General features: G+C 42.5%; 49 protein-coding genes (2 of these 49 only partly in view). 12 read left to right on the forward strand and 37 right to left on the reverse strand.

Going from position 1 to position 57,671, the window contains the following annotated elements:
* From CWD77_RS06290 to uvrC, 5 genes are all read right to left on the reverse strand, one after another.
* Nucleotides 1-465, reverse strand: the 5' portion of a protein-coding gene (locus tag CWD77_RS06290; RefSeq protein WP_101072471.1) for a ParB/RepB/Spo0J family partition protein. The gene continues 462 nt to the left of window position 1, outside the view; 465 of the gene's 927 nt are visible here — the first part of the coding sequence; the start codon lies at nt 463-465; its stop codon lies off the left edge, out of view.
* 12 nt (nt 466-477) lie between these two features.
* Complete coding sequence (locus CWD77_RS06295) at nt 478-1,275, reverse strand: ParA family protein (protein ID WP_101072473.1); 798 nt, start codon at nt 1,273-1,275, stop codon at nt 478-480.
* Between the two features lie 178 nt (nt 1,276-1,453).
* A complete protein-coding gene (locus tag CWD77_RS06300) occupies nt 1,454-2,026 on the reverse strand; it encodes an anti-sigma factor family protein (protein ID WP_101072479.1) in 573 nt (190 codons plus the stop codon).
* Nucleotides 2,023-2,658 carry an RNA polymerase sigma factor gene (locus CWD77_RS06305; protein WP_206017955.1) on the reverse strand — a complete coding sequence of 212 codons (636 nt, stop codon included), beginning with the start codon at nt 2,656-2,658 and terminating at the stop codon, nt 2,023-2,025. The genes CWD77_RS06300 and CWD77_RS06305 overlap by 4 nt, the downstream gene beginning before the upstream one ends.
* Nucleotides 2,659-2,881: 223 nt before the next feature.
* The gene (gene uvrC / locus CWD77_RS06310) at nt 2,882-4,711 is read right to left on the reverse strand and encodes an excinuclease ABC subunit UvrC (protein WP_101072481.1); all 1,830 of its coding nucleotides are present in this window, start codon (nt 4,709-4,711) and stop codon (nt 2,882-2,884) included.
* Between the two features lie 89 nt (nt 4,712-4,800).
* Between uvrC and CWD77_RS06315 the strand changes: the two genes are divergently transcribed.
* Both CWD77_RS06315 and CWD77_RS06320 read left to right on the forward strand, forming a co-directional pair.
* Entirely contained in the window at nt 4,801-5,496 is a 696-nt protein-coding gene (locus CWD77_RS06315; RefSeq protein WP_101072483.1) for an RluA family pseudouridine synthase, read from the forward strand.
* A 145-nt stretch (nt 5,497-5,641) separates the two neighbouring features.
* The gene (locus tag CWD77_RS06320; protein WP_101072485.1) at nt 5,642-6,532 is read left to right on the forward strand and encodes a hypothetical protein; all 891 of its coding nucleotides are present in this window, start codon (nt 5,642-5,644) and stop codon (nt 6,530-6,532) included.
* On the opposite strand, the gene CWD77_RS06325 is transcribed toward CWD77_RS06320, so the two are convergent.
* The 4 genes from CWD77_RS06325 to CWD77_RS06340 all read right to left on the reverse strand — a co-directional run bounded on the left by CWD77_RS06325 (nt 6,529) and on the right by CWD77_RS06340 (nt 10,244).
* Nucleotides 6,529-7,830, reverse strand: a complete 1,302-nt coding sequence (locus CWD77_RS06325) for a DNA recombination protein RmuC (protein WP_101072487.1) — start codon at nt 7,828-7,830, stop codon at nt 6,529-6,531. The two genes, CWD77_RS06320 and CWD77_RS06325, sit on opposite strands and share 4 nt — an antisense overlap.
* A 119-nt stretch (nt 7,831-7,949) precedes the next feature.
* The gene (gene dnaJ / locus CWD77_RS06330) at nt 7,950-9,122 is read right to left on the reverse strand and encodes a molecular chaperone DnaJ (RefSeq protein ID WP_101072489.1); all 1,173 of its coding nucleotides are present in this window, start codon (nt 9,120-9,122) and stop codon (nt 7,950-7,952) included.
* A gap of 10 nt (nt 9,123-9,132) precedes the next feature.
* A complete protein-coding gene (locus CWD77_RS06335) occupies nt 9,133-9,714 on the reverse strand; it encodes a nucleotide exchange factor GrpE (RefSeq protein WP_101072491.1) in 582 nt (193 codons plus the stop codon).
* 146 nt (nt 9,715-9,860) lie between these two features.
* Nucleotides 9,861-10,244 carry a VOC family protein gene (locus tag CWD77_RS06340; RefSeq protein ID WP_101072493.1) on the reverse strand — a complete coding sequence of 128 codons (384 nt, stop codon included), beginning with the start codon at nt 10,242-10,244 and terminating at the stop codon, nt 9,861-9,863.
* A gap of 78 nt (nt 10,245-10,322) precedes the next feature.
* Between CWD77_RS06340 and rsmI the strand changes: the two genes are divergently transcribed.
* Both rsmI and lnt read left to right on the forward strand, forming a co-directional pair.
* Nucleotides 10,323-11,027, forward strand: coding sequence for a 16S rRNA (cytidine(1402)-2'-O)-methyltransferase (rsmI, locus tag CWD77_RS06345; protein ID WP_240596681.1), 705 nt, complete (start codon nt 10,323-10,325; stop codon nt 11,025-11,027).
* Nucleotides 11,027-12,577 (forward strand): apolipoprotein N-acyltransferase, encoded by a 1,551-nt coding sequence (gene lnt / locus CWD77_RS06350; RefSeq protein ID WP_101072495.1) that lies wholly within the window; start codon nt 11,027-11,029, stop codon nt 12,575-12,577. The genes rsmI and lnt overlap by 1 nt, the downstream gene beginning before the upstream one ends.
* A 45-nt stretch (nt 12,578-12,622) precedes the next feature.
* Here the strand turns inward: lnt and CWD77_RS06355 are convergent, their stop codons facing one another.
* The 6 genes from CWD77_RS06355 to CWD77_RS06380 all read right to left on the reverse strand — a co-directional run bounded on the left by CWD77_RS06355 (nt 12,623) and on the right by CWD77_RS06380 (nt 20,419).
* A complete protein-coding gene (locus CWD77_RS06355; protein ID WP_101072497.1) occupies nt 12,623-14,359 on the reverse strand; it encodes a phospho-sugar mutase in 1,737 nt (578 codons plus the stop codon).
* Between the two features lie 117 nt (nt 14,360-14,476).
* Nucleotides 14,477-14,914, reverse strand: coding sequence for a peptidylprolyl isomerase (locus tag CWD77_RS06360; RefSeq protein WP_101072499.1), 438 nt, complete (start codon nt 14,912-14,914; stop codon nt 14,477-14,479).
* Nucleotides 14,915-15,032: 118 nt separating this feature from the next.
* Nucleotides 15,033-15,554 (reverse strand): hypothetical protein, encoded by a 522-nt coding sequence (locus CWD77_RS06365; RefSeq protein WP_101072501.1) that lies wholly within the window; start codon nt 15,552-15,554, stop codon nt 15,033-15,035.
* 5 nt (nt 15,555-15,559) lie between these two features.
* Nucleotides 15,560-17,131 (reverse strand): trypsin-like peptidase domain-containing protein, encoded by a 1,572-nt coding sequence (locus CWD77_RS06370; RefSeq protein WP_240596683.1) that lies wholly within the window; start codon nt 17,129-17,131, stop codon nt 15,560-15,562.
* Nucleotides 17,109-17,849, reverse strand: coding sequence for a DNA repair protein RecO (recO, locus tag CWD77_RS06375; protein ID WP_101072505.1), 741 nt, complete (start codon nt 17,847-17,849; stop codon nt 17,109-17,111). Before recO ends, CWD77_RS06370 begins: the two co-directional genes overlap by 23 nt.
* 65 nt (nt 17,850-17,914) lie before the next feature.
* On the reverse strand, nt 17,915-20,419 hold the full coding sequence (locus CWD77_RS06380; protein ID WP_101072507.1) for an efflux RND transporter permease subunit: 2,505 nt from the start codon (nt 20,417-20,419) through the stop codon (nt 17,915-17,917).
* A 531-nt stretch (nt 20,420-20,950) separates the two neighbouring features.
* Here CWD77_RS06380 and CWD77_RS06385 point away from each other — a divergent pair.
* From CWD77_RS06385 to CWD77_RS06395, 3 genes are all read left to right on the forward strand, one after another.
* Entirely contained in the window at nt 20,951-21,949 is a 999-nt protein-coding gene (locus tag CWD77_RS06385; protein WP_101072509.1) for a potassium channel beta subunit family protein, read from the forward strand.
* Between the two features lie 122 nt (nt 21,950-22,071).
* Complete coding sequence (locus CWD77_RS06390) at nt 22,072-22,578, forward strand: hypothetical protein (RefSeq protein WP_101072511.1); 507 nt, start codon at nt 22,072-22,074, stop codon at nt 22,576-22,578.
* Nucleotides 22,575-23,465: a hypothetical protein gene (locus CWD77_RS06395; RefSeq protein ID WP_101072513.1), complete on the forward strand. Its 891-nt coding sequence runs from the start codon at nt 22,575-22,577 to the stop codon at nt 23,463-23,465. The genes CWD77_RS06390 and CWD77_RS06395 overlap by 4 nt, the downstream gene beginning before the upstream one ends.
* A 21-nt stretch (nt 23,466-23,486) precedes the next feature.
* On the opposite strand, the gene CWD77_RS06400 is transcribed toward CWD77_RS06395, so the two are convergent.
* The 6 genes from CWD77_RS06400 to CWD77_RS06425 form a co-directional block, all read right to left on the reverse strand.
* The gene (locus CWD77_RS06400) at nt 23,487-24,677 is read right to left on the reverse strand and encodes an MFS transporter (protein ID WP_101072515.1); all 1,191 of its coding nucleotides are present in this window, start codon (nt 24,675-24,677) and stop codon (nt 23,487-23,489) included.
* Nucleotides 24,678-25,534: 857 nt separating this feature from the next.
* Nucleotides 25,535-26,302, reverse strand: coding sequence for a TatD family hydrolase (locus CWD77_RS06405; protein ID WP_101072517.1), 768 nt, complete (start codon nt 26,300-26,302; stop codon nt 25,535-25,537).
* A 101-nt stretch (nt 26,303-26,403) separates the two neighbouring features.
* Nucleotides 26,404-26,673, reverse strand: a complete 270-nt coding sequence (locus CWD77_RS15760) for a type II toxin-antitoxin system PemK/MazF family toxin (protein ID WP_420821207.1) — start codon at nt 26,671-26,673, stop codon at nt 26,404-26,406.
* The gene (locus CWD77_RS06415; protein ID WP_101072519.1) at nt 26,651-26,890 is read right to left on the reverse strand and encodes a hypothetical protein; all 240 of its coding nucleotides are present in this window, start codon (nt 26,888-26,890) and stop codon (nt 26,651-26,653) included. Before CWD77_RS06415 ends, CWD77_RS15760 begins: the two co-directional genes overlap by 23 nt.
* A 74-nt stretch (nt 26,891-26,964) precedes the next feature.
* The gene (locus CWD77_RS06420) at nt 26,965-27,819 is read right to left on the reverse strand and encodes a hypothetical protein (RefSeq protein WP_101072521.1); all 855 of its coding nucleotides are present in this window, start codon (nt 27,817-27,819) and stop codon (nt 26,965-26,967) included.
* 21 nt (nt 27,820-27,840) lie between these two features.
* Nucleotides 27,841-28,794, reverse strand: coding sequence for a methylenetetrahydrofolate reductase (locus CWD77_RS06425; protein WP_101072523.1), 954 nt, complete (start codon nt 28,792-28,794; stop codon nt 27,841-27,843).
* A gap of 130 nt (nt 28,795-28,924) precedes the next feature.
* Between CWD77_RS06425 and metH the strand changes: the two genes are divergently transcribed.
* The gene (gene metH, locus CWD77_RS06430; protein WP_101072525.1) at nt 28,925-32,620 is read left to right on the forward strand and encodes a methionine synthase; all 3,696 of its coding nucleotides are present in this window, start codon (nt 28,925-28,927) and stop codon (nt 32,618-32,620) included.
* 47 nt (nt 32,621-32,667) lie between these two features.
* On the opposite strand, the gene arsB is transcribed toward metH, so the two are convergent.
* The 9 genes from arsB to CWD77_RS06475 form a co-directional block, all read right to left on the reverse strand.
* Nucleotides 32,668-33,717, reverse strand: a complete 1,050-nt coding sequence (arsB, locus tag CWD77_RS06435; protein ID WP_101072527.1) for an ACR3 family arsenite efflux transporter — start codon at nt 33,715-33,717, stop codon at nt 32,668-32,670.
* 67 nt (nt 33,718-33,784) lie between these two features.
* The gene (gene arsA, locus CWD77_RS06440; RefSeq protein WP_101072529.1) at nt 33,785-35,563 is read right to left on the reverse strand and encodes an arsenical pump-driving ATPase; all 1,779 of its coding nucleotides are present in this window, start codon (nt 35,561-35,563) and stop codon (nt 33,785-33,787) included.
* A gap of 387 nt (nt 35,564-35,950) precedes the next feature.
* Nucleotides 35,951-36,577: an arsenite efflux transporter metallochaperone ArsD gene (gene arsD / locus CWD77_RS06445; protein ID WP_101072964.1), complete on the reverse strand. Its 627-nt coding sequence runs from the start codon at nt 36,575-36,577 to the stop codon at nt 35,951-35,953.
* Between the two features lie 94 nt (nt 36,578-36,671).
* Nucleotides 36,672-37,136 carry a DinB family protein gene (locus CWD77_RS06450; protein WP_206017957.1) on the reverse strand — a complete coding sequence of 155 codons (465 nt, stop codon included), beginning with the start codon at nt 37,134-37,136 and terminating at the stop codon, nt 36,672-36,674.
* 217 nt (nt 37,137-37,353) lie between these two features.
* Entirely contained in the window at nt 37,354-37,968 is a 615-nt protein-coding gene (locus CWD77_RS06455; RefSeq protein WP_101072531.1) for a low molecular weight phosphatase family protein, read from the reverse strand.
* A gap of 58 nt (nt 37,969-38,026) precedes the next feature.
* Nucleotides 38,027-38,227, reverse strand: coding sequence for a hypothetical protein (locus CWD77_RS06460; protein ID WP_101072533.1), 201 nt, complete (start codon nt 38,225-38,227; stop codon nt 38,027-38,029).
* A 72-nt stretch (nt 38,228-38,299) separates the two neighbouring features.
* Nucleotides 38,300-38,626 carry an ArsR/SmtB family transcription factor gene (locus CWD77_RS06465; RefSeq protein WP_101072535.1) on the reverse strand — a complete coding sequence of 109 codons (327 nt, stop codon included), beginning with the start codon at nt 38,624-38,626 and terminating at the stop codon, nt 38,300-38,302.
* A 149-nt stretch (nt 38,627-38,775) separates the two neighbouring features.
* Nucleotides 38,776-39,597, reverse strand: coding sequence for an arsenite methyltransferase (locus CWD77_RS06470; protein ID WP_101072966.1), 822 nt, complete (start codon nt 39,595-39,597; stop codon nt 38,776-38,778).
* A gap of 196 nt (nt 39,598-39,793) precedes the next feature.
* The gene (locus tag CWD77_RS06475) at nt 39,794-41,086 is read right to left on the reverse strand and encodes a mechanosensitive ion channel family protein (protein WP_133120193.1); all 1,293 of its coding nucleotides are present in this window, start codon (nt 41,084-41,086) and stop codon (nt 39,794-39,796) included.
* A gap of 175 nt (nt 41,087-41,261) precedes the next feature.
* Between CWD77_RS06475 and CWD77_RS06480 the strand changes: the two genes are divergently transcribed.
* The 3 genes from CWD77_RS06480 to CWD77_RS06490 all read left to right on the forward strand — a co-directional run bounded on the left by CWD77_RS06480 (nt 41,262) and on the right by CWD77_RS06490 (nt 43,925).
* A complete protein-coding gene (locus tag CWD77_RS06480) occupies nt 41,262-42,440 on the forward strand; it encodes a serine hydrolase domain-containing protein (RefSeq protein WP_101072539.1) in 1,179 nt (392 codons plus the stop codon).
* 97 nt (nt 42,441-42,537) lie between these two features.
* A complete protein-coding gene (locus CWD77_RS06485; RefSeq protein ID WP_101072541.1) occupies nt 42,538-43,173 on the forward strand; it encodes a SatD family protein in 636 nt (211 codons plus the stop codon).
* Entirely contained in the window at nt 43,170-43,925 is a 756-nt protein-coding gene (locus tag CWD77_RS06490; RefSeq protein WP_101072543.1) for a hypothetical protein, read from the forward strand. The genes CWD77_RS06485 and CWD77_RS06490 overlap by 4 nt, the downstream gene beginning before the upstream one ends.
* Before the next feature lie 408 nt (nt 43,926-44,333).
* On the opposite strand, the gene CWD77_RS06495 is transcribed toward CWD77_RS06490, so the two are convergent.
* The 3 genes from CWD77_RS06495 to CWD77_RS06510 form a co-directional block, all read right to left on the reverse strand.
* Nucleotides 44,334-44,870 (reverse strand): cupin domain-containing protein, encoded by a 537-nt coding sequence (locus CWD77_RS06495; RefSeq protein WP_101072967.1) that lies wholly within the window; start codon nt 44,868-44,870, stop codon nt 44,334-44,336.
* A 96-nt stretch (nt 44,871-44,966) separates the two neighbouring features.
* Complete coding sequence (locus CWD77_RS06500; RefSeq protein WP_101072544.1) at nt 44,967-45,770, reverse strand: helix-turn-helix domain-containing protein; 804 nt, start codon at nt 45,768-45,770, stop codon at nt 44,967-44,969.
* A gap of 1,178 nt (nt 45,771-46,948) precedes the next feature.
* On the reverse strand, nt 46,949-49,936 hold the full coding sequence (locus tag CWD77_RS06510; protein ID WP_101072548.1) for a hypothetical protein: 2,988 nt from the start codon (nt 49,934-49,936) through the stop codon (nt 46,949-46,951).
* A gap of 300 nt (nt 49,937-50,236) precedes the next feature.
* On the opposite strand from CWD77_RS06510, the gene CWD77_RS06515 reads away from it, so the two are divergent.
* Nucleotides 50,237-50,758, forward strand: a complete 522-nt coding sequence (locus CWD77_RS06515) for a CIA30 family protein (protein ID WP_101072549.1) — start codon at nt 50,237-50,239, stop codon at nt 50,756-50,758.
* A 6-nt stretch (nt 50,759-50,764) separates the two neighbouring features.
* On the opposite strand, the gene CWD77_RS06520 is transcribed toward CWD77_RS06515, so the two are convergent.
* From CWD77_RS06520 to CWD77_RS06540, 4 genes are all read right to left on the reverse strand, one after another.
* Entirely contained in the window at nt 50,765-52,324 is a 1,560-nt protein-coding gene (locus CWD77_RS06520) for an outer membrane protein transport protein (protein WP_101072552.1), read from the reverse strand.
* 70 nt (nt 52,325-52,394) lie between these two features.
* Nucleotides 52,395-53,894 (reverse strand): hypothetical protein, encoded by a 1,500-nt coding sequence (locus CWD77_RS15475; RefSeq protein WP_133120194.1) that lies wholly within the window; start codon nt 53,892-53,894, stop codon nt 52,395-52,397.
* Nucleotides 53,895-54,163: 269 nt separating this feature from the next.
* Nucleotides 54,164-54,796, reverse strand: coding sequence for a response regulator transcription factor (locus tag CWD77_RS06535; protein ID WP_101072558.1), 633 nt, complete (start codon nt 54,794-54,796; stop codon nt 54,164-54,166).
* Nucleotides 54,797-54,817: 21 nt separating this feature from the next.
* Nucleotides 54,818-57,671, reverse strand: the 3' portion of a protein-coding gene (locus CWD77_RS06540; protein WP_101072560.1) for a ligand-binding sensor domain-containing protein. The gene runs 29 nt beyond the window's last position; the window shows 2,854 of its 2,883 coding nt (coding positions 30-2,883); the start codon falls outside the window, past its right edge; its stop codon occupies nt 54,818-54,820.

The following is a 57,671-nucleotide window of genomic DNA, read 5'->3' on the forward strand; positions in this document are numbered from 1 at the left end:
TCGCTTGTACCCCATGGATATCTCAAGCGGGTTCAGCTGCTCGCGCTGAATGTTTTCTATAAGCGCGAATGCAATCAGCTGTTCGTCATTTGCTTCCCTGATATATGCCGGAATTTCATCAATTCCCGCCTGCTTGGTCGCTCTTAACCTTCTTTCACCACTGATTAGCTCAAAACGTTTTTCGCCTAAATAGCGAACCGTTATGGGCTGAATTAAACCGTGTTTTTTGATGGATGATGAGAGCTCATCCAAGGCTTCTTCGTTAAAATCCTTTCGTGGCTGATGGGGATTTGGCCGAATGTGATCAATGGGAATGCTTAACACCACATTCACTCTTTCGGCGGGTTCTATAGGTACGGCCGTTTTGGTTTCCGGCTGCTTTTTTCCTTCCTTTTTCTCTCCTTCACCATCATCATACTCCGGGAAGAAAGCGCCTAAACCTCTGCCTAAAACTTTTTTCGACATACTACAACCCCTCTATTTAGAAAGAACCGGACTGTTCTTAAATAACTTCTTATTTCTTTGTATAATCTCTCGAGCAAGGGATAAATAGTTTTTGGAACCCACACTCGTTGCATCATATAAAATTGCAGGTTTTCCAAAACTTGGAGCTTCTGCAAGCCTTACATTCCGTGCAATAACGGACGAAAAGACTCTGTCATCAAAATAACGTTTTACTTCTTCAGCCACTTGATTGGAGAGTCTTGTACGGCTGTCATACATCGTCAACAGTACTCCTTCAATTTCCAAATCTGTATTCAGATGCTGGCGAACTATTTTTATGGTATTTAAAAGCTGCCCCAACCCTTCGAGCGCAAAATATTCACACTGAACCGGTATTAACACTGAATCAGATGCCGTTAAAGCATTTATTGTCAATAAACCGAGAGAGGGCGGACAATCAATGATGATAAAGTCATACTTATCATCAACTCCTTCAATTGCTTTAGATAAAATCCGCTCACGTTCATTTCTGTCTACCATCTCTATTTCCGCTCCCACAAGATTGATGTGAGACGGGATAAGATCCAAGTATGGAAGTTCTGTTTCCCGGATGGAGTCATTTACATCCACTCCGCCTACCATTACTTCATAAACAGAATTAGAAACTGTTTTAGACTCAATTCCCAAACCACTTGTTGAGTTGCTTTGGGGATCGATATCAATGATCAATGTAGGATGTTCGATAGCAGCTAAACTTGCAGCCAGATTTACGGCCGTTGTTGTTTTACCAACACCGCCTTTCTGGTTTGCAATAGATATAATTTTACCCATTCGTATATGAAGGTAATTTAGTATGAATTTTGTAAATGAATATAACCCTCAGTGGGTACCTAACCAAACAAAGTTATGCACATATAAACGTGGATAACTTTGTCTTAATAGGAAGTAATGAATTGATATATTTTAACTTACAGCTATATAAATATCAATAGATCGGGCCTGAACCCTACTATTGCCGGCTTCCGGTGAGATGTAGATTTCTCTGGTAAACACTGTTTTCCAATCGGTTATTAACCGGAGTTAATCGCTGATAACTATCTTTAAGTAATGAGTCAGAACTTTCTTGCTCAATACCTGAAAAATGGAGGATATCATTACGGTCTACCCACGGAGAAATTTCTCTGTCCAGATTACCTTCTGATTGAACTGTACCGGTTGCCGACCCAACAGAACCGAAGGATGCAGCACCGGCATCTCCTGTAGAATTGTCCGAATCCATCACTAAGGCACCTGCCATAAATCCAATAGATAGCAGAGCTGCTGCTGCAAAATAGAAAGGCTTTTTACGGGTAATACTTGTCGATGTGCTCTGTTCAGATGCTCGTTCGCAAATTGACTGAATTACTCGGTCTGGTGCAGATATTTTTGGCAGCTCCTCAAATTTATTCCTGATATTTCGAAGTGACTCAACTTCGATCAGTAAATTTTCATTTTCTCTGAGCTTTCGTTCGAATTCAACCTGCTCAGAAGGATCCATCTCATTAAATAAGTAAGCTACACTGTCAGTTTTTTTGATACTCATACTTTATTTGATTCCTTCTCATGTTCCTCATCAAACATTTTACGAAGATTAATCAAAGCATATCTCATTCGGCCCAAGGCAGTATTAATTGATACATCAGTTAATTCAGCGATTTCCTTAAATGGCATTTCATAATAGTGCCGCAACATCACCACTGTTCGCTGCTCTTCGGGCAGATTTCCAATATGCTTCAAAAGTCTTGATGTGGACTCATCCAGTTCCAGCTGATCGTGCTGTCCCGGAGTGCCCTCATCAGGCAATCTTTCATAAAAATCTGTTTTCGACTCTTCGTCATACGAACTGCTAACGTCGACAAACCGCTTTTGTTTTCTGATGTGATCAATTGTTGCATTATGTGCAATTCTCATCACCCAAGCGATCCATTTACCCTGCTCATTGTAGGTATCGTCCATTTTAGTAATAACCTTAGTAAAGGTCTCCTGGAAGATATCATTGGCCGTTTCTCTATTCTGTATCATACTGTAAATGTACGAATAGATCTTAGCCTGATGACGGTTCATCAGCTCTTGAAAAGCCAATTGGTCATCTTTTTTCCGGAACAGATGTACTAATTCCCTGTCTTTCATCTGCTCGTATCGGCGTGGTATGTGGTCTGAATTATTGAGTCTCATAACAGTGCTAATTTAGAATGTTGCATCACACTTTCAAAAACAGATTTTTAAATCTATCCATTCAGTTTTGTCTGTATCTACTTAATGGTACTGCACAGACGATGCCAATGTTTCAATACTGACGTATTTACAGGTGAATATTTTACGATAACCACCTGTCTTTAATTAAGTATTCGAATTATTTGATATTAAAACAATAGCATCTTCATGTGAAGCAGAGTAATTATTCCTGAAGATGACTATGGACTCTCTCTCCCAATTTCTCCCCAAGCAACTCTTGTAAAGTTTCTAAATTTTCTTTTTTGATCTGATTTACGGATCCAAATTCCTTCAGCAGCTTTTGAGCCGTTTTATCACCTACACCGTCTATTTCAGTCAATTCTGTTTTGAGGGTTCTTTTTGATCTTTTCTGCCTGTGATAGGTAATGGCAAACCGATGTGCTTCATCTCTGGCACGCTGTAGTAATTTTAATGCAGATGATGTTTTGGGTATCATAATCGGATCAAATTTTCCTGGTAAAAAGACCTCTTCCAAACGTTTTGCTAAACCTGCAACATCACAAGCATCCCTAAACTCAATTTCATCCAGTGCTTCCAGCGCAGCATTTAATTGACCTTTTCCACCATCAATCAAGATCAAATCGGGAACCTGCAATTTCTCTTTTTTCACTTTTGAATAACGCCTTCTTACAATTTCCTTCATCGATGCAAAATCATCCGCACCGGTAACGGTCTTGATTTTAAACCGCTTATATTCGCTCTTTCGTGGTTGACCATCAACAAAACAGACCATAGACGCTACCGGATCTGTTCCTTGTGTGTTAGAGTTGTCAAAGCATTCTATTCTTCGGGGCAGCCGATCCAGCTTCAGATACTCTTTAAGATCTTTAACAGCCTGGGGAATACGATCGCGTTCCGCTTTCTGTTTCTCCAGTTTTCTCTCACCGAGATTGAGCCGGGCATTGGTAATGGCCATCTCTATCAAGTGCTTTTTCTCCCCAATTTGCGGTACATGAATCGGTACTTTTTTTCCTCTCTGTTCCCAAAGATACTCTAATAAAGGGTCTTCCTCTTCCATCTGGTCACTCAAATATACTTCATCCGGAATTGCACCTACCATCTGGCCGGTATAGTAATCTTCCACAAAAGACTGCATCATCACACTTCGCGGGCGATCTTCTATATTTTTCAAAAACCGATTAAACTTTCCGATCAGTTTACCCTCCCGAATTTTGAAAAGAACCCCACAGGCTTCACCCAGCTCTTCATCCACATCTATGGCAAACACATCTCTGTGAACCTCTTTATTAGCAACAATCTTCATTTTCTGATTGTACTTTTCAAGAGATTTAACACTGTCGCGCAATCGAGCTGCTTTTTCGAACTCTAATGCCTGAGAGGCGATCTCCATCTCCTCTTTCACTTCACGTATCAAATCGCCTGTTTTACCGGATAAAAGGCGCTCCACCTTTTCAATCGTTGCCTGATACTCCTCATCATCCCAATCACCCGAACAGTTTTGTAGGTAATCATCAAAACAAGAGTGCCATTTGGGTGCCCCTCTCGATTTATCGACCATTTTGGGCGATACAGCACAGGTACACAGTCCAAAAGCTTTTCTGATTGTTTCCAGCATTCGACGCATATGCCCCACATGATCATAAGGACCAAAATACTTACTTCCATCCCGCACAACCGTTCTTGTTGGATATACCCGTGGTTTTTGCCCCGGAGTTATGCAGATATAGGGATACGACTTATCGTCCCTGTACATGATGTTATATCGAGGCTGATGCTTTTTAATCAGGTTATTTTCAAGAATCAATGCCTCAGCCTCAGAGTCTGTGACAATTACCTCAACATCTTCAATCTTAGACACCATCAATTTAATTCTGCCGTCGTGATACCTCGAATCCTGAAAATAAGACCTTACGCGATTACGCAGTTTCTTAGCCTTACCCACATAAAGATAGTTGCCTCTACTATCCTTGAATTGATAAACACCCGGACTAAACGGAAGGTGAGCGATTTTTTCTTCTACTGATATTGACATGTCTGCATTTGATTGTGCCCTAAAAATACGAAAACGATGAGCTGCATTGAAAAGTTTAAATTGGTTTCTGAAAGCACGATCATTGCAGTATGAAAACAACACAGACCAACCCTGATATCGACATCATTTATGAAGACAACCATTTACTGGTTGTTAATAAACCAAGCGGATTGCTCTCACAGGAGGATCATACCGGAGATCCGGATATCTTAACCCTCTGTAAAGAGTACATTAAAAAAGAGCATAAAAAGCCCGGCAATGTTTTCCTGGGGCTGCTTCACAGATTAGACCGACCGGTAAGCGGTGTAATGATGTTTGCAAAAACTTCTAAGAGTGCATCCAGGATCAGTGAACAAATACGGCAAAGGACAATTAAAAAGAAATATCTGGCGGTCGTTGAGGGAAACCCACCCCCAAACGGATATCTGACACACCATTTACTTAAAGATGAGAAAACTAATACAGTTAAGGTTGTCAAACCCAATGTGAAAGGTGCACAGGACGCCAAATTAATGTTTCATCGATTAGAAACTGTTAAAAATTTGCATCTACTCGAAGTCAGCCTGATTACAGGCCGCCCGCACCAAATTCGGGTGCAATTATCAGCTGAAGGATACCCGATTTGGGGAGATCAAAAATATGGTGATTCAAAAAATTCCACTCCGGCTCTGCACGCTTTTAGATTGAAAATTGATCACCCTACTCTCAAAGAAGAGATAGTTTTTACAGCAAAACGTCCGGAATTTTTTCCTTGGAATAAATTCAGTGCCTCTGATTCCTTTTAAAGACATGTGTACGATTAAATTATGTGATGCTCAAGTAATCGAGTAATCAGTAATAATGCGTTGAATGATTGAACTTATCTCAATGTTAAAAAATGTATAACCCAGTCACGATCATTTTCACTTCTCGAATTTCTGCACAGCAGCTATGAACAAGTTAACAAGACATCAGGCAGAGCTATTACTTCCGGCCGTTATCGACGATGAGGCATCGGATCAGGAGAAAAGTGCTTTTTTCGAGTATTTGAAATACGATCGAGAATTAGAAAGAGAATATTATTCAACTTTACAAATAAAACGATTGCTAAATGAGCATCTACCCAAAAAACCTGCTCCTGAATATTTAAAAAATAAAATTCTTAGGCAGATAGAAGAAGAGAGAGAAAAAGATAAGTTAACCCAGGATGGTGACCCTGTCATCATGCATAAAAAAGCGTCATCCGAAAAAGGAAGCTGGGATGTACTTCTGAAATCCGGATTTCGCTATATGGCTGCTGCAGCTGTGATATTGATGATCACACTAATGATTGTTCAGCTGCTTGAACGATCAACTGGTTTAAATAATCAAGAGATGTTCGTAATTGAAAATATTTCGGCACAACATTTTGCAGGAGCCGGCGGGAAACTGCTTGAACCTCATTTTTCAACAAATTCACCCGAAGAAGCAGAACAGTACCTTCTAAACCATCACGGATTAAATATGACAATTCCTCATCTTAAAGGAGCAGACTTTGCAGGGATTGTTTTAGCCGATTTCCACAACGGAATGGAGGTTCCTCTATTGGAATATGTTCAGAATGAGATTGACGAAAATATCTTTATTTTCGCCATAAATTTAAGTCAACTGCAGAATGTTAACTCCATGAAACGTGAGGATAATGCAGCCGAGAGTTGTACAACACAGACGGATTATTTTGTTAATAATATCGACGGGATACATGTTGTTTCCTGGCTATGGGAAGACAACTGGTATTCTGCAGTATCCAATCATAACGGGCACGATCTGGCCGCTTTGGTTGAACCGCTAAATGCTGATTAATTATCTGCTTCCTCGTCTGACGATTCCAATTTGTCACCGTTAAATTCAGGTGGTAATTTTTTTGAAGCTTTAGCTCCTAACTCTCTCAGCATTTCTGTTTGACGAACCAGATTACCGCGACCCTCACTCAGCTTACCCATTGCATTCTGATAGCTGGTATGCGTTTGATCAATTCGATTGCCAATGTCCTGCATATCCTCAACAAAACCGACAAACTTATCATAAAGTAACCCGCCACGTTCGGCGATCTCCATCGCATGTCTATTTTGATACTCCTGCTTCCAAACATTTTCTATCGTTGCCAAGGTTGCCAATAGAGTTGTGGGACTCACAATGATGATGTTTCTGTCGAACGCGTCATTGTAGAGCTCCGGAGCATACTGCATGGCTAGACCAAAAGCCGGTTCTATTGGAATGAACATCAAAACAAAATCCGGACTCTGAAATCCGTGGATCTGCTCATAGTTTTTGTTACTCAATCCTTTCACATGAGCACGAAGTGAGCTAATATGTTGCTTCAGTGCTTTTTGTTGATCATCCGGATCATCAGACGAGGTGTATGATTCATATGCTGTTAACGTAACTTTCGAATCGATAACCAATTTCTTTTCATCCGGTAGTTGCACAACAACGTCTGGCTGCAGTCGTCGCCCATCAGCCGTAGTTGTACTCTCCTGTACTTCATACTCCCGCCCTTTTACCAATCCTGATTTTTCCAAAATTCTTTGAAGAATTACTTCCCCCCAATTTCCCTGCTGTTTATTATCACCTTTCAGGGCTTTTGTAAGATTTTTTGCCTCCTCACTCATTTTTTGATTCAACTCCTGCAGCATGGACAGATGCTGCCCCAATGCACTTCTCCCCTTAATATCTTCTTTATGAGTCTCCTCAACCCGCTTCTGAAACTCAGATATTTTTTCACCCAGGGGTTTTAAAAGGGTATCCAGATTTTCACGATTTTGTTGAGTAAATTTTTTCGACTTCTCTTCCAAAATCTCATTTGCCAGATTTTTAAACTCATTTTTGAATCTCTCCTCCATTTTTTCAAAATCGGCCTTCTGTTCTTGAAATCTCTCTTTCAGATTTAGAAAATTCGCTTTGATTGTGGCAAGTTTGTTTTCTGCCTGATTTGCCCGAACAGATTCTGATTCAAGCTTTTGCAACGCCTCACCTTTTGCTGCTTCCAATATTTCATTTCTCTCTTCCAAACGGGATTGCTTTGGCCGGGCCATAAACCAGGCAATTGTGAATCCTATTCCTCCAAAAAGCAGCGCAATAATTAGTTCTGTTATTCCCATAGTTCGATTTTCTTTGAGATTTCGGCCTTAAGATAACAGAAAGGGGTGACAGATTCTGTCACCCCTTCTGGAAAGTTTAGTAGATTTTCTAAGATCAGGCTGAAAATGCCTGAAACCTGTTAACTGAATACATCTTTAATCTTGGAAAAGAACCCTTTTTCACGCTCTTCTGCATCTGAAGGATCAAAATGTTTTTCTCCTCTCAGAGCTTCAACATGTTTCCGTTCTTCGGGTGTTAAATCTTTCGGTACATAGATATTCACTTTAATGAACTGATCTCCGGTACCGCTGTTATTCAGTCCCACGATTCCGCGTCCGCGCATTCGTAGAAGCTTACCGGGCTGTGTTCCGGGTTCAACTTTCACTTTGGCTTTACCCTTTAGTGTCGGAACCTGAACTTCCGTTCCAAGTATTGCATCCGGTATGCTTAGATGGAGATCGTAGTAAATATCATTTCCTTCCCTTTCAAAATTTTCATGCTCTTTCTCTTCTATCAGAACAATCAAATCACCGGGCTCACCACCTCGAACTCCGGCATTCCCCTGCCGTCTAAGGGTGATATAATTCCCTTTTGAAACCCCGGATGGAATATTCACCTTGATATTATCTTCACTGCGTTTGCGGCCTTCTCCGCCACATTCAGAACATTTATTTTTTATGATGCGACCTTCTCCGCTGCAAGTGGGGCAAGGCTGAACATTCACAAACTGCCCAAACATGGTTCGGGATACCTGGCGCACTTCACCGGTACCGTTACATGTTCCGCATGTTTCAAAATCGGATTCAGTTTCTGCACCTGTACCGCTGCAGGAGTCGCACTTCACCTGCTTTTTCACTTTCAGTGTTTTCTCAACACCTTCAGCAATCTCTTCCAGGGTCAGTTCAACACGAAGTTTCATATCGCTACCGGGTCGACCAGTACCACGACGTCTGCGGCTCTGTCTGCGACCACCGCCCCCGAAGGCTTCTCCACCAAATATATCGCCTCCAAAAATGTCACTGAACCGGCTGAAAATATCTTCGAAATCGGCATTGCCAAAATCAGATGCTCCCCCGAAACCGCCGCCATTCATTCCTGCGTGGCCGAACTGATCATAACGTTGCCTTTTCTGAGGGTCTCTGAGAACTTCGTACGCCTCAGAAGCTTCCTTGAACTTTTTCTCCGCTTCATGATCCCCTTTGTTTCTATCGGGGTGATACTTCATAGCCAATTTGCGATAAGCTTTTTTAAGCTCTGCTTCACCGGCACTTTTTTCTACACCTAATACTTCGTAGTAATCTCGTTTAGACATGAATTGTGATTTACTCGCTTACAATTACTTTTGCGTGTCGAAGTGTCTTATCTCCAATGCGATACCCGCTCTCTAAAACCTGGAGAACCGTTCCGCTCTCTATGGAGTCATCATTTGCCGGCTGCCTCAGCATCGCATCATGGATATCCACATCAAAGGGTACACCTTCTTCATCAATTCGCTCAACGTTATATCGCTCCAAAACGTCCTGGAATTTATCAGCAACCAATCTCACACCATCAACAAATGATTGATCCGCATTAGCTTTTTCAAGTGCTTCCAGAGTTCGGCGGAGGTCATCATTAATAGGCAAAAATGCCTCAATGGCAGATTCACGCGATTTCTGGAAAACCTGATCTCTTTCCCGCTGGAGACGTTTCTTGAAATTCTCCATTTCAGCGGCTTTCCGCAGATGATTGTCTTTTATACTCTGAAGTTCTTCTTCAAGCTCATTAATTTTTTTCTGTTGCTCTTCAACCAGTTCGTCCAGCTCTTCTATACTGGCAGACCCACCGTTTGAAGTCTCATCCACCTCATTCTCAACAGTTGACTGCTCTTCAGCAGATTCTAGTTTTTCTTCTTTACTACTCATTTAAAAATCGATTCTTAATTTCTTATTTCAGGCCTTTTAACTCAGGCAATGCTTTGATGTTTCGATTCAATAGTGTGCAAATAGTATGCCATAAAGATTTATACTATCAGTTCGTCACCAATGCCAAAAAAACCTGTCGTTTCGCCTTATTCGCCTTCGTAGAAAAATTCAATCATATTTCCATCGGGATCAGATGCAAATACAAAACGTCCTTTTTTACGATTAGCGGGTCCACTCAAAATGGTTACCTCTTTATCTCTCAGATAGGTTGCCATTTCATCCACCTGATCGGCAGAGTCGAGATAGAACCCTATGTGGTCTACCCGGAAATCCCTGGAATTCGGATCGTAACTGGTTTCGGCCTCAACAATCACCAAAGTATCTTCTTTTCCAATTTTATAGACAGCCATACTTTGGCCCATTTTTCGTACTAGTTCAAACCCCAGAATTTCTCCATAAAACTCTTCGGCCCGTTCAATTTCATTAACCCTTATGGTAATATGGTTAATACCGGATGGTTTAAAATCCATAGTTTTTCACTTTCTTTTATTAGTTTAAATGCACCCGATAAACTAATGGTTTTTCGGTTATATTTTGAATCGAAATTTTTGAATTCAACTTTCAGTCTATTGGCAACACTTTATTTGGTAGCAACACCTATTGGAAACCTTTCCGACTTTTCTACACGAGCCGTCGAAACATTACAGTCTGTAGATCAGATCGCTTGTGAAGATACCCGGACGTCAGGTGTACTGCTTCAACACTTTCAAATCAGTAAACCTACATTTTCGTTTCATCAGCACAATGAACATCAGAAGGTAAAACATCTGATGAACCTGCTGAATGGAGGACTCAATATTGCACTGATCAGTGACGCAGGCATGCCGGGAATATCTGATCCCGGATTTTTAGCAACTCGAGAAGCTCATCAGAATGGACATGAAATTATTGCCATACCCGGCCCGGACGCTGCCACCACGGCACTGGCCGTTAGCGGTTTACCCTGCGATCGGTTTATTTTTGAAGGGTTTCTACCTCCCAAAAAAGGACGCCAAACCCGAATACAGGAAATTGCAGAGAGTGATATCACATCTGTTGTTTATGAAAGTCCTCATAAACTGGTTCGTTTTCTGGAAAAATTGCACGAATATGCCGGTGATGAACGTTGGGTATGCGTTGCCAGAGAATTAACTAAGAAATTTGAAGAAAAAGACCGGGCCCAGCTTGGAGAGTTGCTCCCGCGGTGGCGTGAAAAGAAATCCATTAAAGGTGAAATAGCTGTCGTTATAGCCGGTAAAACCTACAGTGAATAATGAATAAAAATCGTTTTTGGGATCAACCCTGGGTACTTAGTATAACTGCCTCCATTTTACTCAGTCTCTCATTTCCGCCGTTTGACCTGTCCATTCTTCAAATTCCGGCTTTTGTTTTTTTATTTCGGGTGGCGATAATCAGCCGTTCGGTGCGCGAAGTAATATATTATACATATCCTGCATTTGTACTTTGGAATCTGTTTGTAACCTATTGGCTGATGATGGCAACCGTGGCAGGGGGAGTGGCGGCTATTCTTGCCAACGCCGCGCTAATGCTTATTCCTCTTCTGCTGATCAGAAAACTGTTTAAATCTGATCTGAATCCAATTGTAACATCATTTTTTGCGGCAGCAATTTGGGTAAGCTACGAGTTTCTTCACCATAACTGGGATCTCGCCTGGCCATGGCTCACTCTCGGTAATGGTTGGTCTAACCTGATAAATGTTATTCAATATATTTCGGTAACCGGAGCTTTTGGAATCTCATTTTGGGTTGTGTTTACCTCTGCCCTCCTTTACAACTACATTGTAGAGCCCGTTAAACCGATACTCTACTCTGCTATCATCATCTTCTTTGCATTTCCACTGTTTTCGATTTTTTCCATGATCATGCAGACTCAAGAACAGGGTGAACCGCTTGAAGTAGCCATTATTCAACCCAATTCAGATTCCTATCAGAATTTTGGCGGAATGGGTTCGCTTGATAACCTGATTGAAAAGCTCCTAAGGCTTTCCGGTGAAACGGTAACAGAAAGCACTGATCTGCTGATCTGGCCGGAAAATGCGGTTGATGCAGCTCTCCCTCTCGACAACCGTTATTTCGATGTGATCAGTGACTCTTTAGAATCATGGAATACAACATTAATTACAGGCTCCGGATATGTGGAATACTATAGTGAAGAAAATCGGCCGGAGGTGGTGAAAGAGACCTCAAGTGGCAGAATTTACAATATTTTTAATGCTGCTTTGCACTTCAACTCCTCCGCTGAAGCTGAGATCTATCGAAAGGGTAAATTGGTACCTATTGTAGAGCGGTTTCCATTTGTGGAGTTCTTTCAAACGATTGACCTATTTAACTGGATCGATTGGGGTAGCCTGATGGGCTATGGACTAGGGGAAGAAGCAAATAACTTCAATGTGAATGGAGCCCAAACTCCGGCATTGATTTGCTACGATTCCGTTTTTTCGGGCTGGGTAAATCAATTTGTACAAAACGGTGCCGGATTCCTGACCATCATTACCAATGACGGATGGTGGGGGGATTCTAATGGCCATAATCAGCATTTTGCATTTGCACGCCTGCGCGCCATAGAGCATCGAAAATGGATTGCACGCTCTGCAAACAACGGGATCTCCGGAATTATATCACCCGATGGAAAAATTCAGTTTGAAACAGAATACTGGACCGAAGACGCTTTCACGTTTACAATTTACAATCGACAGATACCCACTTTTTATTCAGCCTATGGAGATTGGTTCAGCTATGTAATGCTACTCTCGTCATTTCTTGGCATTGGCTTTCTGGAAATCAGAAAAAGAAAGCAGAAATAATGTAACCGTCAGGTTTCTCACCGAAGGTTACATTATCCAGGTGAATTAGAAATCTAATTCTGCTTTAATCTCGTCGATCACTTCATCCAGCATTTTCATTTTCTTACGGAAAGCGGCTTTATCTTCCAGCTCACCGTTTATACTGATATAAAACTTAATTTTCGGCTCTGTACCTGACGGTCTCGCGGATATAATGTAATCCCCTTCCGTAATAAATTGAAGTACATTTGATGTCGGAAAATCAATGCTGTTTACTCGACCAGACTCCACGTCTGTTTCGGTCAAGTGCATATAATCCTTCACCGTCACTACCTTCTGGCCTGCAATCGATTCAGGTGCCTGATGCCGAAGTCCGTCCATAATTTCCTGGATCTCTTCCGCACCCTTTTTCCCAGCTTTTTTGATTGAAATCAGCTCCTCTTTATATAACCCATACTTTTCATAAATATTCAGAAGCGAGTCATATAAAGAAAGACCATTATCCTTATAAAAGGCGGCCATTTCTGCAATCATTGTACAAGCTACAACAGCATCCTTATCGCGAACATGATCTCCGACAAGATAACCGTAACTCTCTTCACCGCCTGCAATAAACTTTTCCCGTCCCTGAAGTTCTGTCATCAATGCACCGATATACTTAAAACCGGTCAACGTATTGTAGCACTTCACTCCTTTTGACCGGGCGATTTTGTCAATCAAATAGGTCGTCACTATTGTTTTTACGATATACTCATTTCCCTGCAGTATACCTTTCTCTTCCCAGGCTGTGAGCAGATAATTAAATAGCAGTACAGCCGTCTGATTACCATTCAGAAGTTCAAATTCACCTTTCTCATTTCTAACGGCTATACCAACTCTATCAGCGTCGGGATCGGTAGCCATTACCAGCTCTGCATTTGTTTCTTCAGCCATGTTTAAGGCTAAAGTCAGAGCTTCTTTTTCTTCCGGATTCGGATAAATTACAGTCGGGAAATTTCCATCTATAGTACACTGCTCTTCCACCAGATTGACATTGGTAAAACCTACCTCTTTCAACGCTCTTGGAACAATATCCACGGCAGTACCATGAATTGGAGAAAAAACGATATTGAGATCAGATTGAGATTCAATCACTTCCGGGTAGATCGACTCAGACGCCACTCGCTCTATATACTTTTGATCCATCTCCGAACCAATTTTCTCAATCAAATCTTCATTACGACTGAAGTCCACCTGATCAACCGATTCGATTTTATTTACTTCAGCAATGATATTTTTGTCGTGCGGCTTAATCACCTGTCCACCATCACTCCAATATGCTTTGTAACCGCTATACTCTTTCGGATTATGAGATGCCGTAAGCATTACACCGCTGTGGCAGTTCAGTTCGCGTATGGCGTAAGAGAGCTCCGGTGTGGGTCTAAGTGAATCAAAAAAGTAAACGTGTATACCGTTGGCACTAAAAACATCAGCCACGATCGAGGCGAATCGTTCAGCATTATTTCTATTATCGTGGGCAATGACAACTTTGATCTGCTCATCCGGATATTGGGTTTTCAGGTAGTTGCTTAAACCCTGAGTAGCGGTTCCGAGCGTGTATTTATTTACACGGTTCGAACCGATCCCCATGATCCCTCTCAGGCCCCCGGTTCCAAACTCAAGATCTTTATAAAAGGCATCTGTCAACTCCTCGACCTTACCCTCATCCAGCATCTTTTGCAGTTCAGATTTTGTCTCTTCATCGTAATTTCCTTGCAGCCAGTGATTAATTTTTTGCTGAACGTTTTGATCCAATTTCTCCATGAATGCTTGTTTTATTTGATTGATTCAAGCTTCTATACTGAAAGACTGTTCTTTTAGAAAAGAATCAGTGCTTTAACTACAGAATATGTGTTCGTAGATATTAATTAAAAGCTGAAACTATTCTTCGATAATTTCAATCTTGTTGATAACATCGCCCTGTCGAATATCATCGATTACGTCCAGACCTTCTACTACTTTCCCAAAAACGGTATGTTTACGATCAAGGTGAGCTGTATTCTTTCTACTGTGACAGATAAAAAATTGAGAACCTCCTGTGTCACGACCGGCATGAGCCATGGATAAAACTCCACGATCGTGATATTGATTCTCCCCATCCAGTTCACAATCTATGGTGTATCCGGGTCCGCCGGTTCCATCTCCTTTCGGACATCCCCCCTGAATCACAAAATCCGGGATTACACGATGGAAAGTCAGTCCATCATAAAATCCATCCTTCGACAGGTTAACAAAGTTTTCAACGGTTCCGGGAGCATCTTTCTCAAAAAACTCCACGTTCATGTCGCCTTTTTCAGTTCTGATAATTGCTTTTGGCATCGGTTATCTTTTTCCTTTAAAATCTTTTCGGTTTACTTATTAAAGAGATAAAAGATAATGAATTATCAGGAATTGAGAGTATGGGATTTGAAGCTACCCAAAACTCTTACAAGCTTACTCAATTCAGGACTTCAATAAATGATGTGTTCGACATTTCTGCGGAAAGCTTATCCACAACAGCAGAACGGGAGAGTTCTGCATGAATAAAAAGATGCGGAATTCCATCTTTTTCCTTCACTTCAGATTTAATATTTGCATCCGATAAGTCCAGTTCCTGAATCACATTCCTGAGATTCATAATAAACTCCGGAGTGCCGAATGGATTGGTTCCCTCTTCCTCTTCAAGTTCCCGACGCACTTTTTCGGCGTACCGATCAATTTCAAAACGAAGATTGGAAATAGCTATTCTCTCTGCTTGTTGGCGGGCGCGATCTTCATTATCTGCTACGGAATGTGAGTAGCCTGAAAAGCTCAGGGAGTCTGAATTTGATTCTACATTGGAATCAAACCATTCAGGAGCAAACTGTTCCTCCGGTTCTTCTGTGCTCTCCGGGGATTCTTCATTGTTACTTACTGTCTCTGTTGATGCGCAATGGGTGAATAAAATAGCTGAGATAACGAGTACGAAAAAATATTTCATCGGGTCTAGTTAATTTGAAAGTAGCCGATAGCTCCTTCTTCTGTCAAAATTTTAAGGGTTAAAGATCGGTTTCTTTTTATAGAATCGGTAATGATTTGTTCCACTACTTGAAGATCGTTAACAGTCTCACTGTTAAGTTCAACAATTTCAAAACCTTCTCTCAATCCTCTGTTCCAAGCTTCTGAGCCCGGAACTACACGATGGATATAGATATTAAAAAGCTCGGGATCTTCCGGTGTTGAAAGTGCACGCAGTGTAAATCCAAGTGACTCAAACCTTTGTTGTTCAATTCCTCTTTCACGTCCTCCTTCGGGTATTTCGTCCCACTCATCTAATTCCGGTTCAGCTTCATTTTCTAAAACAAAGGAGTTTTGAGCTAGCTCCTGCTGAGGCAATTCTTCCAGAGTTACAGAACGTTCAAGTATTTCGTTATCTCTCCAAATTGTGAGTGTTACCATTTCATTTGGACGAAACATGGCAACTTTTTCCTGCAACTGATTCGACTCGGCCACGCTTTCACCATTTACACGGAGTACAATATCATTTCTCTGAATTCCTGCTCTTTCAGCAGCTCCATCACTATTTACGTTCATAATCATCACACCGGTTATATCTTCGAGTCCGGCACGTCGGGCAATCCGATCGTCGACTGATTGTATGGTAACTCCAAGAATTCCTCTTTTCACTTCACCAAACTCAATCAAATCGCGCGACACCTTCAGAGCAAGATTGCTTGGGACTGCAAATCCATACCCCTGATAACTTCCGCTTTGAGTTGCAATTGCAGTATTGATTCCAATTAGTTCGCCACTGGTATTTACCAGTGCTCCGCCGCTGTTTCCTCTGTTGATAGCGGCATCAGTCTGTATAAAACTTTCAATACGGCGGGCATCATTTATAATTTGAACATCACGGCTTAATGCGCTCACTATTCCGGCCGTTACGGTTGACCGCAGCCGGAAAGGATTCCCAACAGCAAGAACCCACTCGCCTACTTCAAGATGATCAGAATTGCCGATCACTACGGTGGGTAAATTGTTCTCATCAACTTTTATTACTGCTAAATCGGTACTTGGATCACGTCCCACTACCCGTGCATCAAGCGTTCTTTTATCTTCAAGTGTAACCGTAATTTCATCTCTCACGGCACCTTCAATAACATGGTTATTGGTGAGTATATATCCATCTGAAGAGATGAGTACACCGGATCCCACTGTTCTAACCCTTGGCGGTATAAATCTCTCCCAAAATCGGTTGTCCTCCTCTTCTTCTGTTTCTGGTTGGCGATCCCTGGTTGCAATAAGAGTTTCGATGTATACAACTGTAGGGGTCACGGATTTGGCAACGGATCTGAACAAAAAACGATCATCAATTTTTTCCAGATCTTCTGAACTCCAGAAGGGTTCGTCACTTCTGTTGATATCGGTCACCCGCACCTCAGCAAGATCCAGTGAGATTGCTCCATCCCGGAAAAACATCAGGATCATTCCAAGCATTACCCCGATGAGTATTAAAAGTATACCGGTAAGATATTTATCACGGGTTTTCATAAAATTAGTCAGCCAAAAGCTGCTCAAAAATTGCATCTGATTTACGAGGCTTTACCCCCTCTATATGGTAACGAAAATACTTGTCCAAATAATCTATCAGAGATTTTAATTCATTCGTTGATAAATCTATATCAAAAATGGACGATTTCATAGACTTTAGTGACTCTCGTACAAAATGAAATTGCTTTGGGGTTAATTTCACAGCTTCACTTTCGACAGGTTGAGACGATAGTGTTCCTGATTCAATATTGATGTAACCCATATTCACTGAATCATGTTCCTCAATTACATTTTGAATTCCTATTCCCAATAGCTGAGCCAATCGGATCTGAATGTATGGAAACATAATCCTGGATACTTCATCCTGTTTATTGATCCAGGGCAACATCACAGAAAGAAACTGAAATAGAGGCTCATTTACTTCATTATCATGGAGCAGCTGTGAGGTTAATTCAAGTGTAATGGTTGCCAGTGCCATTTTTTGCAGGTCCAGCCGGATGTTATCCAATTTCTTCAAATAAGAAACATCAGAGAGTGTTTGCACCTGTCGAGTCTGCTTCATGTAATAGACCACTTCAAGCATCTGGCCCGGCACCAAAAATGCTGAAAATTTGCTTTTGGGCTTTCTTGCTCCCTTTGCAATGACAGCAATTTTGCCATGCTTATGTGTGAAAAGCGTTGCTATGATACTCGACTCCTGATACTCAACCGTTCGTAGAACTATGGCTTCGGTTTTTGTTATCATAGCGTTTGATATTTTATAGGTTCAATCGCAGTTATCTCTTGAACAGATTGAGCTTGATCAGGACATCAGTGTATCCAGTCTTTATCCTCAAGGAACTGAACCATTGCGGGCAGAAATGTAAGAGCAGACAATAGAGTCATACCGATTCCTACCACAGCCATAATTCCGATCGACTGCAAGCCGGGATGATTTGTAAAGAGCAGTCCGGCAAAACCCATCATTGTTGTGAATGAACCAATTGTAATGTGCTGGCCTGTACTGGAAAGAACATCCCACATACTTTTTTGTCCTTCATCGCGATACCGATGAGCGAGATGAACCCCATTATCACACCCGATTCCCAAAACAGCGGGGAGCACTACAAGGTTGTAGAAGTTAAATTTAAGTCCAAATAAAAGCATAATTCCAAACAGCCAGAGGAGGCCTATTATTAGTGGAATTAGAGCAATTAATGCCCATCTTAAATTCTTAAAACTGAACCAGATAAAGAGGAACACAATCAAAAACGTAGCCGAAACCATGTACGGACTCTCTGTTCTCATCAAGTCGAGCATGGTGGCTGCAACAATTGAAGTACTGGCCGAATGGTAAGTTTTACCACTGGCAAGCTCTACTTCTCCCACTTCATCCTTGAAGGCGATCGATTTCAACCCGTCCGAAAGCCCACTCTCCGGATAGATAATTACAAATCGTCCAATTTCTCCTTCCTGAGTCATGAAACGATTTTTTAGAAAATCCGGGATAATATCCTCATCCAACGGCTCCCTGGTTTGCGACCCACGCCGCAACAGATCAAGATTTTCGTCCTGTTGATCTCTAATGAAACTGTTTTGCAAAAGTTGACGAACTTCAGCTATATGTTCCAGTTTCTCATTCGCCATCTCATCATTGGGGGGGAATCGTTCCTGAAGTGCTTCTACATCGCGGATAAGCGTTTCCGGATTTTGATCACTTCTTGTTCTCAGCGAATCAAGAACTTCAAATACATCATCGTTTGTATCTGCAATAATATATGCCGGATTTCTTCGCCCGTTTTCATCCACTCCTGATGTAAATTCTCTGAATTGTTCATATTCTTCAAACGTCGGTTCCAGATTTCCGAACTGATATTCAAATCTCAAGTTTCCTGAAAAAATCAGGACGATAAGAGATAAAATCAAACCAACCGACACGATTGAACGGGCGTATGGATATCGGTGAATGCCTTTAGAGCGTACATAATCGTCCCCTACTCGATTGGTCAAAATCCAGTTCCACTTTTCAAAAATGACAAGCAAAGCTGGCAGAACAAACAACATGGCAACCAACGCAAACAAGATCCCCATGCCGGCGATAAAGCCAAATTCAGAGAATCCCCTGAAATCAGCAAACATCAGAACAAAAAGTGCAGCGGCTGTCGTCAATGCACTTACGATAATTGCAGCCCCGGTTTTATCATATGCTAATAGCACACTGTTTTCAACCGAACGCCCCATGGATCTATACTCAATGTAACGGGCGTAATAGTGGATTCCGTAGTCGATACCCAACCCAAAAAGTATCACAAACAGAACGGAAGTCATGGTATTCAGTACCTCAATTTGGAGATAGGTGATACCAAATGTCCACATTAAACTAAATAATAACGGAATTCCGATGACAAGAACCGGTACCGGCATTCGAATAAAATGAGACCAAAAACTGTGTTTTCTTCCAATTTTCGATCCTTTCCGGTAGTGAATGTATTTTTTAATGAAGAAGTAGAGCATCACAAGCAGAATCACACTGCTGATTCCCAGTGAGAAACTGTTAAAAACATCATTCATGATAGACTCAAACTCGTCCAGATGTCGCTTTAAACGTCCGCCAAATTTGATTTCCATTTCTGGGTGGTAAGATGCGGTATCAACCTCATCAAGCATGTCCTGATAAACCTCAAACATATCTTCAAGATACCGTATATCGCTCTGCGGACCTGTGGGATAAAGGGTTAACATCACAACTGTGCTGTCAGAGTTTGTTGCGTACTCAGGTGGAATCAGATCGTCGTAACTTTCCCGAAATTTTCCAATGTCAGTCTCTTCTCCTTCTTCTTCATCTTCAAAATCGTCCGAGAAGTCGACAAAAAACGGGTTGGCTTCTTCTCTGGCAGTCTCAATTTCATCCTGCAAATAATCTTTGATCTGTATCAGTTCCTGGACTGTGGCAAGGTAGAGTGCATTATCCTGGAGCACCTCCGTTTCTCTTCGAAGTTCAGCGCGGCTGAAAAAATTATCTTCATATCTGGGATAGTAAAGGTCCAGACTTTTTTCAGCCAGAAACTCAGCCATGTCAACATTTGCATCAAAGTCAGGAGATTTGATAGCAACCTGCATTTCTGTCTCTCCGCCGGCAGTCTCTTTTAGTTTCTCAAGAGCTTGAACGTTCTCATTAGAGGGGGGCAAAAGATTGGCAATATCTGTGTCCACCGTTAATTTAGATGCGAAGAAACCCGCAGCAATAGAAAGTAACAAAGCTACAGCAATAACGGTATATGGGCGGCGGTTACTTAGCTGAACTACCGGAATAAAAAATCGAATAAATTTAGACATCAGATCTGTTTGCAGTCAGAAAATTCTTAAAAGACGGAAATTACATAAAATTTAATACAATTGAGCACTTTAGATCATATTAGAGAGTTCATCAATACATGAAATCTTACAATCCGGATCAACTCAATCAGGCAATCATCTTGCATGAATAGTACTTTGATAAAGGTTCAACTACTCCATTTATTTATTATTGCTAAACCATTGATATTCCCATTCAATTCATTTCAAAACGCACTTGATCACAAAAAAATAGCCGAAGCAGTATTATTACCGCTCCGGCTATATGTGTTCTCCCCTCTTGATCGAAGTGGATTGTTATGTTTTAGCTTGTTTGAAATATTTCGTTCCATCAACTCATCAATTATAGAATGCTGCTGTGACAACATACTGTCAGTACGGGGTAAATTATTCTTACTCTTTTTCTGCCTATAGTCTTAATATGCTTACAGACCAAATCACTCTGATATACAGAACGTTACAGTATTCTCGTCTGTTGAAGAGATGAAAACTTAAATCAAACAGAGAATAAATATGAAATATCGATTTTTAGGAAGATCCGGTTTAAAAGTTTCAGCACTTTCATTTGGATCGTGGGTAACATTTGGGGATCAAATTGATGAGGATATTGCCTATAACTGCATGAAGGAGGCATATGATGCGGGTGTAAACTTTTTTGACAACGCAGAAGCTTACTCTGAAGGTCAGTCTGAAAAGATGATGGGAAATATCATCAAAAAAGCAGGCTGGAAACGGTCGGATCTAGTTCTCTCTACAAAAATATTCTGGGGAGGCGAAGGACCAAATAACTCCGGGCTCTCTTATAAGCATATTATTGAGGGAACAAACGCAGCCCTAAAGCGAATGCAAACAGACTACGTTGATTTGATATTTTGCCACCGTCCGGACAAATTCACCCCAATTGAAGAGACTGTCTGGGCTATGAATCAGGTTATTCAGCAAGGTAAAGCCTTTTATTGGGGAACCAGTGAGTGGTCGGCCGAGCAAATCCGTGAAGCTTATCATATAGCAAAAGCCAATAATCTTCGTCCTCCTTTGATGGATCAGCCTCAGTACAACATGTTCCATCGAGAGCGTGTGGAAAAGGAGTATGCACGGTTGTATGACGAGATCGGGCTGGGAACTACCATTTGGAGTCCCTTGGCAAGTGGCTTGCTCACCGGGAAATACAACGATGGTGTACCGGATGACAGCCGCCTATCCCTGGACAAATACAAATGGCTCCGAGAAAATCTACTCGAAACAGAGACCGGTAAAAAGAAGCTGGAAAAAGTAGGTAAGCTGGCTAACGTTGCTGAGGATGCAGGACTTTCCATGCCGGAAATGGCGCTCGCATGGTGCCTGAAAAATGAACATGTGAGTACAGTTATTACCGGTGCATCCAAACCAGAGCAGGTTAAACAAAACATGAAAACCATCGATAAGATGGACAATTTAACTGATGATGTAATGGATGCTATAGAGGATATCCTGGATAACAAACCTGAAGAAGAGAATGATTTCAGGCCATAATTCTAAACATTTCTAAGTAGAACTACGTACCTTCTAAAAGGCGCAGATTTAACAATCTGTGCCTTTTCTTTTGATGATCAGTGTCGTAACTTTATTTGTAAATACAATAAGATCAATTCTGTATGACAGAAAAAGAGTCAAAACGGGGAATGAAGGTAATTGGAGTAACTCTGATCATCTTTGCTATTCTTGTTGCTCCACACGAAGGCGAATTTTGGCCATTTAGTATCTACCCTATGTTTTCGCAGGCAGGAAATCCCTGGACACGAGCCATGATTCTTGACGTCACAGATTACAGCGAAGAAGAAATTTGGCAGCAGCGTACAAATGAAGATTTTATAGGGGATCCGGTTGCTGTCAGACAATATGGAGTGGATGAAATTGATTTCTCTAACTACGTTTCTAAAACTGAAAACTGGACCGACCGCCGACGGGAAGCCATTCGTAGAATGTTTGGTCTTCATACTTTTGAAGAAAACAGATGGCTGGTGGTGAAAGCCAACGGATACCTCGCTGGTGAAGACTCCGTAGCAGTAGATATCATCCCCTGGATCCTACTGACAAGTGAAGGCACTGAGCTCAACCCCAATATCGACAATTCCGAATATATGTCGGGAGGTGAGCGATGACATGGTATGAAAAAATTGGGCATCAACTTTTTGAACCGAAAAGAGATCAAACCCCCGGCGAACTTATCTTTTTTAAGGTTTTTGAACTCTTTGTTCTCTTCTACACTATCAAATACGCTTGGGAGTGGGGAATCTACACACAACTTCGAAATACAGAGGTTGTATTACCACTCGGGGTTGCCAACTATATCGACATCTCCCTGATGTTTGAATGGAATCTGGCTCTGATCAACGCAGCTGTTATCACGCTTCTTGCCGTTATTGCATTCGCTCGTATGGGTGCGAGGTGGTTCTACATGGTGGTGATCGTACTGCTTCATATTCAATACGTGGCCCGTTTTTCTCAGGGTGAAATTCCACACAGTATGAACCTGATTGGCATGTCTGTATTCGCCTTTGCTATCGGAGCCATCTGGTTTCCGGGCAAGAAAAATATGCCCCGGTTTGTTATCGGTGCCATCGTCTTTTTTATCGGACTGGGATACACATCAGCTTTTTTCGCAAAAATGATCGGAACCGGAATCAACTGGTATGATGGCCGACATCTCTGGCTTTGGATCAGTGAAAAAAGTATTGATGTTTACTCTACTATTGGATATTACGAGCCTAACTTCCTTCAGGAACTGGCGCTGTCCTATCTGCCCGTTGCTTCTGTTATTCTGTTAATTGGCTGGTTAACCGAACTGATCGGATTTACCATGTGGTGGAAAAAGCTACGTCCATTCACCGTCACTTTGTTGATTGGAATGCATATTGGAATTACAATGACCATGAACATCCGGTTTGATGCGTTTGTGATGCAATTAATCCTGATCGGCTTTCCCTGGTATCTGTTGTTTGACAAATTTGTTCAACATACACCGAAGTGGATCGAAAGAACGGTCTGAGTTAGAAGTAACCGTAAACGATCAGCTCTTAAAAAAGAGGCGACAAGAAAGCAGCGCCGAAAAGAAGCTCGAGGTTAGGGCGATCACAAATATGGATGTAAGAGTAAAACCGCTGTCGAGCATCCAACCCATCAGAAACGGGCTCAAAGCTGTGCTGAATACCATAATAGAGGCAAATAGACTTTGAACGGTTCCGATCATTTTGGTTCCATAGAGTTCGGCCCACAGAGATGATTTAAATGTACTGCTCAATCCCAGCGTAACTCCAACCAAACCCATATAGATAAATGCTGTCCAGGTACCGCTGAAAAAGATGGCGACCGTGAGCCCCAGCATCATCGGTATTAGAAAAAACGGGAAAAGAGTTTGAGCAGAAAAACGATCGATCATCGGTCCGGATAACAAACCTGAAACAATTCTGCTAATGGCAAACGCCACAAATGCAGACGCCACTATGGCTGCGGTCCATCCCATATCTCCGGCTGCCGATACCTGATAAAGAAAGAGTCCGGTTACCCAGAACGGCGGGATCAGAATGGCCGGAATGGTGTAAAAGGTTCGATTGTCGGAGAAAATTTTGGAGTAGTTCTCGCGGGTGGTTCCCACGTCCTCTTCACTCTTCTCTACGGTTGTACTCTCATTTTTAATGAGTGACCAGAGAACCGGGATGAAAAATAGTGCGATGAGTCCGGCTACAAATCCCCACACCGTTCGCCAATGCATATAAACCATCATGAAGGCAATCAAAGAAGGCAAAATAGCTTCACCTATCGGATAACCAAGAGCTGAAATGCTGAGTGCTTTTCCACGGTCACGATCATAAATACGTGCCATAGTTGCCTGTGCGGTATGACCGCTGAGCCCCTGTCCGGTGAGTCGTAAAAAGATTAGTGCTACAAATAGCATGGCCACGTGCCATGCGATCGACATCAGAATGGCTGCTACTAAAAGACCGGAAGCTACATACATGCTGTAATTTCGCAGGGGTATTCGATCAATCCACTGTCCCAGATAAGGTAATGCCATTGCACCCGTAAGAGTGGCAAGGGAGTAAAGTGTTCCAAAAGACGCATTGCTCAAATCAAATGCTGTCAGAAAATAGGGTACGAAAAGTGAGAGCAGAAATGTCTGCCCAAAACTTGAAAAAAATGTGAGCGAAATTGCAAATGTAAGAAGTCGTCTCTCTTTCCGGACGAATGTCAGGTAAGTCATTAGGGATTGTCTGTTTCTATGATCTTTTTTCAGATCGATGTCGATATGATTTTTAATTAGCCTTGAAAATACGGGTTTTCAAGATGAAGCTACAGGTTTTGTTGATAGAAATAATTGATAATGGTGAAAGGGTGAGTGAGATGTGAAAAGTAAAAAAGCAAACGTGAAACATTGATCATGAACTTCAAATGACCAAACGCCCGATTTCATTTAAAATCCCACAATTTGTACCCCGTCGTATAGACTGAACTGAGACGTAAAACACAGCGGAGCTGCAAGTTGTCGTCACAAGTGCGGAGTATCCAAACGAGGTTATTGTGATTTGAACTGCGAATGACGAATCACGAACACCGATTTTCGTATTGAGACCTGCCGTTTGAAACTTGAATTGAATCCATCAGCCTGCAATTGCAGCATGCAGATGGGACACACCCCTCAATCCCCTCTGGAGAGAGGAAGAACTCCCACTCCCGGTTAAACCAAAACTTTGATTCATCTTAGATTTATCTACCTGCTCCGATGGGGCAGCATATGATTAGCCCGGGGTGAAACCCCGGGTATAAAGTCACCCTAAATTCCCCGCCGAACAGAGAGAGTGATTTGAAACATTGGACAGAGAAGAGGCGGACCATTCAGGGATTAGGTTTGACTAAATCTATTCAATAAAAAGATTATGAAATCTTTGTGCATCGGAGCTGCAAGTTATCGTCGCCGATGCAGAGCACCGGGACGAGGAATAAAAGCTTTGCGCCGCATTTTGTAACACACCCCTCAATCCCCTCCGCCGGTAGTCGGACAAGTTCTCGAGAGGGGAAGGTCTCCCGATATATTTGGGCTTAATTTCCCTATCCCAACCTCTACTTCACAGCAAATAGATTAAAAGCATTTTTTGTGGTTACTTCGGCAATTTCCTGAAGCGTTCGTCCGTGTAACTCGGCCAGATTCTCTGCGATCAGTTTGATGTATGACGGTTCATTTCTTTTTCCACGGTGAGGCGCCGGAGTTAAATATGGGGCATCCGTTTCGAGAATCATTTTATCGAGCGGCAGTTTAGAGACCGTTTTGTTCACACCTGCATTTTTGAACGTGGATACTCCACCGATGCCCAAATGAAGTCCCAGATCAATGGCTCGTTTTCCCTCCTCTTCGGTGCCTGTGAAGCAGTGCCAAACGCCGGTCAAATTACCATCCTGCTCCTCTTTAATTATATCAAGCAGATCTTTGGTACTCTCCCGGTTGTGAAGCACAATAGGCTTTCCGGTTGCTTTGGCCATATTGCAGTGCATTCGTAAGCTGGTTTTCTGTTGATCTACAAAGTCCGTACTCCAGTAGTAGTCGAGGCCGGTCTCTCCAACTCCCACTACATCTTCCCGTTCACAAAGATCGGCAAGTTTTTGTTCATCAAACGGCCAAACGTCCTCCACGCTGCAGGGATGGATTCCTGCCATTTTATAAAAAGTAATTTCCGGATGATGCAGATCATCCATCTTTTCAAATGACTTCCAGTCAATTGCAGGAAGGAAAATGTGGGTAATTCCTGCTTCTACCGATCGTCGGTATACTTCATCAATATCTTCTTCAAACTGTTCGAGGTATAGGTGGCAATGAGTGTCTGTGAGTGTCAAAATTTCTGTAATTATTCTAATTCAAAAAGGTGATAAAGCTTCTGCTTTATATTTTCTTTTAGCTCATTATCCAATTCACCAAGTTTTCGCTTAATCAGTGATTATGGAATCGTTACAAGTTTGTGAAGTCTTAGAACGGAATCAACATGGAGGCCTGTCTTTTCCCATGATGTACTCCCCTGCTCAATCAAAACATCGCTTGGTTCTAATTTATCTGGAATAACGCTGGATATAAATGCAATCACCACGTGCTCAAATTTCCCAACCGATGAAGTCAGGCATAGAGCCGGCCTTACTTTCAAGTCAGAAAAATCATCGAAGGGAAATGGGACCAAAACAATTGAGTATTTAATCTTCGAACAGCTCACCATCACTTAGTGTGTAGATGTTCTGTTTATCATCCTTTAAAAAATCAAAAGAGGGGCTTTTAACGGTACTAGCAAACCAACCTGCTTCACTTAAAACACTTTCTTCAGATTCGTCGACCAATATTAAAACACGAACATTTTTATTTTCATAACCTGTTTCCTGTTCGATTTTAATCCGACCATTTTCATCCGTTTTACTATGTAATTCTATTGCTTTCATGGAATTGATATCTTTAATTCATTACAATACAATCTAATAACTAATCACGAAAGTATTCATTGTTCAATTACAACTTACCAAAATTTGATTGTACTGCTTTTTACTTTTTCCAAAAATGATTCAATCACCGGGTAGCGAACATATACATCGGTATAGCCGGCATCGTTCATCACTTTTAGCAATATTTCCTTATGAACATCGGCAACTTTTCCTGTAAAAATGATCTTCTCACCCCCCTTCAAATCCAGCATTGAGAGTTGCTGTTCAATAAACTCTTTAAATGCCTCTTTTATTAAAAGATTAAGCTCTTCGGGCAGAGACTCTTTCAGTACTTCTCCGGCCAGGGATGCCAGTTCCCTGTTCGGCTTCTCAGCCTGATAAATACGCGCCACCATATCCCCGTAATTATCAGGTGATAATGTCTGACTCAGAAAATTGTCAGTTTCATTCGAAAATTGTTTTCTAAAATATCCCCGTAAAATTCTTCGGCCCAGGTCGGCTGCGCTCCCTTCATCTCCAATGGCAAATCCCAAAGCTGCAGATTTGTGAACCGGTTTACCTGATTCAACTTTTGCACAAATTGATCCGGTTCCAAGAACTGCAACCACTCCGTCGCCTTCACCGAAAAAAGCCCGGGCTGAGCCTTCCAGATCACTCTTCACTTCAATTTCATTTGCAGTGGGAAAGACCTTTCTCAGAAGTGCATGAATCTTTTCATCTGACGCCTGATTTCCAAGTCCGGTTCCATAAAAGTAGATACGGTTTGGCTGAACATTCGGCAGTTCCGATTTCAATTCATTTGCATCTGTAACTGGATCCAAAAAAGCCGGGTGTAGCCCTCCGGTACTGAAAAAATTATGGATCTCACCCTCTACATAGAGCCAATCCGTTTTTGTTGCTCCGCTATCTGCAATTAATATTTTCTGCATTGTGCGTTTAGCTATTTCAATCTACTTCTTTTGTATAAAGTCGATTACATCCAAAGCGGGCTTGGGATTCCCCATAATGTAGTAGTGAATTCCCGGTGCACCCTTTTCCATCAGCTCCAGAGACTGCTTTTGAGCCCACTCTACACCGATCTCTTCAACCCGATCCGGGTTTGCATCCACCTCCTTAGTCAGCTCATCCGGCAGGTTGAGATGAAAGTGACGAGGCAATGTTTTCAGATGATTGATTGTCCGCAGGATTTTCAAACCGGGTATAATCGGCACTTCTATCCCGTTGGCCCTGCATTTCTCAACAAAATTGAAATAGACACTGTTATCAAAAAACATCTGTGTTACAATATAGTGGGCACCGGCATCCACTTTCTCTTTGAGTCGTTGCACATCCCAATCTATGTTCGGTGCTTCAAAATGTTTTTCCGGATATCCCGCCACACCAATGCAAAAATCGGTCTGTTGCGCATTTACAATGTCTTCCAGGTACTCACCACGATTCATATCCTGAATCTGACGCACCAAATCTATGGCGTACTTGTTTGCAGTACCATTCGTATGCATGGGCACTTGTGAACCTGTATTATCGCCACGCACTGCCAGCACATTATGAATGCCAAGATAGTTAAGTTCAATCAGGGCATCTTCACTCTCCTCTTTTGTAAATCCTTCACATATCAGGTGCGGTACCGGGTCTATATCGTATCGATGAAGAATGGCTGCACACAAACCAATTGTTCCGGGCCTTTTTCTTCGAATAATGCGTTTCAGGGTCCCATCAGAAAGTTCTTCTACGTATGCCTCTGCAGCGTGATATGTTACATCGATGAAAGGAGGTTTTACTTTTTCAACAATTCTATCCAGAGAATCAAATATACTATTTACCCCTCCCCCTCTTCTGGGTGGAATAATTTCGAACGATATGAGCGGTTCAGTTGCTTTTTTGTAATGTTCTATAACTTTCATGAAATAATTTAGATCAAACCAGTTGCCATAATTACAATACTCAAACTTACGAAATCAATACATGCTTTTAAGCTTTAAAATGCAGATTTTTCAGCTTCGCAAGCTCAGCAGTTAATAAAGAAAAAACTCTATGTCACGTTCCGCTCATCCGCTCTTTTCCATTCTTAAAAACCGTATTCTCATTTTAGATGGGGCTATGGGAACCATGATTCAGGGATATAAACTCTCTGAAGAGGACTTTCGGGGAAGTAAATTTAAGAATGTTGATAATGAACTTAAGGGTAATAATGATCTCTTGAGCGTAACTCAGCCTGATATCATTCGGGATATTCACTCTCAATTTTTGGATGCCGGTGCCGACATCCTCGAAACGAATACGTTTAATGCGAACCCGATCTCACAGGAGGATTACCAGCTTCAGGATTTTTCGTATGAGATCAATTTGGCATCTGCAAAGGTTGCCCGAGAAGCCGCGGATGCATTCACACAAAAAAATCCCGACAAACCTCGTTTTGTAGCAGGAGCGGTAGGACCAACCAATAAAACCCTCTCCCTCTCCCCTGATGTGGAAAATCCCGGTTACCGTGCCATCACGTTCGATGCACTTGCTGATGCCTATGAAGAACAAATTCGCGGACTGATTGACGGCGGTGTGGATACAATCCTTATCGAAACGGTTTTTGATACACTTAACTGCAAGGCGGCTATCTACGCCGCTCATCGCCACATGCGTAAAATTGGAAGGCGACTTCCGATCATGATTTCAGGTACCATAGTGGATCAAAGCGGCCGAACTCTCTCCGGACAAACCACTGAGGCGTTCTGGACATCCGTTCAACATGCCAATCCACTATTGAGTATCGGGCTGAACTGCGCACTCGGCTCCAGCCAGATGAGGCCCTACATTCAGGAGCTGTCAAAACATGCGAGCTGTTTCACAAGTCTATATCCCAATGCCGGCCTTCCAAACGAGATGGGTGAATATGACGAGTCGCCCGGCTACATGGCACAACAGTTAAAAAATTATGCTGAAGAAGGATTGGTTAACATGGTGGGCGGTTGTTGCGGTACAACCCCCGATCATATTCGGGCCATCGCTGAAGAAGCTGCAAATCATAAACCGAGAAAAAAATCTAAACCCAAGCCCTATTTGCGACTTAGCGGTTTGGAACCGCTGGTGGTTAGACCGGATACCAATTTTGTAAATATCGGTGAGCGTACCAACGTCACAGGGTCAGCCAAGTTCAAGCGTCTCATCAAAAATGAAGAGTATGATGAAGCCCTGGCCGTTGCGCGAGATCAGGTTGAAGGCGGTGCGCAGATCATTGATGTAAACATGGATGAAGGTCTGCTCGACTCTGAACAAGTAATGACCGATTTTGTTAATCTGATGGCAGCAGAGCCCGACATTGCCCGGATTCCGTTTATGATCGACAGTTCAAAATGGAGTGTACTGAAAGCCGGACTTAAAACCACACAGGGAAAAAGTGTGGTAAACTCTATCAGCCTTAAAGAGGGCGAGGAGTCATTTAAAGAACAAGCCAAAGAAATTCTGGATTTCGGAGCCGCCGTGGTTGTCATGGCGTTTGATGAAGAGGGTCAAGCCGATTCGCTGGAGCGCCGTAAAGAGATCTGCAAACGTGCTTATGATATTCTGGTGGATGAAGTTGGTTTTGCTCCTCAGGACATCATACTCGATCCGAATATTTTAACTGTTGGTACGGGAATTGAGGAACACAACAACTATGCCGTCGATTTTATTGAAACTGTCAGATGGGTCAAACAGAATCTTCCGAAAGCGCAAACCAGTGGTGGGTTGAGCAATATCTCCTTCTCTTTTCGTGGAAATAACAGGGTTCGCGAAGCAATGCACTCTTCATTTCTCTATCACGCCATTCAAGCCGGACTCGACATGGCAATTGTCAATCCCACTCAGCTGGAAGTGTATGAAGAGATTGAGCCTGAGTTAAAAGAATTAGTTGAAGACGTACTGCTGAATCGCAGAAATGATGCAACCGAACGACTGATTGAATACGCCGACAGAATTAAAGATGAAGACGAGGAAACTGCTGAAGTTAAAAAGGATGAGTGGCGTAATGGCACCGTTGAAGAACGTATTCAACATGCGCTGGTGAAAGGAATTGTTGACTATATTGAAGCGGATGTTGAGGAAGCTCGTCAGCAATATGAACACCCCATCGAAGTCATTGAAGGCCCCATGATGGATGGTATGAATATCGTAGGTGATCTCTTTGGCGCCGGCAAGATGTTTTTGCCTCAGGTTGTAAAAAGCGCTCGGGTAATGAAGAAAGGAGTAGCCATATTAATTCCTTTTATCGAAGCAGAAAAAGAGAATTCACCCGATAGTAAACCAAAGGCCAAGGTGCTTTTGGCTACTGTAAAAGGTGATGTTCACGATATTGGGAAAAATATTGTGTCTGTTGTTTTAAGCTGCAACAATTACGATGTGATTGATCTTGGTGTAATGAATCCTGCCGACAAAATTCTGGCTGCAGCAAAAGAACACAAGGTAGATGTAATTGGCCTCAGCGGCTTGATTACCCCGTCACTCGACGAGATGGTACATGTTGCCAAAGAGATGAAGAAAGGTGGTTACATAACTCCACTGCTGATCGGCGGCGCCACCACTTCAAGAATGCATACAGCTGTAAAAATCGCTCCCAATTACGATGAACCCGTCATTCACGTTTTAGACGCTTCCCGTAGCGTAACTGTTGTAAACCGATTGGTATCAACTACATTGAAAGAAGGCTTTTTGAATGAGATCAAAAATGAATATGAAGATTTAAGAAAGCAGTATAGCAGCCGGAATAAAAGGAAAACGTATCTACCGATTGAAGAGGCAAGAGAAAACAGAACAAACGTCGATTGGAAGAAAGCCGATGTTACACCGCCTGTAAATCCAGGGATTACTGCATTCAAAAACTTTCCATTAGATAAACTCAGACGCTTCATCGACTGGGGACCATTTTTTATTGCATGGGAGATGAAAGGAAAATTTCCGGACATTTTACAGGATGAGCATGCCGGAGCACAAGCACGAAAACTGTTTGATGAAGCCAATCACCTGCTCGACAAAATTATTGACGAAAACCTATTTACAGCACACGGTGTAGTTGGACTTTTCCCCGCCAATTCTGTCGGTGATGATATTGAACTCTACAAAAACCAACAGCGAGATGATGTAATTGCTACGTTTCACACGCTTCGTCAGCAATCTAAAAAACGATCCGGTCAACCTAATAAAGCTTTGTCTGATTTTGTAGCACCTAAGGATTCTGGAAAAGCCGACTATTTAGGTGCATTTGCGGTCACTACCGGACACGGAGTTCGTGAGCTGGTCAAAAAATTCCAGGCCGATCATGATGATTATAATGCCATTTTAACCAAGGCATTAGCTGACCGCCTGGCTGAGGCGTTTGCGGAATTTCTGCATCAGGAGGTACGAAAAACGCTGTGGGGCTACGCACCGGCTGAAGACTTTGACAACGATGAACTGATCCGTGAAAAATACCGAGGAATTCGTCCGGCTCCCGGTTATCCGGCACAACCTGATCATACCGAGAAACGCACCATGTTTGATCTTCTGGCTGTTGAGGAGATTACCGGAATTTCATTAACCGAGCATCTGGCCATGTCGCCTGCATCGTCTGTAAGCGGACTCTATTTTGCCCATCCGGAGGCCAAATATTTCAATCTTGGAAATATTCAGCGCGATCAGGTAGAAGATTATGCCAAGCGGAAAGGTATGAGTGTGGAAGAGATCGAGCGATGGCTCGGGCCAAACCTGGCTTATGATAATTGAGCCAAGTTCCTCCACGACCATTAACTTAATATTGAGTGCAAATTAATCTAATCAGCTACAGTGTAGCTTGCTTTCTGGCTGTTGGCGAATTTAACCAATGACAACATGATCGGTACTTCGATTAGTACGCCAACCACCGTAACCAGAGCGGCACCGGATTGAATACCAAAAAGCATAATCGCCACAGCAACCGCCAGTTCGAAAAAGTTACTGGCACCAATCATGGAGCCGGGTGCGCAGGTTTGATAGTTTAATTTAAGCCATTTACCGCCGTACCATGCCACAAAGAAAATGAAATAGGTTTGAATGATAAGCGGAACGGCGATGAGTAAAATCACAACCGGCTCGTCTAAAATCCGATCTCCCTGATAAGCAAAAAGCAGAATTAACGTTAGCAAAAGAGCACTAATGGAAACCGGTTTAAATTTGGGCAAAAACTGATTGGTGTACCATTCCATTCCTTTCTTTCTCACCAGTATTTTGTGTGTGAGATAACCCGCAACCAATGGAATCACTACAAACGCTACAATGGATGTCACTAGGGTGTTGTATGGAATCGCGATATCTGTAATACCCAATAAAAATGCTACAATGGGAATAAAGAGGATCAGGATCAAGATATCGTTTACGGATACTTGTACCAGAGTGTAGGTTGGATCGCCATCAGATAGATACGACCACACAAAAACCATAGCCGTACAGGGGGCAGCTCCCAGTAAGATTGCTCCGGCTATATATTCCTGAGCCATGGATGGGTCAATCCACGCACCGTATATATGGTAAAAGAAAATCCAAGCAAAGAAGGCCATTGTAAACGGCTTAATCGCCCAGTTTATAATCACTGTCCAAACAACCCCTTTAGGAGCTTTACCAATATCTTTCAATGAGGCAAAATCTATCTGCAGCATCATCGGGTAGATCATCGCCCATATTAAAATAGCGATGGGAATATTTACATTATAGAGGTTGAAGTTGCTAAGTACCTCAATGGAATCACCCGAAACATATCCAAGGCCAATTCCAACAGCAATACAGAGTAAAACCCAGACGGTAAGGTATTTTTCAAAAAAGTCGATCGATTTATTCTCTTCAGTCACTATTCTTCTTTATAATTTCGATTAGATGATATTTTTTCAAAATCAGTTATAGCTCAGCCACATTTTTTCAAGCAATAACGTCCTTTTTCTGTTTTGATATGAGTGTTTGTAAAACATGATGCTCAGAAATCCATGGAATCGCATACAGTTTTTTTGCATGACTTTTATCGATTTCATCCAATAGAGGCACCTCTGCTGCTGCTCGCTGTTTGAGTAGTGGATCAGAAATATTTGTTGCAGACATACTCTGATTAGCTACCCACGCATAGGGCTCAATTCCTGACCTTCTCAAATCATCCTGAAGTTTTGCTGCTTCGGTAATTGGTGTGGTTTCCGGAAGGGATACGATAATCAGTTTTGCGTAATCGGAATCCTGCAAGAACATATACGGTGTTTTGAACTTATCCGCATCCATAGCAGTATTTCGCAGTACTTCGCGATGGTAGCTCCCGGTAGTATCGAGCAAGAGCAGAGTGTGTCCGGTCGGGGCTGTATCCACAACCACAAATTTCCGTTTCGCCTGGTGAATTGCTTTTGAAAACGCCTGAAATACGGCAACCTCTTCGGTACAGGGCGACTCCAAATCCTCCTTCAGCAGTTTCAGCTCCTCTTCCGTTTTGTTATTCCCTTTCTGCTTGAGAACTTTTTCGATGTATGCTTTTTTCTCGGAGTGAGGATCAATCCGATTAACCTCCAGATTTTCCGGCAACTTCATATCTCCAAGATGGTCCATCAAGTGGGCCGCCGGATCGGTTGTTGTGAGATGAACCGGATAACCTTTCTGAGCGAGCCGAAGCGCAATGGCTGCAGCAACGGTTGTTTTACCGACACCGCCTTTCCCCATGGTCATTACCAGTCCGTGATCCTTATCGTCGATGATATCCTCTACCATATCCTCAAGTCCAGGGAAGTCACTCTCATAATCTTCCGTCAAAATAGATCCGCTGTTATTTTTAATTTCGTCTTTATCGAGCGGCTCAAACACTTTTCGAAGCTTTTCAATCCCCAGCAGGTTGTAAGGTCGAAGCGGAAATGTAATTTGCTTCATCTCTTTAAGGCGATCCGGCATGTTCTCCAAAGTGTGATCTGCCATCTCCTTCATTTTCTGTGCAAATAGATCCGATACATCTACAGGTTCAAAATAGCCGTTAATCAACAGCAATTGATTTGCGAGCCCCATCTCCTTCAACTCCAGTCCTGATCGATCAGCTTCCCGAAGAGCGGATCCATCGGGCCGAGTGACCAGATATATAGTAGTCGCATCTTTGTCCTTCAAACGATCCACTACTTTCTGGTATCTCGCCTGACTGGTTTTCAGTGCCGATGATGGACCGATACAAGAGGCTCCATCAGGATTGGATTCAATAAATTCACTCCAGGCAGCCGGCAGTTCCAAAAGGCGCAATGTGTGTCCGGTTGGTGCCGTGTCAAAGACAATAACATCATACGGCTGATTTTCACCGTCTCCTGCAACGTATCGTGCAAATTCATCAAAAGCGGCGATTTCTGTCGTACAAGCTCCTGAAAGCTCTTCCCGTATCTTGTTAATCTCCTCTTCCGGCAGAATCCCCTCCATCGGTGATGTGACCCGCTTTCGATACTCCTCAGCCGAAAGCTCCGGGTCGATGTTTACCGCATGAAGATTCTCAACTCCATCAATGGGAGTGATCTTCTCGGTAACATTGGTTTCCAGCACTTCTTTCAAATTTGAGGCGGGATCCGTGCTGATCAGCAATACCGACTTTCCTTCATCGGCCAGTTTAACTGCTGTAGCGCTAGCAAGCGATGTTTTACCAACGCCCCCTTTTCCAGTAAAAAATATATAGGGTGTAATTTCAGGTAACATCTTGATGACTCTTTTTAAGTTTATAAAATCGTTGAATTTCCCCTCCTTTTTAAGGGGTGGTTTTTATTTTTATATACTGTCAGCACGCTTAAAACGGTTAAAGGGATAAGTTCTTCTTCCGAATTGGTTCGAGAGCAAATCCACGTTACTAAACACACCCCTGCCCGTTTCGCTAAATGCTCAACCGTCTGTCCCCTCTCGAGAGGGGATAATTTAATCAACCTGACAGCACCAACCGGATCTGTCAGCGTTGAGTTTATGCTTCAGTTACAAACCGAAACTGTCAGAATTTTCATTACGTGTTCAAAAATGAGCACTTTGTTACAGACACTCACAAGTCTGGATTTCATAGCATCCGTCAGACCGCTCCAAGCGGTCAGACGGGTATTAACAGCATCCGCTTCCGGGTGCACATCCATTAGACGGCACGCCAAGCAACTCGTTCGCCGTTTCAACAATTTCTGACAGCGGTACCTGACGCACATTCAAACCGGACTGCATCGCCTTGGCCATATCATCCTGAGAAATTCCTTCCTCTTTTCCCTTGGCAAACATCTCCCGTAAAATCGAATCACTTCCCGATGCTACGGCTGAACCGATTGCTACCAGAATATCTACCTTTTCGTTGTAGAGTGGTTTTACTATTTGATCCAGAGGCTCTTCTGAAACTGCTGAATCTTCCTTGGAACCGTTCAATTCGGCCCACTCCATCAAAGTGGATCGATCCGGATAACCGCCCTCTGATACCATTTCACCATTTACCAGGATAATTGGAAGTACGTCAGACCCCTCCTTTTGTAGCCGTGTTAATACCGGCACACACATCTTGAACTCCTCCGGTTCTTGTCCCAAATTATACCGCTTCAACTCAATACCTTGTGACTTTAGCCATTTCACATCATTTGCAAAATCTGCCAATTCATCATCCACGTCCGGTCCGCATACACCGGTGCTGCAGCACATGGCAGGGTCATAAACTTCAATTATTGTCTTAGTCTCGGTTTGATTACTCATTTGCTTCATTTTGTTCTTGTTGGTCATAATTTCTAAATTCATCGTAAACTTACGATTAATGATTTGCAGTTCCAATCATAATTTCAAAATCGATCTATTTTCTAGGCTCCCCATACTTCTTCGCCAGCGCAATTTGACCGGCATGATAAGCAGTATGCGTCGTAATTCTGCCAAGTGCTTCAGCTCGGGTCACTGTTCCAAATTCCGCCGTGGTAACCTCACCATCCCACTCTTCTATCTTCTGAATGGCTGAACCCAGTTCCTCTTCTGCTCTTTCAATAAGTTCCAGCAAAGGTTCCAGTTCCTTAAACTGTCCGCGGTCTTTGGCGATGGAACCAATGGTTTGTGCTTTTACATTTAAATCTTGCTCAAAAACATTTTTTGCGAATAGAAGCTCCACTTCCACAATATGACGCAGCAGCCAACCCACACTGTTAGATTCACTTTGAACCCTTTTTAGCAGATCTTCTTCCGAAATCTTGTCCAGCTGATTTGTCAAACGGGTTCGCCCCATTTTCCACATGTCGTAATAGTTTTGATCGGTCATCTTCAACTCCATTTTTGAATTCTTTCTGATCTCTCGTCAGCACAGATAATGTGAGCAGACAAGAATCTTTCAGCAAAACTTGTGTGTCGCTCCTACAGAGCTTTCCAATTTTAGTACAATTCCTTTTCCCAGGGTAAAAACCCTGGGCTATTTGTCCACCGCCCCGATGGAGCTTTTTAATGTCACTGATCTATCTGTCAGACCGCTTTTAGTGTTCTGACGGAGATTTTTAGCTTTGAACCCGGCACATCATATAAAACATCTCTGTTGCAATTTGCCGGCATCGATCATCGTAGGTCTCTTTTTCATGATCTGTTCCATCCGACTCTTTTGGATCGCGATAGGTCACCGGTTTCCGGTAGGTAGCACCCGGAACAAACGGACAGTTATCATCTGCATCCGAGCAGGTCATAATTGCGGCAAAGTTATTATCCGGATTCACTTCATCATCAAAGGTTTTTGAAAAACAGTACATAGGATCTGCATCCTCTGCAATTCTCACTTCATACCTCGGGTTCTTTCCGACCGGGCTATTGACATGAAACCCGGCTCGTTCTATAGCGGCTACGGCCCTGGGATTAAATGCCGTTGCTTCTGTTCCGCCTGAAAATGTCTTCACTCCTTCTACTCCGTAATGAGCAGCAGCCGTTTGAGTCCAGATCTGCGCCAGATGACTCCGCCGGCTATTGTGTGTGCAGATGAAGTTCAGCTTAACCGTTTCATTTTCATTTAACCCCTTGGTTATATAGTCCGCAACATCCTGCAATGTTTTTTTACGTTCTTTCGGGATGCTATCAAAATTCTGAGTCAGCTGAGAGATATAGTTTTTTAGTTTTGAGTACATAGTTAATGTTCTAATGTTGATTGATCAAAGGATTTAAAAAACAGTCTGAAGGATGCTTTTAAAACGCAAGCTCCATCGGAGCGAACTGTCTATAGCCCCGGGTTTCAACCCGGGGTAAACGAGGAAAAAAGAAATATCGCCGAAGCTGTGCATTCATTCGAAGAGCAACATATTCAGAGGCGATGTGGCTCATGGTTTTCAACCTGACAGCGTAACTGATTGCTTTCGGAGAACTTCTGGCCGTGTTGAAAAATGACATTAATCTAAACTGACGCTGTCAGGAATTTCACTTCGCTTCATACGCTGACAGGTCTTCTATATCTATTCGGGGTTAACAACAGGTTTGAATCAGCTCATCAGACAACTCCGATAGCAAACTTTTCAGCTCCTTCACACCATCGGGATTCAGACAGTAGCAGGTTCTTACACCTTCTACTTCTCCTTTAATTAAACCGGCGGTTTTCAATGCCTTTAAGTGCTGGGAAACGGTGGATTGGGCCAGCGGCAAAATTTCGGTAATATCTCCGCAAAAGCAGCTGTTTCTCTGGGCCAATATCTTGAGAATAGCAATCCGCGCCGGATGACCCAACGCTTTGGCTATAGCTGCAGACCGCTCAATTGCGGGATCGTCCAGTTTTATCGGGTTTGCTTGTATCATAATTTGATTGGTTTTAGTTAAAAGACCTGACCCACCCCTAGCCCCTCCCTATGTCGAAAAGCACTCCACATGGAGGGGAGCTCGTTTGTTGAGTCCGTTTTAATTTCTATAAACACATGCTAATCACTTAATAAAAAAATGACTCTCATCTACCTCTTCTCCGCATACACCGTTATACTGTATATACCTGTATCGGAGTTTCTGAATTCTTTTAGTTCTTCTTTTGTGAGATAATTCAGCAGCATTTCATCCGGGAGCTGAATCTCCTTCAGTTTCTGAATGGTGATATTTTCAAAACCGGTTTCCTTTACAATCTTTAAATACTCATCCTTGTCGATCGCTCCGGCCACGCAACCAGCATACATTTCCGCATCCTCTTTGATGGCATCCGGCAAATCTCCGGCAACAACAATATCTGAGATACTAAAATGTCCGCCGGGTTTCAGTATTCGATAGGTCTCTGCAAAAGCCCTCTCCTTATCCGGCACCAAATTCAAAACACAGTTACTCACTACTACATCGGCAATCTCATCATCGAGCGGCATCTCTTCGATATCGCCCAGTACAAAATCTACATTCATGTAGTTGAGTTTGATTGCATTCAGCGTAGATCGTTGAATCATCGCCTCGGTCATATCCAGACCAATTACCTTGCCTGACTCACCTACTACCTGTCGTGCAACAAATGCGTCATTTCCCGCGCCGGAGCCGAGATCCACAACCGTATCACCGGGCTTCATTTTGGCGAATTCGGTTGGCAGCCCGCAGCCTAGATTTAAATCCGCATCAGGATTGTACCCATCCAGGTTCGAATAGTCATCTGAAAAAATGGTGTAATCCACACTGCTATCTGTTGAGCAACAACCCGAAGGTCCACAACACCCGGCTTCTCCGTTCTGTTCACTGATTTTTGCATACTTCTCTTTAACTGACTGTTTGATCTTCTCGGGAGATTCTTTCCTTATTTTCATCGCTTTTCTGTTGAGAATTTTATAAATGATACGATAAATCATTTATTCTATCGTAATTTTACGATGAATATAAGACAGGTCAGATTGATTCCAAAATTAAATTTATTGATTGGCTCTCTAATTTATCAGTCTTTAATAGCCTCTAAGACTCCCTAAACCATTGAAGATCTTTAGGTTCAATACTCTCGAATCAACATCAACCCTCATGAATTTTCAATCCTCGGAAATCATTCCCGGATGGCTGCTGGAAAATTTTCAATCCAAATTCTGGAGCAATAGCAAGCAGGTGATCGAATACATCCGACTGTATTCCCTCATATTCTGCCCAAACGGTAGTATTGGCAAAGAAATAGATCTGAATTGGTAAACCCGTTTCGGTCGGCTCAAGCTGCCTGACCAGCATCGTCATATCCTGACGAGCATTTGGATTCTTCTTCAGGTATTCAATCACATAACGGCGGAATGTACCAATATTGGTGAGCCAGCGGCCATTAGTAAGTGTTGAGGTATAGCCTTTCAAATGCTTTTCGTTATACTCACCAATCTCCTTCATCTTTTCATCCATATATTTAGAAAGGAGATGAGATTTTTTCAGCGTTTGTATTTCATTGAATGTGAGAAAACGAACCGTCGAGATGTCAATTTTTAGTGATCGCATCACCCGGCGTCCGCCCGACTCCTGCATACCGCGCCAGTTCCGGAAACTGTGCTCCAGAAATTTATGAGTTGGAATAACAGTTATCGTTTTATCCCAGTTCTGAACCCGAACGGTGTTCAATGCAATGTCAATCACATCTCCGTCGGCTCCAAACTGAGGCATATCGATCCAGTCTCCCACCCGAATAAGATCATTGCTGGTTAACTGAACGCTGGCTACAAGTGATAGCAGAGTGTCCCTAAACAGCAAGAGAATGATCGCCATTACGGCACCAATACCGCTCAGAAAGTACCAGGGTGATTTGTCAGCCAGGCTTGAAATAATGAAAAATCCGGCCAAAACGTAGACGATCACTTTACCCAGTTGAATATAGCTTTTGATAGGGGTCAAATGTGCATCGGGCCGCAGAAGATAGAGCGAATGCATTGAAGAGAGAAAAGCATCAAAAACGCGGGCTCCCACTAAAATCATTAGTGCTGCGGTAACGCGCAAAATAAAACTTGTCAGATCTTCATTAAATTGCGGGACCAGTTCAAGACCGTTATAGATAATGACCAAAGGAATCATAAAAAGAGCTCGCTGTGGAAGCTTATGCCTTAGAATGATGTCGTACCACTCTGAATCTGTCTTTTCATCAAAACGAGTCAGCAGTCGGATAATCCATACCCGGATAAACAGATGAACTAGAGCTGAAATCAAAAAAATCAACGCCAATCCCACAGCAGCTTCCGCACTTTCCCCCCGCAAGTGTTCTGGCAGAATTTGAGTCAAATTTTTCAGGAGATCCGTCTGCATTAATAAATAGGAAATTGCCATTACTGCTCTTCTCAATCTAAATTTCGGTTAGGGAATATCGGGTAAAAGGTAATAAGAAGAACTGTACAGAAACAGAAGAAAAAGAGTGAATAACTATTTACCTCAGCAGTATTTCTTTAAACATTGCCTTAATCTTCAAAAGAACTATTTTATACTAACCTCATTTTAAACTTTTGAAAACAATCCGCTCATGCTTCAAAAAGCTACTTTGCTCAAATCCGGTCTTCTAATCTTTACCTTTCTGATTACCTCTGTCAGCACAATCTCTGCACAAAATCTTTACTACCCGCCTGCAGGGATTGGCGACAATTGGGAACAGAAATCCGCCTCGGAATTAGGATTTCAATCCTCCGAATTGGATGATGCCGTTCAGTTTGCTATCAACAATGAAAACAGTGTAGAGAATGATCTTCGAATTGCCATCCTGAAGGGATTTAGTCATGAACCATACCATCAACTTGCGGGGCCTGTCAGAGAGCGGGGCAATCCGGCTGGAATGGTGATTAAAGATGGATATATTGCTTCAAGCTGGGGTGATTTGAAACGGGTAGATATGACATTCAGCGTTACCAAAAGTTATCTCTCGGCCGTTGCCGGATTGGCCTGGGATGATGGTTTGATCCACAGCCCGGACGACCGACTCACAGAATATGTTTGGGATCGCACCTTTGATGGAGAGCATAATTCAAAGATTACCTGGGAGCATCTTCTCAATCAATCATCAGATTGGTACGGCACACTTTTCGGGATGGAAGACTGGAGTGACCGTCCACCTCGTGAGGGCGGCATTGACGACTGGCGTTACCGTGAACTGCATGAACCTGGCACGCACTACAAATACAATGATGTTCGGGTAAATCTTCTCGCCTACTCACTGCTAAAGGTTTGGCGAAATCCACTACCCCAAGTATTAAAACAGAGAATAATGGATCCAATCGGAGCTTCTTCAACCTGGCGCTGGTATGGATATGACAACTCTTTCGAAATGATCGACGGTGTGGAAATGCAGTCGGTCAGCGGTGGAGGACATAACGGCGGCGGACTCTTCATCAGCACCTATGATCACGCCCGCTTTGGACTCCTTTTTGCAAGAAACGGTGTATGGAAAGATCAGCAACTTATCTCCCGGGAGTGGATTGAAAAATCCGTCGCACCATCTCCTGCCAACTCGCAATACGGTTATCTCTGGTGGCTGCAGGATGACGAGAATAATTTCGAGGATGTGCCGGATCATGTCTACTACGCAGCCGGTTTTGGGGGCAACTTCATTGTTGTGGATGATCAAAATGACATTGTTATTGTTTTGCGATGGATTGACAGTTCAAAACTCGGTGATTTTGTAGAGATGGTTTACCAGGCACTTGAATAACAATTAGCTTAATAGATTAATAAACCATTTTAGTTAATATTTGCATTTTTAAACCAATTTGGTTAATTATTAAATGACTTAACTAAATTGGTTCAATATGCAGAATTACATTGTTGTAATCGGGGATATCATCGAGTCCAAAGATTTGGAAGCTGATGACCGAAAAGAGACTCAGATCAAGCTGGAGGAACAATTCAAGAAGATGAATCGAGAGTCCGGACAACTTCTCTCTCCTTACACCATTACTCTTGGGGATGAGTTTCAAGCCGTGTATCGTTCTTCGGATCATCTGTTCAGAGATATCTGGACAATTATGGCCCAAATCCATCCGGTCCAGATACGAATTAACATCAGTGTGGGTGAAATAACCACCGAAATCAACAGAGAGCAGTCAATTGGTATGGACGGCCCCGTATTTCATGTGGCTAGAGACCAAATTGAAGAGATGAAAAAGGAAGATATTCTTCTCACTATTGCTACAGACAACAAACAGTTCGACCGGTTGGTGAACAGCAGTTTTCGAATTTTGTCGGCCAATCTTCGGGCATGGAACAGAAATCGCCTTATGATTCTCAAAAAGAGATATGAAGAGATCGACGTAAAACAGATTGCCGGGGAGTTAGAACTATCAGAAGTTGCCGTCTATAAAAATATCCGGGCCGGAACACTCGATGCCATACAAGATTTAACCGATTCCATAACAGAAATCGTAAATGAAATGGTGAACCCATGAACTACACGATCTTCTTTGCCGTCCTCAATCTGATTTTGATCTCCAGACTGCGCTTTACCTTACGTGATCGCCCTATAACAAAGATGTCCGATTTTGTTCGCCTGACTGCCATTCCGATGCTCATTCTCCCCTTTTTGAGTATTACTGCCGGCTCGATTATTCTGATCGTCTATCTACTGATGCGGCCATTCATCTTAAAAATGCTTGAGAATATTCAGGGAGATCTAAATAGAAACCGGATGATTGCTCTTGTGATAGATATTCTGGCAATCGGAGTTCTTTGCTCACCCTTGCTGTCGTTACAAGTAGCCGATTGGAGCATTGAATTTGCTTCACGACTTAACGAAGTTTTCAATCCATCGTCGGAAACAATAGTGAGCTTACAATGGCAAACTGTGCTGGCAATCCTTTTTGGCTTTTTAATGATCCTGAATGAAATTAATCTCCTCATCCGATACATACTGGAAAAGCTGCAACTGGCACCTCTGAGCAATCAACACAAAAAGAAGATCGATGAAAAGCAGTTCCGAACCGGCCGGGTGATAGGATTTCTGGAACGAATTTTTGTCTTTCTTTTTATTCTGATGGGACAGTACACAGCAATCGGTTTTGTATTGGCTGCAAAAGGAGTAGTTCGATATCCCGAGTTTGGAAACCGAAGCTTTGCCGAATATATTTTGATCGGTACTCTTCTCTCTTCACTGTTGGCTATGGGGATGGCGTTTTTCATCAAAATCTTTTTGATCCTGTAACTCCATCCTAACCATTATAACATCGTTTCATTTCAAAATTTGAAGAAATAAACAGCGAAAGAATCAATTATTTGTTCAAAGTGAAGGAAAATATTACAGCCGACTCAAATGTTTGGTGAATCGATCAACGAGATTGATTCAGTCAACTGCAAAACTGACTTTTAAAACCAAGTCACGTATAACAATCCTTGGTAAGAAATTTAATATAAAAAAAGGGAGGTCGGAATTTACTTCGGCGGGCTTATATTGAAGTAACATATGCTAAAATACGAGGATATCCACCTCTCAACCAAACATATTTATAGATGTATAGGTAATGTATGCTAATATTGAATAAAAGTATTCTTTAAATAATTGAAGGTGGTTTAAAAGTTGGATGATATCACCTTGAAGTTCAATCCTGAGTGTTCAAATAAAGCGAACATTATACTTTCCACAAATTGAAAAAACCTTCTCCATTTCCGGCGGCCCCGGTGGCAGTGATCCCAATTCCTCAAACATATGTTCCAGTCCGGCAGGGAAAATACTCAAATCAACTTTCGCAGGTTGATCTCCAACTACCCGCCAACTGTGTGGAATACCTCTTGGGGCAAACGCCGTATCACCCGCTTTCAAAACTGCTGTATCTTCACCAACTTTCACCTCCAGTTCGCCCTCAATCACACGAAATATTTCATCCTCATCTTCATGAATATGAGTTGGAATTTGTACACCCGGCTCATTATTCTCTTCAATAAGCGTGAACTGACCATTGGTCTCTTCTCCTGTCAGTTTAAAAGTCATCTTATCCCCCAAAACATTGATCTTTTTCCCTTCACTATTCCTTACAATTTTTGGCGAGGACATTTCAGTAATCACCGATTCTGTATTGATTCTTCCAAATGGTGCTATCACAAAGGTGCTCGTTCCAATTCCTGCTACTCTCAGAAATTCTGATCTTTTCATTGCTTCATCTGTCATTTAATTTTGAATTGAGTTTCAAATATGACTTTTGAAGGAAGATCATTCCATACAAAAAAGGTGGGAAATCATATATAAATGTCACATCTGACGAAAATCAGTCGGCGATGATCCAAATTCTCTTTTGAAAAAATTACTAAAGTGAAACGGTTCCGAAAACCCAAGTTCAAATGCAATTTCCTTAACATTTTTTGCTGAAAACTTCAGTTCTCTTCTAGCATGTATCATAATCTGTTCCACGATCAAAGACTTGGCTGTTACACCTAAAATCTCACGTACTGCCCGATTCAGATATTTTGGTGTGACATGCAACTGCTCTGCATACAGACTAACTCTGTGTATCGTCTTGTAGTTCTTGGCAATCAACTCTTTGTAATTAGCTACCAGTCGTACACCGTTTTGGCTACACTCTCCATTCAGACGGATATTGCAGCGACTGTCGCAGTAGACTAACAGTGTTTTAAACAGCGATGCTACTCCCTGCTCACGATTTGGAATAATTGATCCACTCAATTCATCAATCATCTCAGCAAGGTTATGAACCCTATCCCCAATTTTTGGGCTTAGAATTATTTTCGGTATCTTATCAAAGCCTGACAGAAGCTCTGCCTCTTTGATGCGAAGATTCTCTCTTACCCGATCCCGCATATATGATTTTGAAAACAACAAAATCCACCCTTCAAAATCGTCACCGGGTTCAACAGTAACAAAACGTGAAGGAGTTAAAAAACAGATTAAATTGGGGCATGCCTCAAACTCTTGATCATCAATTCGAATTCGTTTGAATCCATTTCGCATCCACAAAATCTGGTAGTACTCCCCGTTTGTATAATCCCTTTTCCCCAACTCAAAGGAGCGGATCACAATTTCATCCTGATTCCCCATAACACATTACGGCTTTTTGTTTTACAATTCCTCAAAGCAGTATGTCTCTCTTAAAAAAGAATGTAGCAAAAAAGTACATTCCGTGCAGTTGCCTCTTTTAACAGCCTTCCGTTACCAGGCAACAGACCCCAAATCGCAGTTCGTTATTCGTCAATCAACTCCTCGTCCCGCAGCTCCTTTCAGAATCCTCGTCTGTCGAAATCCGGTGCGCTTTTGCGGCGGTTCGCCCGACGAGTTTTTTCAGGTTACAAGCGGCAGGACGCAGGCTCCCATCTCCCTCCTCATCCCGGTCCACGGCGACGACAATCATGCAGCTCCGCTGCATAAAACGCCTTAACCCCAATTTGAATGGATTTAATCAAATTGAACGCTTAAGATGACCGCCTCTGATTTGTTTGATACTCCGAACCTACCCCTCTGATCGGCGGGGTATTTGGAATGGCCCATATTCCCCGGGTTTCGTTTCACTTCACCCGAGGCTAATTACATTCTGCCCCGCTGGGGCAGAGTAAAAATCCCCCTGTCGGCCTGTCGCGGCACACTTCACAAATCAAAATTCGATATTCGTTATTCATCATTCAATTCTTCTCGTCCCGGTGCTCCGCGACGGGGACAACAACCAGCAGCTCCGCTGCATATAGTTTCGAGCTCCTAAATCTGTTTAGACAAATTCAATTTGTGAGATGACCGCCTCTAATCTTTTCTATGCTCTGAACCAATCTCTCTGTTCGGCGAAATTTTGTGATAATCGCTGTATTCCCCGGGTTTCGTTTCACTTCACCCAAGGCTAATTACATTCTACCCCGTTGGGGCATTTTCGTTTCCCCGTCTGAATGCTGTAGTTGCCAGATGCAGGCTTCAAGCAACAGGCCCCATACAGTTCTGTGTTCGTTATTCGTAATTCAATTCTTCCGGGTCCCGGTGCTCTTTTCAGAATCCTCGTCTGTCGAATCCCAGCGCGCTTTTGCAGCGGTTCGCCTGACGAGTAGAACTCACCTCCTCGTCCCGGAGCTCCGCTCCGGCGGCGACAACCCAGCAGCTCTGCTGCCTTCAGGTTGCTGGCGGCAGGCATCATGTTGCAGGTGAAATCAAACCCGAGCAGTGTATTCCGTAAACCGAAACCAAAATTCCGACGCTGACAGGATCCTCCTTGCGTCGGTAGGCTGTCAGGTCTTGACTTACATCCTGGCAGACCGCTTACTGATGCTGAATGAACTGTTCTGCAACATTTCGGCGAGTCCGTCTCCGTCATCATCAAGATCAAGCGGATCAACCTCCAGATCAAAATGCCACTCCCCTCCGGTGAACAGCACGGTAAGAGTTCCACCCGTTGGTAAATCACTTCCACCCTCCAGCTCATTCAGATTGTAGGACCACTGATATACATCATCCGTTGACTCAGTTTCACTCGTTTGGTTAGCGTTCGGATCCACGCCTTCTTTCGACTCCATGGTCTCCAATTCACTGCCCACATTTCGTCCCGTGCGTGCACTGCGCTTGCTGATGCTGTAGGATGCTGTTTCAATGCCATCCAGCACTCCATCATCATCTGAATCCTCATCGATTGGATCGATCTCCAGATCAAAATGGATTCCGTCTCCATCACTATCCATATCTTCGTCACCGGATGGATTACGACCGGTTCTTGCGCTTCGCTTGCTGATACTAAATGATGCAGATTTCATGAAATCCGGGAAACCGTTGGAATCAACTTTACCTCTGCGAATATCTTTCTTATCGATTCCTCGTTCTGCTTGCGCACTCGAGCTCATCTCCTGTTGGGAGTTGGTTCCAATTTCCATACAGTAAGACCCCGGCTGAATAGTATATCGCTGAACATTTGCAGATTCCGGGTCATCGCTGTCTCCATCGTTAGCCTGTCCTTCATCGAGCGGATTTTCACCGGAATTTGAGTTACTGTTGTATAGAGGATTACCACCTGATGCCACCATACCTGTCTTTACAATCACGCCCGCCGGATTTGCCAACCGGGCCATTGTGAAATCTACTCCATCATCAATTCCGTCATCATCACTGTCCATGTCACCGTCACCAATATCCGCAGCGCGCGAGGACGGTTTGTTGGATCGGCTGGAGTTGTAATCCCGAGCCGGTGCGATCTGCGCCAGATCGCTCAGTCGATTCATTTTTACCAGCAGTTTCTCTTCCATTGCCAATGCTTCCCGGCAGACGTCGGTTTCACATTTCCCCAATGATTCAACATCCTCTTTCACAATGTTTAAAATCTCTTCAATATGCGTATCGAATTCAGAGGGGTTATTCTGGGCACTTCTAACTGCACTATCGCGGTGATCAGCATTTAGTCTCACCTGCCCGCATACACCTTCATCACATCGATCCAGAACCTGCTTGATGTTTTCAATATCGTCGCCTACAGAAGCGAGTCCCAGTTCTTTCGCCAGGTACAAGTTATGATCCGGCTGCGGGCACATATCTCCTTCACAAGAGTCTACACTTGCCCCGGAAGTATCACCCCAGCAATATACCTCACCACTTCCATCCATGAGACTGGCTCTGGAATTATCACCCCAGCAGTACACTTCACCATCTCCGTTCTCAAGACTTGCACTGGAAGCAACTCCCCACGAATACACTTTACCCTCGTCACCACCGGCACTGGTTTTTGGAGCTAATCCCCAACTATACAGTTTCCCATTTTCATCTTGCATGATGGCTTCAGGCTCCCCTCCCCAGGCATATACTTTTCCGTCACCATCTTGTGTAATCAGCACTACCTGTTGTCCGGCATCATCTCCCTGGTCATTGCCACCATCTGCAGCACTGGATGTAGGCTTGTTCGACCGGGCTGCATTGTAATCCTGCGCGGCGACAGCTCTGCCTGACTGAACCAGACTCATAAGAACATTCATGTGTTCCAGAAGCTGCACCTCTTTAGTTAAAACTTCTCTACACACATCCGACTCACACTTTTGGAGAGACGCCACATCCTCCGTCACGATGCTGTGAATATCTTCTATTCCTTGATCCTGTGATATTTGTCTCTGTCTCACTTGTCGATATTTATCTACTCTCCCATCCGCATTCTGTCGTACCTGAGTACAGACTTCATCCTCGCAGCGATCCAATACTTCAATAATCTCATCTATAAAACTGTCAACCGCGGTGAGTCCCTCACCTTTTATAATCACAACATCATCCAGAGCTGCTTCTGATCTCGGCTTATTGGATCGGCTGGAGTTATAATCCTTCGCACGACTACCATCGGGTGTACAACGGATATCACCATCATCGCAATCACCCCCGCCATCATTGGCAATACTTCCGCCGGGTTTATTGGACCGGCTGGAATTGTAATCCTGGCCGGGCGCAGCCGGTGCACTGGATCCGCCAAAGCTTATTTTAATTCCGGCATTGGCAAAAAAGTTCGTTTTTGGAGCCTTTTCGGTTCGCTGGACCAACGGAGCCTGCTCAAACTGTGAGTACATCTCAAAAACGTTATCCACCTGCATCACACGCGATAAGTCTCTTTCAGTGTAGGTAATTTCTCGATCTGACAGATGGTGCTGAATTCCCGTCTTGATATTAAAACTAAACCGATCACTAAACCCTGGCTTAAATTCAAACTGCATCTGTGGGCGGATTGCAGTTGTCCAACCGCCACTATCCTCACCCTCCATCTCGGCTAAAACAATGTCACTATCAATCCCGGAGCTCTCCAGCTCACCGGTTGTATCATTGAACCGGACTGATTGTGAAGGTGCTTCCTGATTGCTCATTGCCAAATCGAGACCCAGGTTCATACTTACAAAACGACTCAGGCTCTGTTCAAACCGAGGGCCGAAATTGATGTAAAACGCTTCCCACTGATTTTCACTCGCTTCGGATACCGTAAACTGCTCATATCCGGTTCTATATTGATCAGCACTGAAACCGGAATCAAACGAATAGATGCCGGCATTGAGCCCCACTCCCCATCTCCCCGGCATGTAACTTAATCCGAGTTCCGGCTGAAAGGCTGTATTTGTTGTGGAATTACCGATTAATCCTCCACCGGCATTCAACTCAATCGAAAACGGCCGGGATGATTGCTGTGCATGAGAAAGGTTTGTAATAAGACCTAATATTGAAATGAGGAAAATAGAAAAGGAAAGCTTTTGAAAAACAAATTTGTAACGATGATCCATAGACATGTTGTTTTTTAAGGGTAAACATCCAGCATCAAAACTGAACTGTAGGAATAAAACACAATAAGTCTATAAATACAATTATACCTACGTAATTAACCCTCTTGAAAATATTGACTCCCATTGAATTACCTTAATAAATAAGATGACCAACTATTTTTATGTGCAAAGTGTAAATGTTAGAATCATGTAATTGAGATGGGGTAATCCTGAAATCCAACTTACGGAGATAATTCACTGAGAATTGTTCTCAATTCGTTATTGTTTAATCGTTAAATCAACTTTTAGTGGTAACTCAATATGTATATAAAGCCTGTAGTAATAACCGATTTTACCAATTTAGCGAACCAAAAATGGGAAATTATAAATGATGATGTGATGGGAGGCCAATCCGAAAGTCAGTTTCAGATTAATAAAGATGGAAATGCTGTTTTTCTAGGGCACATCTCGCTAAAAAACAGTGGCGGATTTGCATCAGTTCGAAATCATGAGCCGTTAAATTTAAGTGGATTTAACACTATAAGATTGACAGTTAAGGGGGATGGCAACCAATACAGCTTCAGATTAAAACCCAATACAGAAAATCCGGCTGCTAATTTTTGGTACGAAGATAGATTTCAAACCAAGAATGGCGAGTGGATTGAAATAGAACTTGCATTAAAAGACTTTGAACCTACTTACAGGGGAAGAAAACCTCAAAATGCCGCGACGTTGGATGTGGAAAATATTGAACAGTTTGGTTTCTTGATCAGTGACAAACAAAAAGGGGAATTCCGGCTTGAAATCAATAAAATTGAAGCCTTACCGGATTCCCACTCTTAACCATTTTTAGTATAAATTAAATCTCACCGTTGCAAGCACTTGCCAGCGGTCTACATTTCTGGATGCATTTTCTGACTGAAAATTAAATGCAGGCGGTTCATCCGGAAGGGCTGAATAATCATATTCTGCATAATCGTAAACGGATGATACCTCATCCCATGCTTTATATTGACCTGCAAACTCAAATTGAACACCGGGTGAAATTGCAATTCCTGTTCCAAAAGAAAAGATACTGCGGTCATCGGTACCGTTTTCAAATTTACTTGGCAAATAGCTGTAACCGCCACGTAAAGTTAATCCATCATTAATCTGATATTGAACCCCTCCTCTAAGATTCCAAACCGATCTGAAGTTATTCTCGATAAACTCATTTTCTACAATTTCATCTTCAAAAAGGTTACCGTCATTGAAATCTACTCGGGTACCGGCGTAGTTTACATACTCAGCAGCAGTCGAGATTGTAATTCCATTCAGATCATTCAGTGAAAAACCGATCGAGGTTCTTGAGGGCATCTCTATATTGTAGACAAACTCACTGTTTAGCTCATCCTCAAAGACTACACTGTTGTCAAACGTGGTTTGAATATTCGCATCAAAGATCTCCTCAACTTCCATACGGGTTCCCATTGTATAACTTGCACCTATGTTGAGAATCTCGTTCAAGCGATATATTGCACCTGCTCGAAGTTTTAATCCTGTATAATTACTTCTGATTTGATCTTGAAGGAGGATATTATCAATATCACTATCTCCTGTACCATCATCATTCGTATCGATAAAATCACTATTGTAGTCATTAAAATTATCCACTTCCTGGAAGAGGCGATCATACTTGTAACGTCCGTTCAAAACCCCCAGACTTACTCCAACCATCAAATCTTCCTGAAATTCAGTCGCTGCAAAGAAACTGTACTCACCGCCATAACCACTTTCAAAAATTTCTCCCTGCTGTCGAATACCTAAATAGTCACCCCATTCAGGAAATCCGATTCTAAAGATCGACTCATCCCAATCTTCAAACTCATCACCGTAGTCGATAGCAAAAGTGTTAAAAGCGATGTCGGCATAAGTTGAACCGGGAGACTTAAATTGATCTGTAATGGAAGTCTGTTCATTGCGCCCCCTGAAGCCAAGAGCCCTGTTAAATACCGAATGTTGATTGTAGCCGGCCCCAACTACAAGACTTCCTTGCTGGGTAGGAAACGAGTAGACAAAACCTGCGCTCGACAAATTAAACTGATTGTCACTTAACGATTGCGAACTGTTTACAAATTGTGCTGATTCATCAACAGTGGTATAAGCCAGTCCAAACTGGCCAAAACTTTGATTGTACAGCGCTGCAGAAGCCGGGTTATCTAAAAAAGATCCGAAGCCGCCTGCATATGCCGTCCCCGGCATTACAATTGTGACAGGATCCATTGCAATCCCCTGATCGCTAAACATATTTGCCTGGTTACTGTACAGCAGAGAATTTAATGAATTTGTTGATTGCCCGATCGACGTATTTAATCCGGTTACAAGCAGTAAAACCCCTACTATCGTCAGTGATTTTATAATTTTTTGCATACTTCTCCTATAGATCTTGAATATCAAAATGAAGGTAAAAAAAGCCGAATGCAGAACATTCGGCTCTCAATCAATTATTTCTATTGTTTGAAGATGATGAAGATCGACTTCTTGATGATGACCCACTGCTGCTGGATCGATTACTTGATGATCGTTTAACAGCTGAACGATTTGAACTGCTGCTTCTGGTACGATTTACACTTGAAGAGGATGACCTACGTGTATTCGTTACTCTTTCAACAGCTGCATTTCCTAATGCCTTACCCACAGATTTGAAGAAACTTGATGAACGGCTTTGTCTGTTACTTGTATTACCAAAACGATTTGATCTATCCGTAATTCTATTCCGAACAGTGATGCTTTCAGCTCTGCGCTCTACAGCGGATCGATTTACAGATCGATTAACAGTAACAGGTCTGCGACTTACTGCCGAGTTTTTACCAACGTTTACTCTGTCACTTTTTGACAATGGAGCTACACTCACGGAAGTTCGGCTTGAGTTTGAACCGGATCTTACTGCAGCTGACCGCTGATCATTGTTATTTGATCGGTTTCTGTTCGCACTTGATCCGGACGACCGACTGGATGAATTACTCCTGTTAACGGTTCCACTGCTTCTGTTGTTTGATGAACTGCGTCGATTAACAGATCCACTGCTTCGATTGTTCGAAGATGATCTGTTTCGATTGACAGAACCGCTGCTGTTATTGTTTGAACGCGTACGGTTAACTGTTCCGGATGACCGATTTGTATTTGTACGTGACCGGTTTACTGTACTTCTGCTGTTCGATCTCGACGTGGCTCTTGATCGAATGGAGCTGGCAGATCGAGTCCTGTTCACAGTACTTCTGCTTCTGTTTACTTGAGAAGATCTTGCATTACTTCGTATTGCACTTCTGCTATTTTGAACTGAAGCTGATCTATTGCGAACAACATTGCCTCTGCTTGCTAAACCGGTACTTCTCGGTCCGTAATCTCGTCTTACTGTTCGTGTGTTATAAACAACAATGGGTCGTCCATAATAACCGCTGCCTCCCCAATATCCGCTATAATAGCCACCATAGTAGGAACTAGGGCTGTAAAAAAATCTATACGGATCATAGTAAGCCCAACCAAAACCTACACTGAAATGAGGGCGATAAAAACTGAAGGCAAAGTAGCTATGACCATAATAAGCCGGACCGTAGTATCTGTAATAGGAAGGTGAATACCAGGAACTGAAGTGGTATGGATAGTAACTGTAATGATGATAAGAGCTGTAAGATCTGCGGACATAATTATTATGGGCCAGATCTATTCCGTAATTCAAATACCACTCTTTAGCTTCATAATCTTTGAAGTAGTACTCCTCGGCATCATCCCAGCCATCTTCGTAGCCAACTACATAATCTTCTTCGTTGACAATCTGTCCCGCTCTCTGTTCAACTGGCGCACGACGATCCGGTTCAGCCTGTGCAGATGCAGAATGGTATCCACGATCTGATTCAACCGTTTTAACTTGTGTATAGCAACCGGATAAAAATAGTCCTGATGCGATTAAAATTGCGATATTTCGTATTAGTGTTTTCATAACAGTCTCCAGCTAATTGTCAGTTCCCTACCTTCAACAGTTAAAATACACATCTGGTTTCAAACATTGTATCACATGTCCATGTGAGTATATGCAAATGTTGAATTTTAGTGAATTAACGTGTAAAGATTATAGTACTTGGTTTACATCAGTTCAAAATTTGTCGAAAATTTGTTTAAAGAATGATAATCAATGTTTTTTGAATTCAGAATAACGAAAATACAGGTTAACCACTCACACACTTCTTACTTACAGCGTAAAACTCATAACTAAATCTCACCTCGCAGCGACTTGGCAATAACCTCTGCTTTGGAGTTGACATGCAGTTTTTTATAAATATTTCGGATGTGCGCACGAACCGTATCAATTGAGATATCGAAACGATCTGCAATCATTTTGTAACTGAGACCATCCACCAATCCGTTTACAATATCCTGCTCTCGGGGTGTTAAATCACTTTCGGGTTTCTTTTTGGTAACCGGTTTATTGAAATACTGAATAACTTTCCGCGCAATTTGAGGTGACATAGGGGCCCCACCCTTTGCCAAATCCTCTACAGCCTCTTTAATTTCAGGAAGTGACGTGTGCTTCAATAAGTAACCTGAAGCTCCGGCTTTCAGCGAATCGAATATCTTATGAGAATCGTGATAAACCGTCAACATAATGATATCAATTTCAGGGTAGTCCTGTTTAATAATTCCAATTCCTTCGATCCCGGTCATGCCTGGCAGCTGAATATCCATTAGAAGAATATCAGGATGTTCTTTTTTCTTTAAATAATCGAGCATTTCCTCTACTGAATCTACGGCGACGCCACAACTGATTCCTTCCTGCATATCCAGATAGCGCTGGATCAAATTCCTGATCTTTTTGTTGTCTTCAACTATTCCAACTTTAATCATAATGCCTCCTCCTTCTCATTCTTATTCTACCTTTCCCATCACATGAATGGAAAAACCTTTTTCCGAGTCGATCTCTACATCTGCTCCAATCCGAGTGGCTCTCATCTGGATATTATTCAATCCCTGACCGGTTTTACGATTTATATCTGCACCTGTTCCATTATCGTGAACTAACAACTCAAAATCCCTTCCATTAAAAGAGAACCTGATATCTGCACGTGTTGCATTTGAGTGCTTCACAATATTGTTGACAGCTTCCTTAAATATGAGATAGATGTTCTCTTTGATCTGAACCGGAAGTTTTTCATCCATATCCAGTTCCTCAAAATGGTACAGCACTTCAAATTTACCATTATTAAACATTTGATTAACGTAATCCTGCATCCGATCTGTTAAATCTCCGGCAGTATCATTACGGGCATCAATAGACCATACTATATCATCAAGACTTGTTACAATTTTTCGGCTCTGTTCGCCCATCTGCTTTAGGGTGCTTCGCATTTCTTCACTGATTTTAAATGCCTGAAGAAAATCTGATTGAAGAGCAAGTTCGGTCAGGGACGAGCCTACATCATCGTGCAAATCACTGGCAATTTGTACACGCATCTTTTCAATATCAACTTGTTTTCGAACACGATAGTAGCGGATAATAAACATTACAAACCCGATAAATAGGGTAAGCATCGACAGAATGAACCACCATTGAAAGTAGAACGGCGGTAAGATTGTAAAATAAAACTGTGCAGTTTTTTCACCACCGGCACCGTCGGCATTAAATGCCCGCACCTGAAAACGATATTCACCTGAAGGTAATGAAGGATATCGAACAAGGTTTTCCCTTCCTATTTGCCACTCCTGATCATAACCGCGAAGTCGATATTCATAAATGACTTGCTCCGGTGCATCATAGGTTAAACCGGAAAACGAAGCCTGTAAAAAATTATGGTCATGAGTAAAGGTATACTCCCGATTCGGGTCTACTGAATTCCCACTAATCAAAATCTCCTCAAATTCGAGTCCAGGAGCTAAATTATTCTCTCTAATTAAATCTGTATCAAAACGGCTAAGCCCTTCTACAGTTCCAAGCCAAAGTGCTCCATCAGAAGCCAGGAAAGATCCCCCGGCGTTTAATTCATTGGCAATTAAACCTTGATTTGTAGTAAAGTAGCGATACGAAAATATTCTGTCCAGTTCTGTTTGTGCTGCGTAAAAATCATCTTTCCTGAAAAGGATCATCCCTCTGTTTGTACCAAACCAATAACGCCCTGCAGCATCCTGAATGGCAAAATAGAATATCGTATCAATCTGTCTTGACCGGACCAAGCGTTCAACCTGTCCATCTGTGTACCTAGCCGGGCCGTTAAAAGTAGAAAACCATTTATCGCCTTCATGGTCAATATAAATGTGAATCACACCATTGCTGGGTAAATCATCTGCAATTGTGATGAATTCGAAGTTTTCTCCATCGTACTTTGCAACACCCCCATATGTAGCAAACCAATAGATCCCCTCATCATCTTTTTTGATGTCCATTACCGTATTATTCGGAAATATATTGGAGGTATTAAAGTGATCGTACCCATCCTCCCTCAGGTGGTAAAGTCCGTCGTTATAGGTTGCAATCCAAAGATGCCCGCTACTGTCATCCCGATGTATTTTTCTGACAGATCTAAAATTAATTCCAAAAGCCTCAAAAGTCTCAAATCGTCCGTCATCATAAATACTGATCCCATTGCTCGTGCCTATCCAAATGCGTCCGTCTGTATCCTTATAAAAAGTATAGACCTTATTATCCACTAACCCGTCAGATTCATCCATCACAGTTAACTCATCCCCATCGTACACTGCTATGCCGCCTCCATAAGTTGCAATCCAAATGTTGCTCTCTTCGTCTTCAATAAATCCTGTAACAACATTGTTTGGGAGTCCCGTATCGATATTAAAACTCTGGAATAGCGGTCCCGAGTAGTATGAAATGCCCGATCCCAATGTACCGATCCACAAACTGCCTTCCCGATCAATCATTGTAGAACGAATAATAGTTACAGGTAAACCTTGCTCGCGGGTATAATTGGTAAATTGACTGCCATCAAACCTGGCAAGTCCCCCCTCTGTTCCCACCCAAATTGTACTGTAGTTCAAAACTGCAATGGTAGTTATCTGGAGATTATTCAAATCCTCTTCACTCCCAAAAAGCCTGAATGATTCGTGGTCATAGCGAATTAAACCCTCCGTTGAACCAATCCAAACCCGGTTGTATCTATCGACTGTAATGGCTAAAAATTCGTCTGCCATTAATCCATCCTGCTCCGAAAATTGGTGTGACTGATCTCCCTCCAATCGTAACAATCCTTCTCTTGAAGCTACCCAAATGGCATCATCCTCAGTTTGTCCAATCGCTTCCACATTTACAATGGAAGGAAATTTATCTTCTGATACGTGCTGGAGTGTCCGATTTTGATTCAGTTTCCACAATCCGGAAGTGGAGGTACCAATCCACACATTTCCCTGGCGATCTTCAAACATATCCTGTATTGGAATACCGCTTAATTCTGCAAGATATGACGGTGTAACCAGGGAGTCATTTTCCAAAATGGATATTCCCGATTCCGTACCAACCCATATTTTCTTATCAGAATGCTCCAGGAGTGAATGCACCCGGTTGTTGGATAGGCCGTTATCCTCATAATATTGACGAAATCCTTGTCCATCAAAACGGTTGAGCCCGTAACCTGTAGCCACCCAAATATACCCTTTAGAATCCTGCAGCAAGTCGTGTCCGCCGGATTCACTCAACCCGCTTTCAATAGAATAGGAACGAAATGGCAGAAGCTGGGCCGACAGCATATCCAACCCTAAAAGAGTGATAAGTATC

Source organism: Rhodohalobacter barkolensis (genome assembly GCF_002834295.1).
GTDB lineage: Bacteria > Bacteroidota > Rhodothermia > Balneolales > Balneolaceae > Rhodohalobacter > Rhodohalobacter barkolensis.

Bases quoted from the DNA above. Each gene is read 5' to 3' on its own strand.
- CWD77_RS06315 (WP_101072483.1), top strand. From the start codon at position 4,801: ATGAAAACAACACAGACCAACCCTGATATCGACATCATTTATGAAGAC.
- CWD77_RS06355 (WP_101072497.1), bottom strand. From the start codon at position 14,359: ATGGAGAAATTGGATCAAAACGTTCAGCAAAAAATTAATCACTGGCTG.
- CWD77_RS06485 (WP_101072541.1), top strand. From the start codon at position 42,538: ATGCAGAATTACATTGTTGTAATCGGGGATATCATCGAGTCCAAAGAT.
- CWD77_RS06425 (WP_101072523.1), bottom strand. From the start codon at position 28,794: ATGAAAGTTATAGAACATTACAAAAAAGCAACTGAACCGCTCATATCG.
- CWD77_RS06470 (WP_101072966.1), bottom strand. From the start codon at position 39,597: ATGAAAATAAGGAAAGAATCTCCCGAGAAGATCAAACAGTCAGTTAAA.
- CWD77_RS15760 (WP_420821207.1), bottom strand. From the start codon at position 26,673: ATGGTGAGCTGTTCGAAGATTAAATACTCAATTGTTTTGGTCCCATTT.
- CWD77_RS06415 (WP_101072519.1), bottom strand. From the start codon at position 26,890: ATGAAAGCAATAGAATTACATAGTAAAACGGATGAAAATGGTCGGATT.
- uvrC (WP_101072481.1), bottom strand. From the start codon at position 4,711: ATGTCAATATCAGTAGAAGAAAAAATCGCTCACCTTCCGTTTAGTCCG.
- CWD77_RS06490 (WP_101072543.1), top strand. From the start codon at position 43,170: ATGAACTACACGATCTTCTTTGCCGTCCTCAATCTGATTTTGATCTCC.
- CWD77_RS06300 (WP_101072479.1), bottom strand. From the start codon at position 2,026: ATGAGTATCAAAAAAACTGACAGTGTAGCTTACTTATTTAATGAGATG.
- lnt (WP_101072495.1), top strand. From the start codon at position 11,027: ATGAATAAAAATCGTTTTTGGGATCAACCCTGGGTACTTAGTATAACT.
- CWD77_RS06510 (WP_101072548.1), bottom strand. From the start codon at position 49,936: ATGGATCATCGTTACAAATTTGTTTTTCAAAAGCTTTCCTTTTCTATT.
- CWD77_RS06390 (WP_101072511.1), top strand. From the start codon at position 22,072: ATGACAGAAAAAGAGTCAAAACGGGGAATGAAGGTAATTGGAGTAACT.
- metH (WP_101072525.1), top strand. From the start codon at position 28,925: ATGTCACGTTCCGCTCATCCGCTCTTTTCCATTCTTAAAAACCGTATT.
- arsD (WP_101072964.1), bottom strand. From the start codon at position 36,577: ATGAGTAATCAAACCGAGACTAAGACAATAATTGAAGTTTATGACCCT.
- CWD77_RS06320 (WP_101072485.1), top strand. From the start codon at position 5,642: ATGAACAAGTTAACAAGACATCAGGCAGAGCTATTACTTCCGGCCGTT.
- CWD77_RS06305 (WP_206017955.1), bottom strand. From the start codon at position 2,658: ATGAGACTCAATAATTCAGACCACATACCACGCCGATACGAGCAGATG.
- CWD77_RS06295 (WP_101072473.1), bottom strand. From the start codon at position 1,275: ATGGGTAAAATTATATCTATTGCAAACCAGAAAGGCGGTGTTGGTAAA.
- CWD77_RS06380 (WP_101072507.1), bottom strand. From the start codon at position 20,419: ATGTCTAAATTTATTCGATTTTTTATTCCGGTAGTTCAGCTAAGTAAC.
- CWD77_RS06385 (WP_101072509.1), top strand. From the start codon at position 20,951: ATGAAATATCGATTTTTAGGAAGATCCGGTTTAAAAGTTTCAGCACTT.
- arsA (WP_101072529.1), bottom strand. From the start codon at position 35,563: ATGTTACCTGAAATTACACCCTATATATTTTTTACTGGAAAAGGGGGC.
- CWD77_RS06340 (WP_101072493.1), bottom strand. From the start codon at position 10,244: ATGGATTTTAAACCATCCGGTATTAACCATATTACCATAAGGGTTAAT.
- CWD77_RS06500 (WP_101072544.1), bottom strand. From the start codon at position 45,770: ATGGGGAATCAGGATGAAATTGTGATCCGCTCCTTTGAGTTGGGGAAA.
- CWD77_RS06520 (WP_101072552.1), bottom strand. From the start codon at position 52,324: ATGCAAAAAATTATAAAATCACTGACGATAGTAGGGGTTTTACTGCTT.
- CWD77_RS06325 (WP_101072487.1), bottom strand. From the start codon at position 7,830: ATGGGAATAACAGAACTAATTATTGCGCTGCTTTTTGGAGGAATAGGA.
- CWD77_RS06515 (WP_101072549.1), top strand. From the start codon at position 50,237: ATGTATATAAAGCCTGTAGTAATAACCGATTTTACCAATTTAGCGAAC.
- CWD77_RS06400 (WP_101072515.1), bottom strand. From the start codon at position 24,677: ATGACTTACCTGACATTCGTCCGGAAAGAGAGACGACTTCTTACATTT.
- recO (WP_101072505.1), bottom strand. From the start codon at position 17,849: ATGATAACAAAAACCGAAGCCATAGTTCTACGAACGGTTGAGTATCAG.
- dnaJ (WP_101072489.1), bottom strand. From the start codon at position 9,122: ATGTCTAAACGAGATTACTACGAAGTATTAGGTGTAGAAAAAAGTGCC.
- CWD77_RS06460 (WP_101072533.1), bottom strand. From the start codon at position 38,227: ATGTCATTTTTCAACACGGCCAGAAGTTCTCCGAAAGCAATCAGTTAC.
- CWD77_RS06450 (WP_206017957.1), bottom strand. From the start codon at position 37,136: ATGGAGTTGAAGATGACCGATCAAAACTATTACGACATGTGGAAAATG.
- CWD77_RS06335 (WP_101072491.1), bottom strand. From the start codon at position 9,714: ATGAGTAGTAAAGAAGAAAAACTAGAATCTGCTGAAGAGCAGTCAACT.
- CWD77_RS06455 (WP_101072531.1), bottom strand. From the start codon at position 37,968: ATGTACTCAAAACTAAAAAACTATATCTCTCAGCTGACTCAGAATTTT.
- CWD77_RS06395 (WP_101072513.1), top strand. From the start codon at position 22,575: ATGACATGGTATGAAAAAATTGGGCATCAACTTTTTGAACCGAAAAGA.
- CWD77_RS06495 (WP_101072967.1), bottom strand. From the start codon at position 44,870: ATGAAAAGATCAGAATTTCTGAGAGTAGCAGGAATTGGAACGAGCACC.
- CWD77_RS15475 (WP_133120194.1), bottom strand. From the start codon at position 53,894: ATGAAAACACTAATACGAAATATCGCAATTTTAATCGCATCAGGACTA.
- CWD77_RS06465 (WP_101072535.1), bottom strand. From the start codon at position 38,626: ATGATACAAGCAAACCCGATAAAACTGGACGATCCCGCAATTGAGCGG.
- CWD77_RS06365 (WP_101072501.1), bottom strand. From the start codon at position 15,554: ATGAAATATTTTTTCGTACTCGTTATCTCAGCTATTTTATTCACCCAT.
- CWD77_RS06420 (WP_101072521.1), bottom strand. From the start codon at position 27,819: ATGCAGAAAATATTAATTGCAGATAGCGGAGCAACAAAAACGGATTGG.
- CWD77_RS06480 (WP_101072539.1), top strand. From the start codon at position 41,262: ATGCTTCAAAAAGCTACTTTGCTCAAATCCGGTCTTCTAATCTTTACC.
- CWD77_RS06535 (WP_101072558.1), bottom strand. From the start codon at position 54,796: ATGATTAAAGTTGGAATAGTTGAAGACAACAAAAAGATCAGGAATTTG.
- CWD77_RS06360 (WP_101072499.1), bottom strand. From the start codon at position 14,914: ATGCCAAAAGCAATTATCAGAACTGAAAAAGGCGACATGAACGTGGAG.